Consider the following 56,549-nt stretch of genomic DNA (forward strand, 5'->3'; position numbering starts at 1 on the left):
GCCGCGTACTCCCCCCGCTTCTGCGGCGTCCCCACACACAGGAAGTGCACCGCGGCCCCAGCCGCGTCGGCCATCTCGGAGGAGAACCGCAACCGGCCCGAGGCCAGTGAGCGACCCAGCAGCTCCTCGAACCCCGGCTCGTGGAAGGGCGCCCGCCCCGCGGCCAGCAGCTCGGCCTTGGCGACGTCCACCTCGATCCCGACCACGTCGTGCCCCAACTCGGCCATGGAGGCGGCGTGCACCGCACCCAGGTAGCCGCAACCGATCACAGACAGCTTCACGTGTGTTCCTTCGTCGTCTCAGGGGATGTGGAGGAGGGCGGGGCTCAGTAGGCCCCGGACCCTCGGACGACCGCCCCCACGGTCTTCCACAGGATCATCAGGTCGAACATCAGCGACCAGTTCTCGACGTAGCGCACGTCGATGCGGACCGAGTCGTCCCACGACAGGTCCGAGCGGCCGCTGATCTGCCAGAGCCCGGTGATGCCGGGCTTGACCAGGAACCGCCGGTGCATGTCGAAGCCGTACTTCTCGACCTCGGGTGGCAGCGGCGGGCGGGGGCCGACCAGGGACATGTGGCCGGCGAGCACGTTGAGGAGCTGGGGCAGCTCGTCCAGCGAGTAGCGGCGCAGCACCCGGCCGACCCGGGTGACCCGCGGGTCGCCGCGCATCTTGAACAGCACGCCGTTGCCCTCGCTGGAGGCCTGCAGGGTCACCAGGCGGGCCTCGGCGTCCACGACCATGCTGCGGAACTTGAGCATGGAGAACGTCCGGCCGTCCTGGCCGACCCGCTGCTGGCGGTAGAACACCGGCCCGCTGCTCGTGGCGGCCACCGCCACGGCGATCGCGACCAGGCCGGGTGAGGCCAGCAGCAGCACCAGCGCGGCGGCGGTGCGGTCGACGACGTCCTTGGTCAACCGCCGCACGCCGCGCAGCTCGGGCCGCTCGACGTGCATCAGCGGCAGGCCGCAGACGGGCCGGATGTTGACCCGGGGGCCGACGATCTCGGTGACGGCGGGCGCCAGCAGCAGCTCGGCCCGGGTCTTCTCCAGGTCCCAGCCCAACCGGCGCAGCACCGACCCGTCCAGCTCGGGGCTGGGCAGCACCGCGACGGTGTCGACCTGGTACCGGTCGACGACGGCCACCACCTCGTCCAGGCCGCCCAGCACGGGCAGGCCGTCGAAGGGGCTGAGCGGCCCCTCACCGGGCAGGCAGCAGCCGACGACGTCGTAGCCCTGGTACTTCTCCCGGTCCATCTGCTCGTGCAGCGCGGCGACGCCACCGCGGTGGCCGACCAGCAGCGTCGTCTGCAGGAACCGGCCGCGGTCGCGCTGGCCGTGCAGCCAGCGGCGCAGCGAGTACCGCACGACCAGGGTGAGTGCGGTGGCCAGCGGGATGGCGACGACGACGAAGCCGCGGGCCACCTCCAGCCGGAAGCCCCAGGAGACGGTGGCGACGCCGGCGAGCAGGACGACGGCGGCCACGAACACCCGCCGGAACTCCTCGGCGCCGCTCCACAGGAAGCGCTCCTCGTAGCTGCGCGCCAGCAGCATGGCCACCCCCCAGGCCAGCGGCAGCACGACCACCGACCAGGCCGGGGCGATGACGGCGAGCCCGTCCAGCCCGTGGTCGAAGCGCACCGCGTGGCCGACCACCGCGCCGACGGCGGCGCAGAGCACGTCGAGCACGACGACCGCCCGGACGTACCGGGTGCGCCAGGCCCGACGGGCCTCGGTGCCGGCGCCGCGCACCCGGCCGACGCGTCCCCGGCGCGTGGCCGGTGGGTCCCCGGGGCCCAGCGCGGTGGTCCTGCGGCCGGCGGGCCGGACGGTCGTCCGGGTGGTGGTCCGCGCGGTGGTGCCGTGGGTGGTGCTGCCGGTGGTGCTGGTGGTCGTCTCCGACGTCGTCACGCTGTCCTCCGTCGTGCGTCAGTCCGGTCGTCCCGGGGCCCCGTGACGGTGCCGTCGACGTCGTCCGGCACCCCCAGCCTGGCCCACGGGGTGCGGCCTCGGAACAGCTCGGTCATGAACTCTGTGTCACAGTCCAGATACGTTGCGCGACCGCTCTGGGCGGTCACCGTGCCCGCCGCCGGACGACCGCGAGCAGGTCCCGCAGCGTGCCGCGGAAGAGGACGAGGCCGACGGCCAGGTAGACGGCCAGGGCCAGCAGCCCGCCGCCCACCACGACGCCCAGCTGGGCCCACGTGCCGAGCACCGGGGGCAGCAGGGCGAGGAGCCCGGTGAGCACGCCGACGACGAGCAGGCCCGCGACGGCCGGCGCCGCCCACTGCCGCAGGTAGGGCCCGATCGGCAGCCCGAGCGCACGGCGCAGGGCCCGCAGCCGCAACGGCCAGACCAGGTACTGCCGCGCGGTCACGGCCACCGCGACGGCGACGATGCCGAACGGCACGGCGACGACGACCGCGGCGACCCCCACCACGCACTGGACGGCGGTGACCACCAGCGCCAGCGTCGCGTGGCCGGCCGCGATCAGCGCCGTCCGGTCGAAGACCAGGACGCTGTTGAGCGCACCCATGGCGCACAGCACCTGGGTGATGAGCACGCTGGGCTGCCACTGGTCACCGAAGACCAGCGGCACCACCACCGGGGCCAGGGCCGCGAAGGTGGCGTAGGTGAAGACCCCGATCGTCGCCGAGGCACCGGTGAGGGACAGGAAGGCCCGGCGGAACCGGGGCGGGTCGTCCTGGACGCGGGACAGCGCGGTGAGCGAGACGCTCTGGATCACCGCGGTCTGCACGTCGGACAGGATCGAGATGATCCGGGTCCCGATGTAGTAGTAGCCCAGCGCCGTCGGGCTGATCACCGCACCGATGACGAACTTGTCGGCCTGGGCGTTGAGGAACGCGAAGAGCTGGATGCCGATCACGCTGAGGCCGACCCCGCGCAGGTCCCGCACGGCGGCGCGGCTGACCCGGAAGCGGGGCCGCCAGGGCAGCACCGACCACAGGACGACGACGCCGATCAGCGCCGAGGTCAGGCTCTGCGCCACGATCGCCCAGACGCCGGCGCCGAGCACCGCGGCGACCACGCCGACCACGCCGCCGGTGAGGTTGGCGACCACCCGACGCTGGGTGAGCCGCTTGAACCCGAAGTCGCGCTGCAGGAGGGCAGCCGGGGTCAGGCTGAGCGCGGAGAGGACCAGGGTCACGCACAGCACGCGCAGCACCGGCGCCAGCTCCGGGGTGTCCAGGGCGGCCGCGATCGGCCCGGCGCAGGCGGCCAGGGCCGCGGCCAGCAGCACCGCGCTCCCCAGGGACACCCAGAACGCCGACTCGGGGTGTTCCCGGTCCAGGCCCTTGCGCTGGACCAGGGCATCGGAGAACCCCTGCTCGGCGAGCACCTGGAACAGCGCGACGAAGGTGGCCGCCAGGGCGGCGACACCGATCTCGGCGGGTTCCAGCAGCCGGCCGATGACGGCGAAGACCACCAGCGAGGCCAGCCGGTTGACCCACTTGTCCGCAGCCACCCACAGTGCCGAGGTGACCGTCCGGTCGCGGAGGTCGCCGGGGTGCTCGACGGTGCTCACCCGGCCCCACCCCCTGCCGCGGTGCCGGGTCCCGTCCCCGGGCCCGTCTCCTGACCGGCCTCCTCCTGCCGGGCCGTCCGACGGGCCTCGCGCCGCCGGCGGCGTCGGCCCCGCACCCGGGCCCCGGCCAGCACCACCCGGTCCAGCAGCACCGCGGCGACGACGGCGAGGACCAGCCCGGCCAGCGCCAGCCCGACGACCGAGCGGAGCCGGTCGGGGAAGTCCCGGAGCGGGTAGTCCGCCGGCGAGCCCACCGCGGTGGTGAACAGCTGGTCACCCGGCGCCCCGGCCTCCAGCTGGACCCGCTCGACGACGGTGCCGGCACCGTCCACCAGCCGGGCCATCAGGTCGGTGGCGCCCTCGGCGGTGTCGCTGACGGTGGTCAGCCCGACCAGCTGCGCGGTCTGGTTGTCCCACACGGCGCTGGCCCGGCCCGAGCCGCCGGTCAGCACCTCGTCCTGGACGGTGGCGGTGTTGAGGGCGTCGGCGAGCACGGCGGCCAGCGTCGAGCCGCCCGTCTGGGCGTTGAAGGGGTTGGTGGTCAGGCCACCGCTGCCCGAGGTGGGCAGCCGCGCGGCGACCAGGGCCGGGGAGGGCAGCACCACCAGCGAGGCGGTGACGGTGTACTCGGGGCGGGCCTCACGGGAGGCCTGCACGGCGCCGGTCGCGGTCAGCGCCAGGACGACCACGAGCACGTACCAGCGGCGGGCGCAGGCACGGAGGACGTCGGAGAAGGTCACAGGACCCCTGCCTTCTGGGTCGTCGGGGAGGTGGGCGGGCACGGGGTGTGCCAGGAGCTGCGGACGACGACCGAGGTCAGCCCGACGAGCACGAAGACCAGCAGCGCGCTCTGCTGGAAGGCGAGGGTGTCGAAGGTGGAGGCGGCCACCCCGGAGGCGGCGAGCCCGCCCAGCAGTGCACCGGCCAGGCTGGCGCGCTCGGGGTCGCGGGGGTGCACGCGCGCGGCCACGGTCGCGACCACCGCGGGGACGACGAGCAGGGCGGCGAACCCGGCGACCGACACCAGCCCGCCACGGACCAGGAAGCCCAGCCACTGGTTGTCCAGCACGCCGTCCCCGCTGGTGAGGACCCCGCCCAGCCACGGGCTGCGGTCGAAGACCTCGCGGACGCCGGCGTAGTCGGCGAGCCGCCCGGAGATGCTGTCGTCGGCGGCCGCCTCGTCGGTGGCCACGCCGCTGAAGAGCTGGACGAAGGCGTCGACGACCCGCGGCACGGCCAGCACCGCCAGCGCCGGGGCCAGGACCGCCCCGGCCAGCACCGACCAGCGCTGGGCCCGGGTCGCGAAGGGCACGTAGAGCAGCAGCCCCACGGCGATGCACAGCAGCCCGGACCGGGACAGCGCGAACGGGGTGGCCAGCGCGACGACCCCGGCGGCGGCCGCGCTGGCGGCGCGCCGGCCCGGGGTGCCGGCGAAGCGGGCCAGGTGGATGGCCAGCGGCAGCGTGACGGCCAGGCAGACGGCGAACTCGATGGGGTGCGAGGTCGTGCCCAGCACCCGCACGAACTCCAGCCGCTCGCGCAGCACGCCGGGGTTGGAGGTGAACGCCATCCCGGGCACCCGGACGACGTCGGCCCAGGACAGGTCGGCCCCCACGGCCTGGACCAGCCCGACGCCGGCGTTGAGGACGCTGCCGGCCAGCAGCCAGCCCAGCAGCCGCCGGGCACCGGCCAGGTCGGGGACGGCGAGCGCGATGAGCAGCGCGATGCCGACGCCGGCGGTGAGCACCAGCACGTAGCGCAGGCTGGTGGCCGCGGCGACGGCGGTCAGCGTGCGGCCGGTCTCGACGCCGTAGCTGAGCAGCGCCTGGGCCAGGAAGAGCAGCAGCACCACGACGACGGGGTCCACCCGCCGGGCGTGCACCGGTCGGCGCGCACCACGGACCAGGCCCAGCGCGACCAGGGCGAGGGCCGCGAAGCCCAGCAGCCGGCCGGGCGAGCCGTTGGACTTCAGCGGCCCGGCCAGCACGACCTCGCTGGGGAAGACGAAGAGCAGGGCGCAGAACAGCACGGCCAGGGCCGCCGGGGGGCCGGTGCCAGGGGGTGGGGCGAGCCGGTCCTCCAGCGACAGCCGGTGGCTGCCCCGGGACCGGCGGAGGGTCGCCGTCACGCAGGCGGCCGCGGTGCGTCGGCGGACAGGAACCGCCCGTAGCGGCCGACCTCGATGTCGCGCCGGACGACGACCGCGGGGTTGCCGGCCACGATGGTCCGCGGCGGCACGTCCTTGGTGACGACGGCGCCGGCGGCCACGATGCTGGAGTCGCCCACGGTGATGCCGGGCAGCAGCATGCTGCGGGCGCCGATGAAGCAGTCCCGGCCCACGACGGTGTCGGCCTTGAGACCACGGGTGCGGTCGTGGCAGAGGATCGTCGCGCCGAAGGCGACGTAGCTGTCGGGCCCGACGTGCACGCCGCGGGGGTAGGTGCGGTCGAAGTGGGCCGACAGCGAGAACATCGCGGTGGGGTCGATGTGCATCCCCCAGACGCGGTTGTAGTACTGCCGCTTGGCGCCCTGCAGGGCGGTGCGGATCAGGCGGAGCCGGTTGAGGCTTCTCATCGGGGCTCTCCTGGGTCGGGGGTGGGCGAGAGGGTCCGGCGGCGGAGGAGGGCGGTGTCCAGCGCGACGGCCAGGGTCACGGCGGCGAGCCCACCGGCGGCGGCGACGACGACCGCCATCCGGGTGCGGTGCGGGCGGATGAGGCCCGGGGCGTCGGGACCTGAGCCGGTCGCGGCGAGGAACACGGCGTCGGGGCGGACGCCCTGGGCGGACTGCAGGTCGGCCAGCGCAGCCCGCGCGCCCGCCCGCGCCGCGGCCAGCGCGGCCTCCGCGCCGGCCGGGTCGGGCCCGGTTGCGGCGAGCAGGACCAGGCTGGGTCGCAGACCGTCCCAGCTGGCCGTGGCCGTCGACCCGTCGGGCAGCCCGGTCAGCGCACCGTCGGCGGCGACGGTGCGGCTGATCAGCAGCGCCAGGGTGGCCGGCGAGCCGAAGGGGTTGGTGTCGCCGGGGCCCTCGTCGCCGATGGCCGGGTCGCGGGCCAGCGCCAGGCCCGGTGAGGGGACGACGACCAGCGTGGCCGCGACCGAGTAGGAGGGCCGGGCGTCGTCGGCCAGGTGCAGCGCGAGCAGCGCGAACACCGGGAGCACGGCCAGCAGCACGTACCAGCGGCGCAGGCACGCCACCGCGACCTCGGTCAGGTCCACGGAGGCACCCCCACCGTGCGTGGCCAGACGCCTCCGGAGGGCAACATCACACCCGGGCGCGAGACGGGCGTGCCACCGTCGACCGGGTGCACAGCACCCGCTCCCGCGCCCTGCCGGCCGTGACCTGTCTGCTGGGGGTGCTGGTCCTCGGCGGCTGCGCCGGTGAGGCGCCCGGTGACTACGTGCGCCCCGCGGCCGCGCCCAGCGCCACCGTCGAGGACACCTCCCCGCCCGGTCCGGACAACACCGGTGTGCCCGCCGGCGTCACCCTGCGACCCAGCGGCGACCTCGTCGTCACCGAGGCCGGTGCCGTGGTGGACGGCCTGGACGTCGAGGGCTGCGTGCAGGTGCTGGCCTCCGACGTGACCATCCAGAACACCCGCATCCGGTGCAGCGACCCGGAGACCGCCAACGTGGTCCAGGTCGGCGACGGCGTCACCGGCCTGCTGGTGCAGGACACCGAGATCGACGGCCTCGGCCAGGCGGACATCGGGGTCGGCTGGAACGACTACACGCTGCGCCGGGTGGAGGTCCACGGCACCAACGACGGCGTCCGCCTCGGCGACGACGTCCTCGTCGAGCGCTCCTGGATCCACGACATGGTCCGCCAGGGCGAGCTGCACCCCGACTGCGTGCAGGCCACCCAGGGCAGCGACATCACCGTCCGCGGGAACACCCTGGACGTCCACGCCCGCGACGCGGGCGACCTCAACAACGCCGCGGTCATGCTGGGCAGCGAGACCGGTTCCCGGGTGCTCGAGCGGGTGCTGGTGGAGGGCAACTGGCTCAACGGCGGCAACTACACGGTGAACGTCCGCCAGGACGCCACCCTGGACGGCGTCGTCTTCCGGGACAACGTGTACGGGCCCGACAGCCGCTACGGCCCGGCACAGGCCCCGGCCGGCGTCCGCTTCGAGGGCGAGACGATGGCCGACCCCCAGCAGACCTGGTCGCTGAACGAGGTGGGCTGACCTCACGGGGCCACCGGCCTCAGGTCGAGGTCGGCGTCGACGTCGGCGGGCACCGGGGCCCAGCCCCCGCGCCACTCCGCCCGCCGGGTCCACGCCGCCCGCCACACCCGGTCGGCGACCGGCCGGCGTCCCTCGAGTGCGGCCCGCAGCGCCACCCCGGTGTGCAGCAGCGTCGTGGAGACCGCCCGGCGCCACGCCGCGGGGTGCCGGCGGTACAGCGTCGCCTTGCCGCGCAGCACCATCACCGTCTTCCCCGCCGAGGACGACGACGCGCCGCCGGCGTGGGTGGCCACGACCACCGGGGTGAAGGACCGCTCGAACCCCAGCTCACCGGCGCGGGTGCTCAGGTCGACGTCCTCGCCGTACATGAAGTACCGGGGGTCGAACCCGCCGAGGGCGTCGAACAGCGACGCCCGGACGAGCAGCACGCACCCGGACACCACCCCGACCGGGCGCTCGGTGTCCCGGGCCCAGCCGTGCAGGTCGAACGTGTTCGCCCACGGCGACCGGGGGAAGGCGGTGGACAGCCCCGTGCCGAAGCAGAACTCGCTCCACAGCGTGGGGCGGCCCAGTGCCGAGTAGGGGTCCAGCGAGCCGTCCGGGCGCTCCAGCCGGCCGGTCACGATCCCCCGGCGTGGGTCGGCGTCCAGGTGCGCCACCAGGGCCTCGACCGCGCCGGGGCGCAGCAGCGCGTCGGGGTTCACCAGCAGCAGCAGGTCACCGGTGAGGTGCGCGCGCGCCCGGTTGGCCGCCCGGCCGAACCCGGTGTTGACCTCCGAGCGCAGCGCGGTCACCCGGTCCCGGTGCCGCCGGAGCACCGGCTCCAGCGGCGGCTGGGAGCCGTTGTCCACCACGACCACCTGGACGGCGGGCGGTAAGACCTCGGTCAGCGTCTGCAGGCAGCGGTCCAGCCACTGCGGGGACCCGTAGCCGACCACCAGCACGCCGACCCTGCCCACGTCGGTGCCCGCGTCGGTGCTCACGCGGCCACCCGGGACGACTCGTCCCGGTTCCACACGGCGGTGCGACCCCGCCGGACCTTGACCCACGCGGCCACCCGGACCAGCACCGAGACGCCGAGGAAGACGACCACCGACCCCGGGGGGACGCCGGGGGTGGCCAGCAGCCCCCGCACCCCGCGCGGGCCCTCGTCGTCGACGAGGGCGGTGGCGGTGGCGGCGCCGCCGGGCACCGGGGGCCCGGACTCCAGCTGCACGTTGCCCGCCCGCACCCGGACCAGCCGGCGGAGCAGGTCGGGCAGCCCGCGCGGCGGGTACGTGGTGAACCCGGCGTCCACGGCCGTCCGCTCCTCCCGGCGGAAGGCCCGCCGGGCCCAGAGGTCGTCGGCCACCACGTCGGGGAACGGGGCGAGCCGGGGGTGACCGGCCGCGGAGACGGCGAAGACCCCGGAGCCGACGTAGGCGTCCTGCAGCACCGGCAGCGCCGACCAGACCCGGGTGTGGGCGCGCACCCACGCCGAGCAGCCGGTGAGGTCGGGCTCCGGCCGGGCCCCGGCGACCAGCGCCGGTCCCGCGGAGAGCGCGGCCACCAGGGCACGCGCGGCCCCCGTGCCGAGTTCGACGTCGGCGTCCAGGTACACCCGGGGGAAGGCGCCGGCCGCGGCGTCACCGGCGTTGAGCGCGGCGGTCTTCCCGGCCGCCCCGAGCTCCAGCACACGGACGTCGGGACCGTGCCGGCGGGCCCGGTCGGCGGTGTCGTCGGAGCAGCCGTTGGCGACCACGACGACGTCGAACTCCCCGGGTGCGGCGCCGGCGAGCAGGGCGGTCAGGCAGCGGTCGATCACCCGGCCCTCGTCGTGGGCGGGGATCACGACGGAGGCGCGTGCGGCAGTGCTCACGGGGTGCTCCTCTCGGGGTCGGTGTGACGCAGGACCCACCGGAACTCACCCGACCGGGCGGTTACAGGAAGTCGTCGCTCCATCACGCTCTGGGCATGAGCAACGTGGACGGTCGCGCCCCCCGCCGCCTGGTGCGCTGGGCGGGGAGCGCGGTGGCGGTGGCGGTGGCCGCGGTGTCGCTGCTGGGCGTCCTGCCCGTGGAGCAGGCCGACGCCTCGTCGATGTGGGTGGCCTACGAGGGCAGGTCGGTGAGCCTGGCGCCGGTCCCGGCCGCCCCGGTGGAGCTGACGGCCGTCTCGTCCTCGCCGCTCACCGCCGTGACCTTCTCCCTCGGTGGCGCCGTCGTCGCCAGCACCACGACGATCGTGGCCACCGACGGCTCCTACCGGGCCACCGCCGTCGTCGACCTGACCGGCCGGTCGGGCCTGACGTCGGTGCGGACCCGCTTCACCAACGGCCGGGTCAGCTCCAGCGTGGACAAGACGCTGCGCGCCGTCCCGCCGGCCGCGACCCCCGTCCCGGACCCGCCCGCGACCGGGCCGGTCACCGGACCCGTGGTGACCCCGCCCGCGACCGGCACCCTCGCCGGCCCCGACACCACCGGCGTGCCCGCCGGTGTGGTGCTGCGGCCGCAGACCGGCGACCTCACCGTCGTCACCAGCGGCACGGTCATCGACGGGCTGGACCTCACCGGGTGCATCACGATCCGGGCGAACGACGTCACCATCCGCAACAGCCGGATCACCTGCAGCGGCTCGGCCACCACGATGGTCGTGGCCACCAACGGCACCTACCGCAACCTCGTCGTCGAGGACAGCGAGCTCGACGGCCAGGGCATCGTGGACATCGGCATCGGCTGGCAGAACTACACGGTGCGCCGCACCGAGATCCGCGGCACCAACGACGGCGCCCGCGTCGGCAGCAACACGACCGTCGACTCGTCTTGGATCCACGGCATGGTCCGCAAGGGCGCTCTGCACCCCGACGCGGTGCAGAGCACCGGTGGCGTCGGCATCCGGATCACCGGCAACACCCTGGACCCGCGCAACCGGGACACCGGCGACCAGGGCAACGCCTCGGTGATGCTGGGCAGCGAGCTGCGGCCCAACGTGCTCCGGGACGTCGTGGTGTCGGGCAACCGGATGAGCGGCGGCAACTACACGGTCAACGTCCGCGGGGACGCCGTGGTCGAGGGTGTGACGCTGTCGGGCAACGTGTTCACCGCCGACGCCAAGTACGGGCCGCTGCTGGCCCCGGCGTCCGTCGTCGTCGACCCGGACAACGTCATGGACGCCACCGGCGCACCGGCACCGGTGGTCCGCACGGCCTGATCGGCCGGGCGCGGGCACGCCCCGCACCTCAGGCACCCAGCAGCTCGACATGGCGACGGGCCCTCCGCGCCCAGGTGTGGCCGGCGGCGAAGTCCCGGCAGCGCCGCGAGGTCGCGGGGTCGGCCGCCTCGGTCAGCGCCCTCGCCAGGGCGTCGGCAACGTCCCCGGCTCCGTCCACGACGTGCACGTGCGGGGCGTCCAGCCAGCGCACCGCAGGCAGCTCCGAGGCCACCACGGGGGTCCCGGCGGCCAGGTACTCCAGCAGCTTGAGCGGGAAGCAGGCCCGGTTGAAGTCGCTGCGGGTGTAGGGCACCAGCCCCACGTCGCAGGCCGCGACCAGCGAGGCCACGACCTCCGCTGACCGCTCCCCCAGCGGCACCAGCGAGCCGGCGTCCACCAGGGCCGCCCACCGCTCCTGCTGGCTGAACGTCGTCTGCTGACGGCCCACCGCCACCACCGTGACACCGGCGGCGCAGGTGGCCTCCAGCATCGCGAAGTCGATGCGGTCGCTGACCATCCCGATGAAGACCGCGCGCGGGCCGGGCACGTCGGCCAGCAGGGTGCTGACGTCGACGGTCGCGGCCGTGGGGTCGCACCCCGGCGGCACGACGTGCACGGCGGACCGTGCCCCCATGCCGTCGGCGGCCTCGGCCAGCACCGGGGAGACGACGGCGACCTGGTCGACCCGGGCCAGCAGCTGCCGCCGGTGCCGCTCGATCCGGTCCGCGGCACCGCGGATCAGCGCCGCCCCCGCGACGTAGTCGTCCTTGAGCAGCAGCTCGGTCGGCCACCGGGCCAGCAACCGGAGGGTCGTCGGGTGTGCGGAGGTGACCAGCAGCCCCGGGGTGCCCGGCGTGCGTCGACCCTCGACGCGGACCAGCAGCCCGATCCACAGCGCGGTCAGCAGGGACAGGCCCCGACGCCGCCCCAGGGGCAGCATCCGCGGTGCCAGCACCGTGAGGCCGTCGACCTGCCGGCGGCGCGGCGCCGGCCGGCCGGGCTTCCCCAGCCCGAAGACCGGGACCGGCGGGTCGACGTAGACCACCAGCCGGTCGGCGGCCAGTGCCCGGGCCAGTCGCTGGTCGTAGAGCTGGTGACCGGCGTAGGGCGTCGAGGACAGCAGCACGACCGTGCGCGGGCCGCTCACGCGGCCACCGCCGGGGAGGTGGCGCCGAGCAGGTCGAGCAGCGGGCGGTGCCGGGCCCGCCAGGACGACGCCGCCACCGCCGCCAGCCGGTCGGCCTCGGGCTGACGGCCCAGCGCCAGGGCCGCACGGGCCCCCGCCACGTGGTCCCCGCCGGGTCCGACCCACACGACCCGGTCGCTGTCCACGGCGGAGCCGGGCAGGGCGGTGGCGACCACGGGCGTGCCCGAGGCCAGGTACTCGTACAGCTTCAGCGGGGACATCGCCTCGGTCAGCGGGGTGCGGTGGTGGGCCAGCACGCAGACGTCGGCGCCCTGGGTGAGGGCGACGACCTCGGCGCGCGGGAGGGACCCGAGCAGCTCGACCCCGGGGACGGCGGCCAGCTCGGCCCGGACGCCCGGGTCGACGAGCGGTCCGGCCACCCGCACGTCGAACCCGCCCTCGGCCAGCCCGCGGAACGCCGCGAGGTCCAGCCGACCGTCGACCGTGCCCGCGTAGACCGCGACCGGCCGCTCCCGCGGCGTGCGCGCCGGCGGCGCCACCGACCACAGCCCCGCGTCCACCCCGTTGGGGACGACGTGACCCGGTCCGGTGGGCCCGATCCGGTCCAGCAGCACCTGGGACACCGCGATCACGGTCATCCCGCTGCGGGCGATCCGCTCGTAGGCGGCCAGCGTCAGGGCCCGGTGCGGGGCGTGCGAGGGGATGGCCGACTCGTCGTCCTGGGCGTAGAAGACCCGCTCCCCCGCCCAGGCGTGCGTGGCGAAGGCCGCGTGCCACAGGTTGAAGGTGACCAGCGCGGGCCGGCGCAGCCCGTGCAGCCGGGCGGCCGCCGCGGTCTGCAGGTCGTAGCCGGTGTACCGGCGGCGCAGCGCCGCCTCGGTGAGCGGCGGCGGGGTGCGCAGCGTGAGCGGCCGGACGCCGCGCAGCCCGGGCCGGCGGGGTGCCGGCCGGTCCCCGGCCAGCCGCCGGCGGACCTGGGAGGCCACTCCCCGGGGGTGGTCGGCGACCAGGACGGTGCCGATGCCCGGGTCGCCGAGCAGGGTGGTCAGGGTCTGGTCGGCGGTGGAGTAGAAGCCCCGCCGCACGGCGTCGGTCCAGGTGTCGGAGACCAGCGCGACGACCACGTCGGTGCTCATCGGCCGACCGCCGGCCGGCGGGTGAACACCTCGGCGTACCGGTCGGCCACCTGACCCCAGTCCCGGCCGGCCAGGTCCGGCGCCGCCGCGGGGTCCCGGCGGGCAGCCGTGGCGAGGGCACCGGTGAGGTCCTCGGCGGTCAGCGGATGGGTGAAGCCGAGCACCCAGTCGGCGCCGACCTCGGCGCGCAGGGCCGCCGTCACCGGGTTCTCCGGCACCAGCACCGGCCGCCCCAGGGACAGCGCGGCGAACACCACGCCGGAGTTGTGGATCTCCCGGTACGGCAGCACCACCACGGCGCTGGCCCGGACGAGCCCGGCGAGCTCGGCGTCGGGCGTGAAGCCCAGCCGGCCGGTGACCCGGGAGTCGCCCGCGGCCGCGTCCTGGACCAGCGCCCGCATCTCCCCCGACGCCGGCTCGCCGGCCACGACCAGCCGGAGCGCCGGGTCCGTCGTCCCGGCGAAGGCCCCGAGCAGCGCGTCCACGCCCTTGTAGGGGCGCAGGTACCCGAAGAACAGCAGCGTCGACCCGTCGCCGGCCGGCGCGGCGTCACCGAGCTCGGCCCGGTAGTGCCCGTGCGGGATCGTCACCGCCGCGGCCCCGGGCCGCAGGGGGGTCTCCTCGTTGAGCCGCACGTGCCACGTCACGAGCCGGTCCAGGCCGGCCAGCAGGAGCCGCTCGACCGGCCGCTCGCCCTCGTGGGGGGTGACGTTGTGCACCGTGCGGACCACGACGGGACGCAGCACCAGGACCCGGAGCAGCAGCAGGCCGAAGAGCACCGTGCGCAGTGCCCGACGGGGGCGGGACCGGTGCCGGAGCAGGTTCTCCGGCCAGTGCACGTGCAGCACGTCCCAGCGGCCCAGCAGCGCCGTCCGGTAGCTGAAGGACAGCATCTGCAGCCGGGCCGGGTCGGCGTGGCCGGCGACGTGGTCGGCGTAGCTGGGCTGGGCACCGCCCAGCAGCACCGACTGGAGGACCCGGGTGGGCCGGTCGCGCTCAGGCACGGGAGACCTCCGGTGCGACGGGGACGAGGGGCAGCCCGGTGGGCGTGGTCCCGTCGGGGGCGGTCAGCCCGAGGGCGTCGAGCAGCCGCGCGGCGACGGCCGTCCAGGTGAACAGGGGGGCACGGGCGAGCGCGCGGGCACCGAGCCGCGCGGCGACCAGCGGGTCGGCCAGGTGCCGCAGCGCGGCCAGCACGGCGGCGTCGTCGGTGGGGTCGACGACCAGGCCGGCGTCGCCGATCAGGTCGGCCGAGCCGCCCACGGAGCCGCCGACGGCGGGCAGCCCGGCGGCGGCGGCCTCGGTGAACACGATGCCGGCCGGCTCGAAGAGCGAGGGCATGACGAAGCACGTCGCGGTCGCGTACAGCGCGGCCAGTCGGGCCCGGTCGGTGGCGTCGTCGCGGCGGAGCACGCCGTGCGTCCAGACGCCGGGCAGGTCGATGCGCGGGTGCCCGCCGACGAGGTCCAGCGTGGCGTCGGGGTGCTCGGCCCGCAGCGCCCGGAACGCCCGGACGACGCGGTCGCCGTTCTTGCGCTCCCAGTCCAGGCCGACGAACAGCAGGCGGGGCACCGACCAGTCGCGGGTTCCCGCGGGCGCGGCCGCACGGGTGCCCGTGCCCACGACGGCCAGCCGGTCGGCCGGCACGCCGGACTCCCGGGCGATGGCCGCGGCGGCCCAGGACGACTCGGTGCAGCAGGCCCGGGCGGCCCGGTAGACGGTGCGCTGGATCGCGGCCCGGCGGGCCACGGTGGCCGCACCGACCCCGGCCCAGTGGCCGTAGCCGTGGGCGTGGGCCTGGAGCACGGTCATGTCGTCGTAGACCGCGACCGGGGCGGCGGTCCGCAGCGGGAAGCCGGCGCCGATCTGCACCCAGGCGTCGACCCGGTGGGCTGCGGCGGCGCGCCCCGCGGCGCGCCCCCGCAGCCGCGCCACCGGGGCGGAGTACAGCCCCCGCGACCCGCGGCCGCGCAGCCCCCCGGGCCCGACGTCACCGGTGAGCACCGCGAGACCGCGCTCGACCGCGGCGGGCGGCGCGGCCCGGACGACGGGGACGGTGACCCCCAGCTCGCGCAGCCCGGTGACCACCCCGTGCGGGGTGCCCGAGCGCTCGGCGGGGTCGGTGGCGTCGCCGGTGGCGACGACGCCGACGGTCAGCCCGCTCACCGCCACAGGTCCCACGGGAAGGCCGCCTCGAGGGCGGGGTCCACCACGGCCGGCGGTTCGCCGCCCGCGGCGACGGCGTCCTCGACGGTGGGCGCCGGCTCGAAGCCGGGCCGCCCGCTGCCGGCGTAGTGGTCGGCGTACTTGAACAGCGGCTCGGCCCCGGGCAGCACCAGCCGGGCCGGGACGCCGTAGCTCTCGGCCACCACGATGCCGTGCAGCGACGAGCCGACGACGAGCTCGCTGCCGGCGATCTGCTGCAGGACGCGGCGGACCGGGGAGCGCGGGTCCAGGAAGCCGGGGTGGCCGCGGTGGGCGGCGACGTCGTGCAGGTTGGGGACGACCGTCACCCCGGAGCGCGGGGTGTCCTCTGCGCGCGGCCACAGCCGGCCCACCAGCAGGCCGGGGTCGCCGTAGACCTCCGGTGCGTCGATGCCGTACTCGGCCAGCACCGCGCGGGTGCGCGGGCCGCGGACGGCGCGGACGTCCAGCCGGGTGGCGCCCACCGGGGCGGCGAGGGTCTTGCCGTTGACCCCGGAGCCCCAGACGACGTCACCGTCGCGGGCGAAGTGCAGCACCGAGCCGATCGACAGCAGTCGGGCGTCGGCCACGGGGGTGCTGCGTCCGGAGCGGCGCAGCAGCTCGCGCACGACCATCGGGCCGAGCAGGTCGCCGAAGTTGCCGACCGGGCGGGTGACCCGGGCGGGCAGCAGGCGGGAGACCCGCCGGCGGGGGTTCCAGTGCACGAGTTCGACCTCGGGTGCGGTCACGGCGGCGCTCACCGGGCGTCCGCCGCGCCGGCCATGACCAGCCGCATCTCCTCGGCCGCGTGCCGCAGCGCGGTGGTCCGCTGGGCCACGGCCCGGCACAGCGGGGCACGGTCGGCGGGGGCGGCGGCGAGACCGGTGGTCACGAAGTCCACCAGGGTCTCGACGTCGAGCTCGTCGGTGCGCAGCACCTGCTCGCCCCGGCCGACCGAGAGCTGGAAGTCCCGGCACTTGGGCCGGTACTCCAGGGCCAGCGTCGGGATGCCCAGCCGGGCGGCGAGGACGAGGGCGTGCAGCTTCTCCCCCACCACCAGCGCGCACCGGCCCAGCGCCGCGTCGAGCTCGGCCAGCCCCACGGCGTTGGGTCCCGAGACGGCGACGCCGGCCGCCCGGCACTCGGCGGCGACCTCGTGCAGGTGGGTGCGGTCCTGGGTGGTGGTGGCCAGCAGCTGCACCTCGTGCCCGGCGGCGACCAGCCGGCCCACGGCGGCGGCGACGGTGGCGCGGAAGGCGCCGTGGTCCCCGCCCCACAGGTCGTCGGTGACCCCGAAGTTGACGCCGATCGCGGTGCCGGTGCCGGCGTCGCAGCCCGGGGACTGCGCCGGCAGAGCCAGCGCCGGATCGCCGACGACGACGGCCTCGAGCCCCATCTCGGCGACGGTGGCGGCACTCAGCGGTCCCCGGACGCGGATCCGGTCGAAGCCGGTCAGCAGGGGGCGCCAGGCGCCCACCTCCTCGGCCACGTCGGCCCGCCGGCCCTGCCGGAAGGCGAGGTCCTCGACCCCGACCCCCAGGACCACGCGGGGCGCGGCCGGGGCGGCCCGCACCACCCGTTCCAGCGTCTCCCGGAAGTGCCCGTTGAGCACCAGGGTGCCGCCGCCGAGGCAGACGACCGGGACGCGGCGCAGCGCTCCGTCGGAGAGCCGGCCCAGGCCGCCGGAGTTCGGGACCTGGACGACCTCCCAGCCCGGGAGGAGCAGTCGGTGGGCGGCGATCATGGCGTCGTCCCCGAGGTTGCCGTTGCCGGACCAACCGACGTAGGCGACGCGGTGGCGGGTGTCGGCCGGGGGCGGGGGGAACGAGCGCCAGACTCGGCCGGTGGTGCGCGCTCGGGAGAGCAGCGCACGGGCGGACGCAGGCATGGTGGGGCCCTTCGGGGTGGGTGGCACGGCGGCGGGCGCGGCGGGCGTCTCACGCGTCGGGGGACGCGGGGCCGGCGGGGCAGGGCCGGTGCGGTCCGGGCAGCCGTCGTGGGCGCTCCGGACGCGCGGTGGTGCGGTGGTGCGGTGGTGCGGGTCCTGCGGCGTGGCAGGGGTGGTGCGGGCCGGTCAGGCCAGGGCGAACGGCGCCGCGTCCTCGCGGCGGCGCACCCGGGTGGCCGCGGCGGCCCGGAGCAGGTCCGTGGTGACGCCGCCGACCTCGGCGGTGGCGGCGAGCCCGCGCTCACCGAGCATGGCCGCGATCTGCAGCTGGTGGTCGTCGACGTGCTCGGCGAACTCGGGCCGGCGGGGCACCAGGACCGGGAAGCGGCCGGCCTGCAGGGCGGCCAGTGCACTGCCGGTCCCGGCGTGGGCGACGACGACGTCGGCCTCGGCCATGGCGGCGAAGAGCTCCGCGGCGGGCACCCGCGGGCGGGCGGCGACCGGGAGCCCGGTGACGTCGGTCGAGCCGGTCTGCCAGAGCACCTCGGCGTCGGCGGGCAGCACGGCGAGCAGCCGCTCGACCAGCCGGCGGAAGCCGAAGGACTCCGAGGTGCCCAGGGAGACGACGATCTTGCGCAGCTGCACCCGGTCGTTGGAGCGCTCCAGACCGACGCCCTCGTAGCCGTCGAAGACCGAGCCGCCGTAGGACCAGTGCCGGTCGGCCCAGGACTGGTGCTGGGTGAACATCCGGATCCCGGGCACCCGCCGCAGGAGCTTGCCGGACAGCGAGGGGCCGTGCACGCGCGTCGCGCTCTCCAGGTAGTAGCAGGGGATCCCGTGCGCCCGGGCGACGGGGAGCACCGACAGCGCCAGGCTGGCGCCGGTGCTGACGACGGAGGAGATCTCCTCCTCGCGGAACGCCTCGCGCGAGGACCAGGCGTTGTGCAGCACCGCACCCCAGTCGCGGGTCGGTGCGGGGGCCATCCAGTGCACCCGCTCGTCGCGGAGCAGCGACCGGGTCTGGGCGGTCGGGACGGTCATCCAGAGGCGGTCCCGGGAGACCGGGAGGCGCGGGGCGAGGGTCACCAGCTGCATGAGGTGCCCCCCGTCGTTGGCGACCAGCAGAGCGGTCATGGTCTCGTCCTCTCGGCTGCGGCGTCGTGCTGCGCCGGCCGGGGACGTTCGACGGTGAGCGGGTCGGACGGGCGCGGGACGAGTACACCCCGAGGGGTACCCCTGCTGTCCAGCCGTCACCCAGATGTGACGAGCAGTCACACTCCGTAGACAATGATGTAGTACTCAACCGTCCAGGAACCACCCCCTGTCCCACCAGGGGCGTCATCGGACCGACACCAACGAGACACCGGACCGGAGGTCACGCTGTGTGCCTCATCTCACAGTCGGTGACAAGATCGACACAGCACGTGACGAGTGCTGTGCGGGTCAGACGGTGGCCAGACGCGTCCGGAGCGCGGCCGAGAACCGCTGCGCCGGGCCCAGCGCCGGGACGCTCGGGCGGCCCACCGGCAGGACACCGAACAGGCGGGTCCGGCTGACCACGTGGCCCCGGACACCCAGCGTGACCCGGCGACGGTCACCCCCGAGCTCGTGCCAGCTGACCACCACGGTCATCTGGGTGGCCAGCGACTCCGGGTCGACCACGGCGTAGGACACCGAACCGGCGTTGGCCAAGTTCTCCCGGACCGCTCCGTCCCACGGGCCCCCGGCCAGTGCAGCCACCCCCGCCGCACGGATGTCCCGCGGGCTCAGGGTCGTCTCCAGGGCCCACTCGAGGTCGTCCACACCCCCGGCCACCTCGGCCCCCCCGTCGCTCATCGCCACCTCGGGCCGGACGTCGGGCGAGGACCCGTGGACGATGACACACCCTGCCAACGAGCCGGACCCCGCGCGGTTCCGGTCCGGACGCGACGGACCCGACCACGGTCCGTCGTCGCCCACCGCGGTCGGCGCGTCGACGGACCGTCCTGCGGTGAGGGCGGTCCACAGGTCCTGCAGGCGGCTCATGGTCCAGCCATCGACGTCGGAGCTGCCCCGCTCCAGCCGCGGGGCGGACGCCTCACCCAGGAGGGGGAGCGGACCCCAGCGCCAACCGCAGCCGGGCGACGGCGATCGGACCCACGCCGTGCATCGCGAGCAGCTCGGCGTCGGACAGCCCGGCCACCGCCTCCAGCGTGGCCAGCCCGGCCGCCCGCAGCGCCCGGGTGGCCGGGGCGCCGATGCTGGGCAGCGGGGTGCCCGCAGGCCGCGCCGCGCGCCGCCGGGCCCGGCCCCCGGCAGCCCGCCGGGCGGCGTCGACGACGGCCTCCCCCCGGGCGGACAGCCGGTAGCCGATGTCCAGGGACTCGGTGAGCCCCAGCTCCTTGAGCTTGCGGACGTCACGCTTGAAATCCGCCGTCGGCCGACCCGCCTCGGCCGCCAGTTCGGGGGCCCGCCGCTCGGGGTGGGCGTCGACGAGCTGCAGGGCCTGCGCCGTCCACGGGCCGGTCGCCGACGCCCGGTCCAGCCGGTCGAGCCGGGCCTGCAGCTCGCCCACCTCGGCCGGCGTGGGCGGGGTGCGGCGCAGCACCGCGCGCGGGTCCTCCCCGGCGAACCGCAGGCCCACCCGGAACACCGGCCGGTCGTCGTCTGCCAACCCGTGGCGCAGCGCCTCCAGGGACGCCGCCCCGGCCCGGCGGGCGTCGTCCTCGGTCAGGTCGTCGGGGTCCACCCGGTCCAGGGAGGTGACCTCCACCAGGCCGACCCGGGTCCGCATCCGGGTCCCGACGAGCAACCGCGGCCGGTCCCAGCGGCGGAAGGCCAGGTCGAGGGTGCCGCCGACGATCGCGTCGAGCTCGGTGGGGCGGATGCGCATGCGCGGGAGGTTAGGAGGTCACGTCCTTGGTGGTGAAGTTCGCCCACGCCGCACCCAGCAGGACCACGACGTAGACCGCCTGCAGCCCGATGCCCCGGATGACGTCGCGCCACAGGACCGGGTCCCGGAAGAAGTCCACGAAGCTGAGCCAGTACCGGGTGGGCAGGTAGGGCGCGATGGCCGAGGCGGCGTCCAGGGTGAACAGCAGCGAGGAGCCGATCAGCACCGCCAGCGCGCCCAGGGTGGCCAGCTGCGGGGAGTCGGTGAGCGTGGAGAAGAACAACGCGAACGCGGCGACGCCGAGCATCGAGATCGTCACGTAGCCGATCGCCAGCAGCGTGCGGCCGGCGACCTGCTCGGGGGTGAGCACGGTGCCCGACAGCCCGGTCGAGGTGGCCAGCGGCTGGGCGTCGAACAGCGCCTTCCCCACGACGTAGCCGACCGCGGCGACGATCACGACGGTGACCAGCACGAACGCGATGACGGCGACCAGCTTGGCCACCAGCAGCCGGGTGCGACCGGCCGGGCGGGCCAGCAGGTAGCGCAGCGTGCCGCCCTGCGCCTCCCCGGCGATGGAGTCCCCGGCGACGACGGCGACCGCGATCGGCAGGAACAACGGCAGCACGATCGCCAGCGCGGCGAGCGGGAAGAGCGTGCCGTTGGTGAGCACCGCCGACAGGAACGCCGGCCCCTCCCCCGGCCGCGGGGCGAGGTCGGTGAGCACCAGCAGGACGGCGACGAGCACCGGCAGGGCGTTGAGCAGCGCGATCGTCACCCAGGTCCGGGGACGGCGGAAGAGCTTCCTCAGCTCGACGCCGATCACGCCGGCACCCCCACCCGGTCGGCGCTGGTCGAGGCCGCGGCGAGCACGACCTCCTCCAGCGAGGGGCGCTGCAGCCGCAGCCCGTGGACCGGGACACCGGCCGACACCAGCGCGGCGTTCACCTCGGCCGGGTCGGTGCCCCGGACGACCGCGCTGTCCGCGTCGGTGGACAGCACCCGGTCGCCCAGCACCGCCCGGACCCGCGCGGGGTCCGGCGTCTGGACGACGGTGGCCCCGGTGGGCGCGGTGAGGGTGGTCAGGTCGTCCTGGAGCACCACCCGCCCGCGGTCCAGCACACCGACCCGGGTGGCCAGCTGCTCGATCTCGGCCAGCAGGTGGCTGGAGAGGAAGACGGTGGTGCCGGTGGAGTTCAGGTCCAGCAGCAGGGTGCGGATCTCGTGGATGCCCTGCGGGTCCAGCCCGTTGGTGGGCTCGTCCAGGACCAGCAGGTCCGGGCGCCGCAGCAGCGCCCCGGCCAGCCCCAGCCGCTGCCGCATGCCCAGCGAGTAGGCCTTGACCGGCCGCTTGCCGACCCCGCCGAGCCCGACCTGGTCGAGCACGTCACCGACCCGCTGCCTCCGGCTGCGCCGGGACCCGCCGGGGCCTGCGGCGTCCAGCAGGGCCAGGTTCGCGCGCCCGGACAGGTGCCCGTAGGCCGCCGGGCCCTCGATCAGCGCACCCACCCGGGGCAGCACCTCCCGGGCGGCCTTCGGCATCGGCCGGCCGAGCACCTCGACCTCGCCCTCGGTGGGCAGCACCAGGCCCAGCAGCATCCGCACGGTCGTGGTCTTGCCCGAGCCGTTGGCGCCGAGGAAGCCGTAGACGTCACCGGCCCGCACGTCGAGGTCGATGCCGTCGACGGCGCGCAGCGCGCCGTAGCGCTTGCGGAGCCCCCGCGTGGCGATCACCGTCTCGGTCATCGGACTCCTGTCGTGTCGCTGAGCTGTTGCGCGGCGGTGGCCAGCGCGTCGAGGGTGACCGTGCCGGCGAGCAGGAACGCGCCGGTCTCCCGGCTGCCGATGAGCATCAGGCCCAGCGGCCCGGCCGAGATCCGGACGCCGAGGTCGTCGACGACGGCGCCGGGGGTGGCCTGCAGCTGGGACCGCAGGCTGCGGGCGGCCTGCCCGGGCAACGGGGTGACGGCCAGCACGGTGATCCCGGTGCCGTAGACCCCGGTCGCCCCGGGGACGCCCTCGGCCTCGCGACGGGTCAGTCCGGCCAGCCCGTCGGGCAGGTCCACGTCGGCCAGCCGGCGGCCCAGGTCGAGGTCGGTGAGGTCCTGGTCCTGCCCGAGGGAGGCGTCCGTCGGCGGGGTGAACGACGTCGTCGCGGCGGTGGGCTCGGTGGTGTCCAGGTCCAGGAACCGGGTGTCCAGCGCCGGGATCGTCGTGTCCGCGCTGCGGACGACCACCTGCAGCGGCAGGCCGGTGTCCGCGTCCAGCCACACGTCGACGGCGCTCACCGAGGCGGCCCCGTCGGCCGGGGTGTACCGCAGGCCGACGGCGTCCCGGCCGGCGACCCGGGCGGGGGCGGTGCGGGTGACCTCGGCGTCGGTCGCCTCGGAGAGCAGCCGCCGGCCCAGCGCGCTGGGCAGCAGGTCCGGTGCGGTGGGCAGCGCGAGCGGGGGTTCGTCGCCGCGGGTGGCCCGCTGGTCGGCGTAGTCCCAGGTCCAGGTGCCGTCGGTGTCGCGGTGCGTGCCGGTCTCCCCGGTCGCGGTGACGACGTCGACCCGCCAGTCCTCCGCCCCGCGGTACCAGGCGCGCATGGTCGTCTGGTCGCTGAGCAGGTCCGCGACCGGGGTGAGCGCGTCGTCCAACGGCAGCGTGAGCCCACCGGTGGAGATCGCGTAGCCGGAGAAGGCCACGTCGTCACTGGCCAGGGCACGGGCCCGCAGGTCGGCCGCGGAGACGTCCGTGTCGTCGGCCGGCAGGGCGGCCACGGCGACCGGCAGGGCCACCAGGACGGCGAGGCCGAGCGCGACGACGACCCAGCGCCAACCGAACCGTCGTCCCCCGCTGGCCACGACCCACCGTACGACCGGCCACGGGGGTGCTGCACGGTTCAAGCAGATCGCACAGCGTCCTCACACGTCGCCGGGCGGACGTCGCCGGGCAGGCGTCGCCGGGCGAGGTCCACGGGCCGCCGCTACCGTCCCGGCCATGGCGCCCCCGATCTCCGACGCCGTCGTCGTCGACGTCCTCCGCCGGGTCGACCGGCTCAGCACCCCAGTGGTCGCCAAGCTGGGCCGCCCACCCACGCTGGCCGCCGACGCGCGGGCCGCCTGGTGGGCCGACCGGGCCAGCCGGGTCGCCGCCGCGGTCTCGGCCGCACCCCGGTTCGCCGGCAAGCTGGCCGACCTGCTGCCGCTGCAGAACACCGTGGGCTCGGCCGTGCAGGCCGTCGTCGTCCTCGGGGTGGCCGGTGAGCACGGCGTCACCGACCCGGCCCGCCGGGTGGGCCTGCTGTCGGAGGTGCTGCTGGACCGGCCCCTGTCGCCCGAGGCCGTCCAGCCGCTGCTGGACCGGCAGAAGGGCGCGTACGCCGAGGAGGCGCTGGGCCGCAAGGGCGAACGCGGCGGCGTGAAGGGCACGGCGCGCACCGTCTGGCGGATGGCCCGGCTGCTGTCCCGGGTCGACGACGCCCTCGACGCCCGCCCCCAGGGCAAGCTGCGGCACCGCTTCCTGTCCGCCTTCCCCGTCGTCGGGGTCGTCGGCGGGTACGCCAGCGAGCGGGAGGCCCTGCGGCGAGCCGCCGCGGAGGCCGACGCCGTGCTGTCCGGCCGGGCCCCCGCCCGCCGCTGACTCAGGCGGTGGGCGCGAGCTCGGCCAGGGACTCGTAGACCTCACGCGTCGCCGTCGACCGGTTCATGGTGATGAAGTGGATCCCGGGCACGCCCTCGGCGAGCAGGGTCCGGCACATCTCGGTGGCCACCTCGACACCGAGCGCCCGCTGCGCGCGCTTGGCCTCCGGCGTCTCGCCGTCCACGGCGGCGAAGCGCTCGGCCAGGTCGGCCGGGAACGCCTGCCCGGACAGCTGCACGATCCGGGCGATCTGCTTGGTGCTGGTCACCGGCATGACCCCGGCCAGCACCGGCACGTCGCAGCCGCGGGCGGCGACCCGGTCGCGCAGCCGCAGGTAGTCCTCCACCCGGAAGAACATCTGGGTGATCGCGAAGTCCGCCCCGGCCCGGCACTTGGCCACGAACATGTCCGCGTCGGTCTCGGCGTCCGGCGAGCGGGGGTGGCTCTCGGGGAAGGCGGCGACGCCCACCGAGAAGTCACCGACGTCCTTGATCAGCTCGACCAGCTCCGCGGCGTACCGCAGACCCTGCGGGTGGGCGACCCAGTCGGCCTGCGGGTCCAGCCCCGGCGGGTCCCCGCGCAGCGCCATGATGTTGCGGACGCCGGCCGCGGCCAGCCGGCTGATCACGTTGCGCAGCTCGCCGATCGTGTGGTCCACGGCGGTCAGGTGCGCCAGCGGCAGCATCGTGGTGTCGGTCGCGATCCGCTCGGTCACCCCGATGGTCCCGTCCCGGTTGGAACCCCCGGCGCCGTAGGTCACCGACACGAACGAGGGCCGCAGCCGCTCCAGTTCGCGCAGCGCCGTCCACAGCTGCCCCTCGGCCGCCTCGTTCTTGGGCGGGAAGAACTCGAAGGACCAGGTGGGTCGGCCCTCGGCCAGCAGGTCGCGCACGGTGCCCGTCACGGCTGAGGAGCGTACGGGCGGAACACGTCCGGGGCGGGGACGTCACAGCCGTGAGGTGCGCGACGAGCCCGTCACCTGCATCGACGTCGCAGCGGCCGGGTGGGAGCACATGCCCGCCGGGGGTCGCCCAGCGGCCACGACGGGTGAGCGCGGCCGGGGCTGGGCATACTCGTCGGGTGACTGCAGGGACCCGAGCACGCCGCACGGACACCAGCGCAAACGACGCTGACGGGAGTCCGGCGCTGCTCAGCGCCGACCTGGACCGGCTGCGCACCGCCGTCAGTGACGCCCTCGACGTCTTCCTCACCGAGAAGCGCGCGGTGCTGGCTGGCATGGACGCGAGCCTGGTGCCCGTGATCGAGGAGGTCGCCGCGGTCGCCGAGGGCGGCAAGCGGCTGCGCCCCGCGTTCGCCTACTGGGGCTGGCGGGCGGTGAGCTCCGCGCACGCCGAGGACGACGCCGCGGTGCTGCGCGCGGTCGCCGCCCTGGAGTTCGTGCACGGCTCGGCCCTGGTGCACGACGACGTCATGGACGCCGCCACCACCCGTCGCGGCCGCCCGGCCACCCACATCGGCTTCGCCGACCGGCACCGCTCCGGGGGGCTGACCGGCAGCGCCGAGCTGTTCGGCACCGGGGCCGCGATCCTCGTCGGTGACCTGGCGCTGGTCTGGTCCGACGAGCTGCTGCGCCGCTCGGGCATCTCCGCCGACGCCCTCGCCCGCGCCCGCCCCGTCTGGGACGCCATGCGCACCGAGGTCACCGCCGGGCAGTACCTCGACCTGCTCCGCGCCGCCGGCGGCCTGCCCGGCCCCGAGGGCGCGCTGAAGGTGGCCCGCTACAAGTCCGCCGGCTACACCGTGCAGCGCCCGCTGCACCTGGGCGCCGCCATCGCCGACGCCGGCCCCGAGGTCGTCGAGGCCTACACCGACGTCGCCCTCCCCCTCGGCGAGGCCTTCCAGCTCCGCGACGACGTCCTGGGCGTGTTCGGTGACCCCGACGTCACCGGGAAGTCCGCCGACGAGGACCTCCGCGAGGGCAAGCAGACCCTGCTCGTCGCCCTCACCGAGACCGGGACCGACGACGCCGGCCGCGAGCTCCTGCGCCGGGTCCTGGGCGACCAGGGCGCCGGGGCGGACGAGCTCGACGCCGTCCGGGACCTGATGCGGGCCACCGGTGCGCTGGACGCCGTGGAGGACCGGATCACCCGGCAGACCGCCGCCGCCCGCCAGGCGATCAGCGAGGCCCCGGTGCTCGACGAGGCCCGGGCCGCCCTGGACGCCCTCGCCGTCGCCGCGACGAGCCGCACCACGTGAGGACCGTCCCGGGTCGCACCGACCGCGTCGTCGTCGTCGGGGCCGGCCTGGCCGGGCTCTCGGCCGCGCTGCGGCTGCGCGGTGCCGGCCGCGAGGTCACCGTCGTCGAGCGCGGCCCCCGGCCCGGCGGGCGCGCCGGCCGGGTCGAGCGGCAGGGCTACGCCCTGGACACCGGCCCGTCCGTGCTCACCGCACCGGGCCTGATCCGCGACGCGCTGGCCTGCGTCGGCGACGTGCTGGAGGACCGCCTCGAGCTGCTGCCGCTGGAGACCACCTACCGGGCGCAGTACGCCGACGGCTCCACCCTGGACGTGCACGCCGACCCCGAGGCGTTCGCCGCCGAGGCCGAGCGGGTCTGCGGGCCGGGCTCCGGCGCGGAGGTCGCCGCCTACCTGCAGCACATCCGGGACCTGGACCGGCTGCAGTGGGACGTCTTCATCGACCGCAACCTGGACTCCCCGCTGGACCTGGTCGGGCGTCCGGTGCTCGAGCTGGCCCGCAAGGGCGGCTTCGGCCGGCTCGCCCCGCACGTGGACCGCCGGCTCACCGACGAGCGGCTGCGCCGGCTCTTCAGCTTCCAGGCCCTCTACGCCGGGGTCTCCCCGTTCACCGCGATCGCCGCCTACGCGGTCATCGCCGAACTGGACATCGGCAAGGGCGTGTGGCACCCGGTGGGCGGCATCCACGCCGTCCCCGCGGCGCTGGCCGCGGCCGCGGCCGACGCCGGCGTCGTCTTCCGGTACGACACGGCCGTGGCCTCGCTGGACCTGCGTGGCGGCCGGGCCGTGGGCGTCCGGTTGGCCGACGGCGAGCTGCTGCCCGCCGACGCCGTCGTCGTCACCGTCGACCAGCCCGACACCCTCGTCCCCCGCCGCCGGCGCAGGGTCGCGCCGGTCTACTCCCCCAGCTGCGTGGCGATCCACGTCGGCGTGCGGCAGGAGTTCACCGACCGGGCCCACCACACGATCAGCTTCGGCCAGTCCTGGCGGGAGGTCTTCACCGAGCTGACGAAGACCGGCCGGCCGATGAGCGACCCCAGCCTGCTGATCTCCATGCCCAGCAAGACCGACCGTTCACTGGCCCCCGAGGGCGGGCAGGTCATCAGCATCGTGGCGCCCACCCCGAACCAGGACCGGCACTCCGGCGGCAACCCCGACATCGACTGGGCCGCCCTGGGCCCGCGGTACCGCGACGAGGTGCTGCAGACCATGGAGGCCCGCGGCTGGACCGGGCTCACCGGCTCCATCGAGGTGCAGGAGATGCTCACCCCGCAGGACTGGGCCGACCAGGGCATGGCAGCGGGCACCCCGTTCGCCCTGGCCCACACCTTCGCCCAGACCGGCCCGTTCCGGCCCTCCACCTACCCCCGCGGTGGCCCGGAGAACGTGGTGCTGGCCGGCTCCTCGGTGCAGCCCGGTGTCGGCGTGCCGATGGTGCTGGTCAGCGGCCGGCTGGCCGCCGAGCGGATCACCGGGCGGGTCCCGGCGTGACGTCGCTGGAGACGGAGCAGGCCCAGCTGGACCAGGCGTACCGGGTCTGCCGGGGCATCGCCGCCGAGCACGGCAAGTCCTACTTCCTGGCCACCCGGCTGCTCACCCCCGACCGGCGTCCCGCGATCCACGCGCTCTACGCCGCGGCCCGGGTGGCCGACGACATCGTCGACGTCGGCGCCGACCTGCCCGGGCGCGACCCCGAGGGTGAGCTGCTGGCCTGGTCGAAGGCGGCGCTGGAGGAGGTCGAGGCCGGCTGGTCCGACGACCCGGTGCGGCTCGCACTGGTGCACACCGTGCGCCGCTACGACATCCCGCTCGAGCACTTCATCGACTTCCTGGCCGCGATGACCAGCGACCTCGACGTCACCGGCTACGCCGACCTGGCCGCGCTGGACCGTTACATGTGGGGCTCGGCGTCGGTCATCGGCCTGCAGGTCCTGCCCGTGCTCGGGACGGCGCGCGGCGTGACCCGCGAGGAGGCCGCACCGCACGCGATCGCGCTGGGCGAGGCGTTCCAGCTGACGAACTTCCTGCGCGACGTCGGCGAGGACGTCGACCGCGGCCGGGTGTACCTGCCGCAGGACCTGATGGCCGCCCACGGGGTCACCCGCGAGCAGCTGGAGGCCAAGCGGTTCGACGACCGGTTCCGCCAGCTGATGCGCGAGATGGTCGACGTCGTCCGGCGCCGCTACGACGACGCCGCCCCCGGCACCCCGATGCTCGCCCCGGAGTCACGGGACTGCGTGCGGGCGGCCACCGACCTGTACGGCGGCATCCTCGGGGCGATCGAGCGCGCCGACTTCCGCGTGCTGGACCAGCGGGTGACGGTGTCCAAGCCGCGGCGGCTGGCCGTCTTCGCCCGCCGGCTCACCGCCGCCCAGGTCGCCCGGGCCCGCGTCCGGCGCTGAGCCGGGTGGGGCCCAGCCCCCGGGAGCCCAGCCCCCCGGGACCCGGCCCCCGGGAACGCAGGACCCGGGAGTCAGGACGCGGGACTCAGAACGCGAGGGCCTGCGCCCGCCGGGTGACCTCGGTGTGCCGGTCGTCGCGCAGCGCCTGCACGGGGGTGCCGGGCAGCGAGTCGTCCTCGCGGAACAGCCAGTCGAAGAGCTCCTCCTCGGTGTACCCACCGTCCTGGAGCAGGGTCACCAGGCCGGGCAGGTGTCGCAGGACCTCCCCGTCCAGGATGAAGTCCTGCGGGATCTTGCCGCGCCCGCTGCCGGGGACCGCCAGCAGCTTGCCGTCGTTGATGAGCTGTCGTACCCGGTTGGCCGACACGCCGATCAGCTGCGCGACCTCCTGGGGGGTGTACGTCTCCACGGGGGTGAGCTTAGGTCGGTGCCATGAGCCGCCTGACCCAGCGTCGCCGGGAGGCCGGCGAGGAGCCCCTCCCCGACGACGTCGACCGCGAGCCGCCGTTCCTGGACCTGGTCCGCCTGGAGGCCCAGGCGCGCGCGGTCCTGGAGCCCTCGGTCTACGACTACTACGCCGGCGGGGCCGAGACCGAGACCACGCTGCGGGAGGCCCCGGAGGCCTGGCGGTCCTGGCGGCTGCGCCCCCGGGTGCTGCGCGGCGTCGACGTCGACCTGTCCACCACGCTGCTGGGCAGCCCGGTGGCCACCCCGGTCGGCGTCGCGCCGTGGGCCTACCAGGGCATGGCGCACCCCGAGGGCGAGCTGGCCACCGCCCGGGGCGCCGGCGCCACCGGGTCGCTGATGTGCGTGTCCACCAGCGCCAACCACACCGTGGAGGAGGTCGCCGCGGTCGAGCCGGAGAGCCCGAAGTGGTACCAGCTGTACCGGCTGCACTCCCCCGCGCACACCGCCGAGCTCGCCCGCCGGGCCGGGGAGGCCGGCTACCGGGCGCTCGTCCTGACCGTGGACCTGCCGCTGCTGGGCCGCCGCCGCCGGGACCTGGTGCAGGACTTCGCGCTGCCGGCGGACCTCCGGATGGCCAACCACCCCACCGCCGAGGACCGGCCGGAGCTCTCCGCCAATGCCAGCGCCACCTGGACCTTCGACGACATCGGCCGCTACGCCGAGCTGTCCGGGCTCCCGGTGGTCGTCAAGGGCGTCCTGCGCGGGGACGACGCCGCCCGGTGCGTGCAGGCCGGCGCCTCGGCCGTGTGGGTGTCCACCCACGGGGGCCGGCAGGTCGACCCGGCCGTGGCCAGCGCGCACGCCCTGCCCGAGGTGGTCACCGCCGTGCGCGGTGAGACCGCGCCCGACGGCTCCGACGTCGAGGTCTACGCCGACGGCGGCGTCCGGACCGGCTCCGACGTCCTCACCGCCCTCGCCCTGGGCGCCCGCGCGGTCTTCCTGGGCCGCCCGACCACCTGGGGCCTGGCCACCGGCGGGGCCGCCGGGGTGACCCGCGTGCTGGCCGGGCTCAGCGAGGAGCTGGCGCACACGATGGCGCTGTGCGGCCTCGGCGCCCTCTCCGAGGTGACCCCCGACACGGTGGTGCGCAGCGGGTGAGGCGGGTGGGGGCGGAGCTGGAGACGGGACGTGGCCGTGACCTGCGCCCCCGCGTCGTTCGACCGATCACCCGGCGGGCGCTCGTAGACTCCCCGGCGTGGACACCGCCGTGACCGACCCCGTGGTCGGGCTCGTCCTGGAGGGGCGCTACCGCCTCGAGGAACGGGTCGCGCGCGGCGGCATGTCCACCGTCTACGCCGCCACCGACCTCCGGCTGCACCGGGTGGTGGCCGTCAAGGTCATGGTGGAGCACCTGGCCCGCGACCCCGCGTTCGTCGACCGGTTCACCCGGGAGGCCCGCGCCGCGGCGATGCTCAGCCACCCCAACGTGGTCAGCGTCAGCGACCAGGGCACCGACCAGGGCCTGGTCTTCCTCGTCATGGAGCTGGTCCGCGGCCGCACCCTGCGCGACCTGCTGCAGGCCCGCGGCCGGCTCACCGTCGGCGAGGCCTTCGCCGTGCTGGAGCCGGTGCTCGCCGGGCTGACCGCCGCCCACCGGGCCGGCATCGTGCACCGCGACGTCAAGCCCGAGAACGTGCTGATCTCCACCGACGGCCAGGTGAAGGTCGCCGACTTCGGGCTGGCCCGCGCCGTCGCCGGCACCGGGCACACCAGCCACACCGGCGGCGTGCTCATCGGCACCGTCGCCTACCTGTCCCCCGAGCAGCTGGAGCGCGGCCGCTCGGACGCCCGCAGCGACGTCTACGCCGCCGGCGTGGTGCTCTACGAGCTGCTCACCGGCCACCCGCCCTACGCCGGGGACACCCCGCTGGCGGTGGCCTACCAGCACGTGCACCACGACGTGCCCGCCCCGTCGCTGGAGACCCCGAGCGTGCCGTGGCAGGTCGACGAGCTCGTCGCCCGCACCACTCGCCGCGACCCCGGCGCCCGGCCGCTGGACGCCGGCGCCTTCCTGGCCGAGATCGACGCCCTGCGCCGCGACCTGGGCCTGGGCCGCACCCCCGTCCCCACCGGCCGGACGACGGTCAACCCGGCCACCCTGCGCCCGACCAACCGGCCCACCCAGCCCCGACCGGGCAGCGGCGACCCGCGCACCGAGGTGCTGGAGGCCCAGCGGGGCGGCGGGCGCACCGCGATGGTGCCGCTGCCGCCCACCGGGGCCGTCGGTGGACGCCGTCCCCCGGTGCACCAGACGGCGCCCCGCCCGCCGGCTGCCCGCCCCGGCGTCCCCCAGCACATCCGCCGTCGGCGGGCCCGGTTCGCGATCACCATCGTGCTGCTGCTCGCCGTGACCATCGGGGCGATCGGCTGGTGGCTGGGCTCGGGGCGCTGGACCGACGTCCCCGAGGTGGTCGGGCAGGGCCAGCAGCAGGCGATCGGCTTCCTGCAGGAGGCCGACCTGGACCCGGTGCTGGCCGACGAGCAGTTCAGCGAGGACGTCCCGGCCGGGGTCGTGATCTCCGCCGACCCCGGCGGTGGGCAGTCCGCCGTGCGCGGCAGCGACGTGCAGCTGGTGGTCTCCAAGGGACCCGAGCGCTTCGCCGTCGACGCCGGTCTCCTCGGCCAGCCCGCCGACCAGGTGCAGGCCGCGATCGAGGGCCTGGGCGGGGACCTCGTCGTCGCCACGGCCGACACCCGCAGCGACTCGGTGGCCGCCGGCGGCGTGGTCGCGATCGAGCCGGCGCCCGGCGCCGAGCTCCGTCGCGGGGACACCGTCACGCTCACCGTCGCGGTGGGCCCGGCCACCGCCGACGTGCCCGACCTGGTGGGCATGGACCCCGACGACGCCCGGGCCGCCCTGGAGGACCTGGACTTCGAGGTGGAGACGTCCACCGGGCGCAGCAACGAGGTGTCCGCCGGCCAGGTGATGGCGGTGAGTCCCGGCGGCAACCAGCCCTACGGCGCCACGGTGACCCTGCAGGTGTCCGAGGGCCCGGTGCAGGTCACCGTGCCCAACGTCGTCGGGCAGAGCAAGGACGCCGCCACGGCCGCCCTCCAGGCCGCCGGGCTGACCGTCGACGTCACCCAGTTCTTCGGCGACACCGTGCTGCGCCAGACGCCGGGGGCCGGCAGCGTGGTGGACCCGGGGACGTCGGTGACCATCCTGGTGACGTTCGGGTGAGCGTCCCCCGCCCGTCGTGACCCCGCTCCTCCCCGGCGTGTCCCCCATCGGGGCGCACGTGTCGGTCGCGGGCGGCCTGGCCACCGGTGGCCTGGCCTACACCGATGCCGTCGGCGCGCAGGCCGTGCAGGTCTTCGTGGGCAACCCGCGGGGCTGGAAGCGCTCGGCCGGAGACCCCCGGCAGGACGCCGCGTTCACCGCCGGCTGCCTGGAGCGCGGGGTGCCGACGTTCATCCACACCCCGTTCCTGGTCAACGTCGGGTCGCCCTCTGCGGCCACGGTGGACGCCTCGGTCGCCACCGTCGCCGCCGACCTGGCCCGCGGGGTACAGCTGGGCTGCGCCGGGGTGGTCGTGCACGCGGGCTCCTCGGTCGGTGAGGACCGCTACGAGCAGGCCCTGCGCCAGCTGCACGAGCGACTGCTCCCGGTGCTCGCCGCACTCCCCGAGGGCGCACCCCGGCTGCTGGTGGAGCCGACGGCCGGTGGTGGGCGGGCGCTGGCGGCGACCGTGGAGGACCTGGGCCCCTACTTCGACGCCCTCGAGCACCACCCGCTGCTCGGCGTCTGCCTGGACACCTGCCACGCCTGGGCCGCCGGGCACGACCTCGTCACGCCGGGCGGGGCACACGCGACCCTCGACGCCCTCGAGGCCACCGTCGGACCGGGCCGACTCGGGCTCGTGCACGCCAACGACAGCCTCGACGGCCGCGGCTCGCTGCGCGACCGGCACGCCACCATCGGCGAGGGGTCGATCGGCCTGGAGCCCTTCGCCGAGCTGCTGGCCCACCCCTCGGTGGCCGGCGTCCCCGTCGTGGTGGAGACGCCGATGGCCACCGACACCGGGCCCTGGGACGGCCACGCCCGGGACATCGCCGTGCTGCAGGCCCTGCGCGACCGGGTGCCCGCCCCGCGCGCCTGACCGAGGTCAGCGCCGCAGCAGCTCGCCGACCACCGACGCGGCCCGCTCCACCGCGGCGTCGTCGACGTCCAGGTGGGTCAGCATCCGGATCCTGGTGGGGCTGACCTGGCTGACCAGCACGCCCTCGGCCTCGGCAGCCGCGGCCACCATCGGCGCCGGGACGCCGTCCAGCACGACCATGTTGGTGTGCACGGTCGCCGGGTCCACGCCCAGCCGGTCGGCCAGCGCGCGGGCCCGGGCGTGGTCGTCGGCGAGCCGGTCCAGGTGGTGGTCCAGGGCGTACAGCCCGGCCGCGGCCAGCACCCCGGCCTGCCGCATCCCGCCGCCCAGGCGCTTGCGCCACAGCCGGCCCTCGCCGATCCGCTCGGCGGAGGAGACGAGCACCGACCCGACCGGCGCGCCCAGGCCCTTGGACAGGCAGACCGACGCCGTGTCGGCCAGCCGGCCGTAGGTCTCCAGCGACACCCCGGAGGCGACGTGCGCGTTCCAGATGCGGGCGCCGTCCAGGTGCACGGCGACGTCGGCGTCCCGGGACCAGGTGAAGAGCGCCTCCAGCTCGGCCAGCGGCTGGACGCGGCCGCCACCCCGGTTGTGCGTGTTCTCCACTGCCACCGCGGCGGTCGCGGTCAGGTGCCAGTCGCCCTTCGGGCGGACCTGGGCGATGAGCTGGTGAGCGTCCAGCAGTCCACCGGGGCCGACGACGGTGCGGGTGGACAGCCCGAAGACGGCGGCCGCGGCGCCCATCTCGTAGGTGACGACGTGCGCGTCGGCGTCCCCGAGGACCTCCTGGCCGGGCTGGCAGACCAGCCGCATGCCGATCTGGTTGCCCATCGTCCCGGAGGGCACGAAGAGCGCCGCCTCGTGCCCGAAGAGCGCGGCGACGCGCTCCTCGAGGGCGTTGACGAGCGGGTCCTCGCCGTAGACGTCGTCACCGACCTCGGCGTCGGCCATCGCCGCGCGCATCCCCGGGGTGGGCCGGGTGACGGTGTCGGAGCGCAGGTCGACCAGGGGCGTCGTCATGCCCCAGTTCTACCGGCCCGCCCACCGGGTCCGGCATGCGGACCCGGTGGGCAGGGCGTGCGGTCAGCCGCGCAGCATCTCCGCGACGAGGAAGGCCAGCTCCAGCGACTGACCGGTGTTCAGCCGGGGGTCGCAGGCCGTCTCGTAGCGGCTGTTGAGGTCCTCGTCGCTGATCTCCTGGGCCCCGCCCAGGCACTCGGTGACGTCCTCGCCGGTGAGCTCCACGTGGATGCCGCCGGGCCAGGTCCCCAGGCCCCGGTGCACCTCGAAGAAGCCCAGCACCTCGTCGACGACCCGGTCGAAGTGCCGGGTCTTGTAGCCCGACGTCGACTCGTGGGTGTTGCCGTGCATCGGGTCGCACTGCCACACCACCTGATGGCCGCTGGCGGTGACCTTCTCCACGATCGCCGGCAGGACGTCGCGGATCTTCCCGTTGCCCATCCGGCTGATCAGCGTGAGCTTGCCGGGCAGGCCCTCGGGGTCCAGCCGCTCGACCAGCTCGGTAGCCTGCTCGGGCGTCGTCGTCGGGCCGATCTTGACCCCGACCGGGTTGGCCAGCTTCGAGGCGAACTCGATGTGCGCGCCGTCCATCTGGCGGGTGCGCTCACCCACCCAGACGAAGTGGGCGCTCAGCGCGTACGGCCGGCCCTCGTGCATGCGCAGCAGCGCGCGCTCGTAGTCCAGGATCAGCGCCTCGTGGCTGTTGAACAGCTCCACGCTGCGCAGCGCGGAGTCGTCGATGCCGCAGGCCCGCATGAAGGCCAGCGCCCGGTCGATCTCCCGGGCGATGACCTCGTAGCGCACCCCGGCGGGCGAGTTGGCGACGAAGTCCTGGTTCCAGTTGTGCACCGCGTTGAGGTCGGCGAGCCCACCCCGGGCGTAGGCCCGGATCATGTTCATCGCCGCGGCGGAGTTGGCGTAGGCGCGCACCAACCGGTTGGGGTCGGGGATGCGCTCGGCGAGCACCGGCTCGAGGGCGTTGACCATGTCGCCGCGGTAGGAGGGCAGGCCCAGGGCGTCGGTGTCGGAGCTGCGCGGCTTGGCGTACTGCCCGGCCACCCGGCCCACCTTGACCACCGGCACGCTCGCGCCGTAGGTCAGCACGACGGCCATCTGCAGCAGCGTCCGCGTGGTGGCCTGCAGGTGCGGCTCGGTGTTCAGGTCGAAGGTCTCCGCGCAGTCCCCGCCCTGCAGCAGGAACGCATTGCCCTGCGCGACGTCGGCCAGCTGCGAGCGCAACGCGTCCACCTCGGTGGGCGCCACGATCGGCGGCACGGTGGACAGCGTGGCGAGCACGGCGTCCAGCGCGGCGCGGTCGGGCCAGGTCGGCTGCTGGGCGATGGGCAGCTCACGCCACCGGTCGAGGCCGGGCACCAGCTCTGCGGGTTCGGTCAGACTCACACGTGCAGGGTACGGCGGCCCCCGGACGGGAAGTCCCAGGTGGTCGGCCTGGTTGCCGCCTGAGGAGCCACCCTGGCCCGGCCCCGCGCCAGGTCCAGCCCACCCCCCGAGCAGAGGACGAGCCATGACCCGCCTGATCGCCGTGACCGGTGCCACCGGAGCACTGGGGGGCCGCGTCGCCCGGTTGCTGGCCGACGCCCCCGCCGACCACGACGTCGCGCTGCGGCTCGTCGTCCGGGACGCAGGCCGGGCGCCCGGCCTGCCCGGCGCCGAGGTCGTCGCGAACCCCGGTGGCTACAGCGACGAGGCCGGCCTGACGACGGCGCTGGAAGGCGTGCACACCCTCTTCCTGGTGAGCGCCGCCGAGGCCGAGGACCGCACCGAGCAGCACCTGGCCGCCGTCCGGGCCGCCGTCGCCGCCGGGGTGCAGCGGGTGGTCTACACCTCGTTCCTGGGCTCCGAGCCCGGCGCGACCTTCACCCTCACCGCGACCCACGCGGCCACCGAGGCGGCCCTGGGTGACAGCGGCCTGCGGACGACGGTGCTGCGCAACTCGATGTACGCCGACTTCGTGCCCTTCTTCGCCACCCTCGCCCAGGACGGCACCGCGCAGATCGCCGCCCCGGCCGGGGACGGCGCCGCCTCCTTCGTCTCCCGGGACGACGCCGCCGAGGTCGCCGCCGCGGTGCTGTTGGAGGACCACCCCAGCACCGACGGCCGGGTGCTGGACGTGACCGGCCCGGAGGCGCTGACCCTGGGGCAGGCCGCCGAGGTGCTCACCGGGCTGACCGGCCGGCGCGTGACGTACGTGGACCAGACGGTCGAGCAGGCCTGGGAGACCCGCCGTCCCTCCGGCGCCCCGGACTGGGAGGTCGAGGGCTGGGTGACCAGCTACACCGCGATCGCGGCCGGGGAGATGGCCGTGGTCAGCGATGTCGTCGAGGCGTTCACGGGGCACCCGGCCCTCACCGTCGCCGAGCACCTCCGCCGACACCCGGAGGACTGGGCGCCCCTGGCCTGAGGATCAGCGCAGCGACTGCACCAGCTGCCACACCGCGAGCCCGTGCCGGGCATCGACCAGGGCGTCGTGGGCGTCGGGCGACTTCGCCGGCAGGGGCGGGGACCCGGCGTCCTCCCAGCGCTGCTTGAGCTCGTGGGTGAACCGCGGGACCGAGCGCGGCAGTGCGGGCATCGCGCCCCACAGCTGGCACAGCGCCACGTGGTCGTAGGCGGCGATCCAGGCCCACAGCTGGACCTCCTCGCCGGGGGCGGTGAGGAAGTCCAGCAGCGACTCCCGGATCTGCCGCCGCGTACGCCACGCCCTGTCCGCCGGCGGCGGCAGCTTGTCCAGCACGTTCTTGCGCACCCACGGGATGGCGCGGCCCGGGTCGAACTCGGTGGAGACGGCGTAGAACTCCCGCCCGGTCTCGTCGACGACGCCGATCGACACCAGGTCGATCGTCGTGCCGTCCTCGATGAACTCGGTGTCGTAGAAGTAGCGCCGCACGACCGCGACGGTAGGCGGTGGACGGGAATCCGCGTGCGCACGGGCCCTGGACGAGGCAACCTCTCCCGGTGCCCGCCGACCAGACCCTCGCCCGCGCCCGCGCAGAACTCGCCGCCGGCGACCCGGCCCGAGCCCGGCAGCGGTTGCGCGGGCTGGTCTCGAGCTACCCGCACCGCCTCGACGTCCGCGCCGAACTCGCGGCTGCCCACCGGGCCGAGGGGGACGCCGCCCAGGCCGGCCGCTGGTCCTTCCTCTGCCAGGACCGGGACGACGCCGAGGTCGCCGCGTTCCTCCGTACCACCACCGGACCCGTGCGCCGGATGCGGGCGATGCGGTGGGCGGGTCCGGAGGACGCGGCAGGCCCGTGGGCGCACGACCGACTGGTCGAGCTCCGGACGGCAGCCGAGACCGCGACAGGCGGGCCGGTGACCTGGCGGGCGGACCGGTCACCCGGGCCCTCACGCCTGGCGTCGGCGCTCGGGACCGTCGGCTGCCTCGTCAGCACCATCGCTCTCATCGCGTTGGTGGTCATCGGACTCGTGACGGTCGTCCGGTGGCTCTGGTGACCTGACCAGGGCAGGTCCATCCACACCGGGGCCGGGCTGATCAGGCCCTGCGCGCCCGGCCCCGCTCGACGGAGTTCGCGCCGAACTCCTCGCCGCCCAGGGCGGCGATCTCCTGCTCCAGCTGGGGGACGGCGGTCCTCGCCTGGGCGAGCACGACCCTCTCCCCCACGGCGCCGATGACGGCCTGCCGCCAGGCGGAGAAGAAGCCGACGGAGCGGGGCACGAAGACCCGGCGGCCGCGGGTCTCCAGGTTGCGCAGCAGCGCGTCGGCACAGTCCGAGACCGAGGTGTAGCTGCCCAGCGGGCCGGGGAGCCGGTCCAGGGTGGCCTTGAAGGTGGGCAGTGCGGCCTTGGTGTCGCGCACCATGTCGGTGTCGATCCAGACCGGGTGCGCGCTGGCCACGCTGACCCCGCGGTGGGCGACCTCCAGGCGCAGCACGTCGCCGAAGCGCTCCAGCCCGGCCTTGGCGGCGCAGTAGGCGGACAGCCCCGGCAGCACGGAGAACGCCGCGGCGGAGGAGATCAGCAGCACGTGCCCGCGCCGCTTCGTGATCTCGGGCAGCGCGGCGTGCGCGGTGAGCATCGCGCCGGTCAGGTTCACCTCGATGGTGCGCGCCAGGGCTCGCGCGGACGCCGTCGCCACGGTGTTCATCGGTGCGATGCCGGCGTTGGCGACGACGACGTCGACGCCACCGAAGACGTCCACGGTGCGCTGCACGGCGGCGGCCATGGCGTCGGCGTCGGTGACGTCGGCCTCGACCCACAGGTGCTCGGGGCCCAGCTCCGTGGCGACGGCGGCCAGCAGCTCGGGCTCCAGGCCGACGAGCGACAGCCGGGCACCGCGTGCGGCGGCCTTGCGGGCGAGCTCGGCACCGATGCCCCGGGCGGCGCCGGTGATCAGCACGACCTGGCCGGCCAGGGGTGGGGCGCTGCGCTTGCTGCGGGGCATGGAGGACTCCTCGTCGACGGTGACGCGCTCGCTGTTGAGCACTGCTCAACGACTGTTGTAGCGTGTTGAGCGTTGCTCAGCAAGCCCGTGGGCGACCCAGCCGTCAGCAGAGGAGCCGACCGGTGACCAGCACGCTCGAGAGCCAGCCGCAGCAGCGGGAGGAGACCCGCGAGGTGCGGGTGGCCGTGATCGGGTCCGGCTTCGCCGGCCTGGGCATGGCCATCCGGATGCGCGAGATGGGCATCGAGGACTTCGTGGTGCTCGAGCGCGGGCCCGACGTCGGTGGCACGTGGCGCGACAACACGTACCCGGGGGCGGCCTGCGACGTGCAGTCCAACCTCTACTCGTTCTCCTTCGCGCCCAACCCGGACTGGCCGCGCACCTACTCCGAGCAGCCGGAGATCCTCGCCTACCTCCAGGGCGTCGCAGCCCGCTACGACGTCCTGCGCCACCACGTCTTCGGCGCCGACGTCACCGGCGCGCAGTGGGACGCCGAGGCCCGCCGCTGGCGGGTCCAGACCTCCACCGGCGAGGTCTCCGCCCGGGTGCTGGTGTCCGCGGCCGGTGCGCTCGCCGACCCCTCCTACCCCGACATCCCGGGCATCGAGGACTTCGCCGGCACCGTCATGCACTCCGCCCGCTGGGACGCCGCGCACGACCTCAGCGGTGAGCGGGTCGCCGTCATCGGCACCGGCGCCTCGGCCATCCAGGTGGTGCCGGCCATCCAGCCCGTCGCCGGGTCCGTCACGGTCTACCAGCGCACCCCGCCGTGGGTCATCCCCCGCGGCGACCGGCCCACCACCCCCCTGGAGCGCCGGCTGTACCGCCGGGTGCCCGGCCTGCAGAAGGCCGTCCGCGGCGTGCTCTACGCCTCCCGGGAGTTCCTCGCCGTCGGCATCACCAAGAACCCGCGCTTCCTGGCCCCGGTGCAGAAGCTGGCCCGCACCCACCTGGAGCGCCAGGTCCGCGACCCGCAGGTGCGCGCCACCCTGACCCCGGACTACACGATCGGCTGCAAGCGGATCCTGATCAGCAACGACTGGTACCCGGCGGTCACCGCGCCCAACGCCGAGGTCGTCAACGCCGGCATCGCCGAGGTCCGACCGCACTCCGTGGTCACCCGCGACGGCGTCGAGCGGCCGACCGACACCCTGGTGCTGGCCACCGGCTTCCACGTCACCGACCTGCCGATCGCGCACCGGATCACCGGCAAGGACGGCCGGACGCTGGCCGACGTCTGGACCGACGGGATGGCCACCAACCGCGGCAGCACCGTCGCCGGCTTCCCCAACCTGTTCCTGCTGGTCGGCCCCAACGTCGGGGTCGGGCACACCTCGATGGTCTACATGATCGAGTCCCAGGTCGCCTACGTCGCGAACGCCCTGCAGGCCATGGACGACGAGGGCCTGGTGACCCTGGAGACCACCCAGGCCGCCCAGGACGCCTACCGCGCGCTGATCGCCGAGCGCTCGGCCGGCACGGTGTGGCTCGACGGCGGCTGCGGCTCCTGGTACCTCGACGAGCACGGCCACAACACCACCCTCTGGCCGGACTTCACCTTCCGGTTCCGCAGGCTCACCAGGACCCTGGACCGCGACAACTACGTGGGGACGACGGCATGACCACCTCGGCACAGCGCACGGTCCTGCGGACCACCCACGCCGTCCCCACCGCGGACGGCGCCCAGCTGCACGCCACCGTCCGCGGCTCGGACGACGCCCCGGTCACGGTCGTGCTGGCCCACGGCTGGACGTTGTCCCAGGGCGCCTGGGACGACGTCGCCGACGCCCTGGCCGACGATGTCGCGGCCGGTGCGGTCCGGCTGGTCCGCTACGACCAGCGCGGGCACGGACGCTCCACCTGGGGCCCGGTCGACGAGGTCTCCATCGACCTGCTCGGCGAGGACCTGGCGCGGGTGCTGGGCACGCTGGTGCCGACCGGCCCGGTCGTGCTGGGCGGGCACTCGATGGGCGGCATGACGATCATGGCCCTGGCCGCGGCCCACCCCGAGCTGATCGGCGACCGGGTCCGCGGCGTCGCCCTGGTCGACACCTCTGCCGGGGAGCTGAGCAAGCCCCCGCGCACCGCCGCCGAGCGGCTGCAGCAGCGGCTGCTGCCCACCGTCGGTGCCTGGGCGGTGCGGCACGCCCGCCGGGTGGAGGGCTGGCGCCGGCTGGTCCCGCCGTCCTCACCCCGGCACCTGGCCGTCGTCCGGGGGCTGCTCTACGGCTCGGCCGCCACCGACGAGATGGTCCGCCGCGGCGCGGACATCATGTCGGCGTCGTCGGTGCGGTCCTTCGTGGCCTTCTACCCGGCGCTGGGCGCGCACGACAAGGCCGAGGCGCTGGCCGAGCTGGGCACCGTCCCGGTGGAGGTGCTGGTCGGCGACACCGACCAGCTGACCCCCGTGCGGCACTCGGAGAAGCTGGCCGGGGCGATCCCCACGGCCACGCTGCAGGTCGTCCCCGGCTGCGGGCACATGCTGCCCCAGGAGCGACCCGACCTGGTCACCGAGGCGATCCGGCGCCTGGTCGCCGGCGCGCTGTGACCGCCGCCCGGCGGTCGGCCGCCGACCGCCGGGCGCAGCTGGTCGAGATCGGCCTGGAGCTGCTGCCCACCACCCCGGTGCAGGAGCTGACCATCGACGAGGTGGCCCGGCGGGCCGGCATCAGCCGCAGCCTGCTGTTCCACTACTTCGCGACCAAGAAGGACTACTACACCGCGGTGACGACGGCGGCCGCCGAGCTGCTGCTGGACCACGTGCTCGGCGAGGGCGCCCCGGCACCCGGGGCGCACGCCGGGATGCTCGACCGGTTCGTGCAGTGGGTGGAGACCTACCGGGAGTCCTACGTCGCGTTCGTGCGCGGCGCCGGCGGCGGGGACCCCTGGGTGGCCGACGTCTACACCGGCGCCCGGGAGCGGCTGGTCGACGGCACCCTGCGCACCGTCGGCCTGCCCGAAGACGCCCGGCACCGTCAGCTGGTCCGGGCCTGGTTCGCCTTCACCGAGGACCTCGTCGTCGGCTGGACCGCCGACCCCTCGACGATGACCCGCGAGGAACTGCTCGCCCTGGCCAGCGACGTCCTGGACCGGTTAACCCGCCAGTGAGCTGGGCAGCCGGTCGGCGCTCTCGTGCGGCGGGGGCTGCAGCCTGCCCACGACCTCCACGGCGGTCGCCCCGGTGGAGTCCATCGACTTCTTCACCTTCGCGCCGTACAGGTCGACGTACTCCTGACCCGACAGCGTCATGATCTCGTACATGATCTCGTCGGTGATCGACCGCTCGACGAACCGGTCGCCGCTCATCCCCTCGTAGCGGGAGAAGTCCAACGGCTCACCGATCCGCACGGTGACCCGCTCGAAGGTCCGCCCGAGGAACCGGAACGACGACGTCGGCACCATCGCCACCGGCACCACCGGGCAACCGGTCTCCAGGGTCATCCGGGCGACCCCGGTCTTGCCGCGGAACAGCCGGCCGTCGGGCGACCGCGTGCCCTCGGGGTAGATGCCCAGCAGCTTGCCCTCGCCCAGGATCCGGATGCCCGTGGACAGCGCGGCCTCGGCGGCGTCGGCGCTGGTCCGGTCGATGGGCACCTGGCCGCTGCCGGCGAAGAACACCCGCTGCAGGAAGCCCTTGACCCCGGGGGCGGTGAAGTACTCGGCCTTGGCCAGGAACGTCACCCGGCGCCGCAGCACCAGCGGCATGAAGACCCAGTCGGAGGCGGAGAGGTGGTTGCTCGCCAGCACCGCCGCCCCGCGCCGCGGCACGTTCGCCGCGCCCGAGACCCGCGGACGGAACACCAGACGCACGATCGGCCCGACGGCCACGAACTTGAGGAACCAGTAGAACAACACGCCTCCCTCAGGGACTGTCAGACTAGGTAGCACGAGGCCCACCCCACAATCGGGGGGACGCCGACCCGCGGGGGGCGCGGTCGGCCGGGACGGGCACAGGACAGGGGTGGACGGCGTGAGCGGACGACGGGGCCGGCGCGACAACGGCCTGGACGCCTCGCTGTGGCACCCGCTGCGCGACGTGGACCCGCGGGTCGGTGAGCACCTGCTCGACGTGCTGCGCGAGGAGGGCATCGCCGCCTACCTGGCCCCCTCCACCGACGTCGGCCCCTACACGCGCACCCAGTTCCTGCCCTCCCCGCCCACCGACCGGCTCTTCGTCGACCGGGCCCGCCGGGCCGAGGCCCGCACCGTCGTCGACACCCACGGCGACGACCACCTGCCCACCGAGCCCGAGCCGGCACGCCGCCGTCCCGAGGAGGACAGCGCGGCCACCGACGCCGAGTTCGCCCGCATCGTGGCCGGCTGGGAGGCCGAGTCCGGCCCCGTCCCGCCGGTGACCGACCAGCCCCGCGAGGACCCGCCTCCCCCGCCCGCGGAGCCCGACGTGCTGGACCGGCCCGACGAGCACTTCGAGCCGCCCACCCCACCCCCGCTGCCGGTGCTGGCCCCGGTGTCGCTCTACGCGCTGCTGCTCATCGCCGCCGGCGCGCTGTGCATCATCGCCCCGGGCGCGGTGCGGCTGAGCTCGGACCTGGGCATCGTGCTGGGCGTGCTGGGCGTCGTCGGCGGGGTCGCGCTGCTGGTCTCCCGGATGCGCGACCGCACCGACGACGACGGGGACGGCGCCGTCGTCTGAAGGAGGACCCCCGTGCCCCCACCGCGCGCTCCGCACGCGGCGGGTCCCTGCACGGGGGCCGTGTCGTGCGTCACCATGGGCCGGTGAGCTCCCAGACGACGACGGTCTCCCTGTCCGGCCACCTCATGGACACCGGCATCCTGGCCCGGGTGCTGGACGACGTCCTGGAGTACGGCGGGGACTACCGGATCCAGAGCCTGGACCTGGGCCGTCAGCACGCCGACGAGTCCCGGGCACTGGTCGAGGTCTCCGCGGACACCGCCGAGCTGCTGGAGCGGATCCTCATGCGGGTGCAGGTGCACGGCGCGAACGCCGTCGACCCGGGCACCGCGACGACCGAGCCCGCGCCCCGCGACGGCGTCTTCCCGCCGGCGTTCTACTCGACCACCAACCTGGAGACCCTGGTCCGGCTGGACGCCACCTGGATCCGGGTCCGCCGTCCGGAGATGGACTGCGGTCTGGTCGTGTCCACCGAGGACGGCCGGACCGTCGTGGACACCGTGCCGGTGAGCGACGTGCGGGCCGGGGACGCCGTGGTCTGCGGCGCGGCCGGGGTCCGGGTGGAGCTGCCGCAGCAGGCCGCCCGGGGCACCGAGGAGGACTTCGGGTTCATGTCCTCCACCGCGTCCTCGGAGAAGCCGCAGGCGGTCCTCGTCCGGCAGATCGCGGCCACGATGCGCGAGGTCAAGGCCGCCGGGCAGAAGGTGCTCTGGGTCGGCGGCCCGGCGGTCGTGCACACCGGTGCCGCCCCGGCGATGGTCCGGCTGGTCGAGGCCGGCTTCGTCGACGTGCTGTTCGCCGGCAACGCGCTGGCCACCCACGACATCGAGTCCTCGCTCTACGGGACGTCGCTGGGCGTCGACCTGGCCAAGGGGTCCGGCGTCCCGCACGGCCACGAGCACCACATCCGGGCGATCAACACCATCCGCGCCGAGGGCTCCATCGCCGCGGCCGTGGCGTCCGGGGTGCTCACCGGCGGCGTCATGCACGCGATGGTGACGGCCGGCAAGCCCTTCGTGCTCGTCGGCTCGGTCCGCGACGACGGCCCGCTGCCCGACGTCGTCACCGACGTCATCGACGGTCAGCGGGCGATGCGCGCCCAGCTGCCCGGGGTGGGCTTCACGATCATGGTGGCCACGATGCTGCACTCGATCGCCACCGGGAACCTGCTGCCGGCCTCGATCCCGCTGGTCTGCGTGGACATCAACCCGGCCACGGTCACCAAGCTCGCGGACCGCGGCTCCGCGCAGGCGATGGGCATCGTCACCGACATCGGCCTGTTCCTGGAACAGCTGGCCCGCGAGCTCTGCTGAGTCCAGCCACTCAGGCGACGCCCTCGGCGACGGCGCGGCGGACCAGGTCCGCCGCGCCGACCAGGCCGGCCTGGGCGCCCAGCTCGGCGGCGAGCACCTGCGGGCCGGGACGGAAGCCACGGCCGGGCAGCGCCCGCTCCAGCCGGGCCCGGGCCGGGCCCAGCACCATCTCCCCCAGCACGCTCACCCCACCCCCGATGACGACGACGCCCGGGTCGAGCACCGCGGACAGGTCCGCGATGCCCTGCCCCAGCCAGGTGCCGACCTCGGCCAGCAGCTCCAGGGCCAGCGGGTCACCGGCCGCGGCGGCGGTGGCGACGTGCTCCCCGGTCAGCCGATCGGCCTGCCCCTCGACCCGCTCCAGCAGCGAGGCGGCCGCGGCCGGTGAGCTGTTGGCCACCTCCCGCGCGGTCTGGCCCAGGGCGTTGCCCGAGGCGTACTGCTCCCAGCAGCCGCGGTTGCCGCAGGCGCACAGCCGGCCGTCGGGCACCACGCGCATGTGGCCCCACTCGCCGGCCACGCCGTGCGCGCCGCGCTGCAGCCGGCCGTCGATGACCATGCCGCCGCCGATGCCGGTGCCCAGCGTGATCACCAGCGCCAGGTCGCTCCCCCGGGCCGCGCCGTAGCGGTACTCGGCCCAGGCGGCCGCGTCGGCGTCGTTGCCCACCCACAGCGGGCGCTGCAGCCGGGTTCCGAGGTCCTTGCGCAACGGCTGGTTGCGCCAGGCCAGGTGCGGGCTGAAGAGCACGGTGTCCCCGGTGCGGTCGAACCACCCGGCCGCACCGACCCCGACGCCGACCAGCGGCCCGCCGTGACGGTCGGCGAGCTCCTCGACGACCGCTGCGATGGCGTCCTCGGTCGCGCTGACCGACTTCCCGGGGGTCGCCCGGCGGGCGGTGTCGGTGATGGTGCCGTCGGGCAGCACGACCCCGCCGGCGACCTTGGTGCCGCCGATGTCGATGCCCAGGGCGGGCAGGTCGAGGGCGGCCGTCTGGTCCACGGACGGGCTCATGCCACCTCGATGCGCTGGACGGGGGCGGGCGGCGGGGTCGGGGACACGTGCTCCTCGGGACTCTGGGGTGCTGGCGCGGTGGTCTCGGTCGGGGTGTGCGCCCGCAGCGCGGCGGCCGCGGTGGCGAGCACGTCGGCGAGGGCCTCGGACAGGTCGGGCCGGCGGCCGCGGAGGACGGCGAGCGCGGTGCACACCGGGCAGCTGCGGCACTCCGCGGAGTGGTCACCCGCAGGGCCCTCGGCCGGTGCGGCGGACACGGTGGCGGTCAGGCCACCGATCAGGCCCGCGGCGGCGTCGGCCAGGCCGCGCAGCTGGGCACCCCAGTCGGGGGTCGGACCGGTCACGCGGGACTCCGTTCTGGGTTCAGCAGCCCGGCCGGCCACTGGGCCGGGTCGGGGGTGGCGCGGACGACGAGGGTGGCTGCCGCGGTGCCCGGGTCCTCGAGCGTGCCGGAGGTGACGGTGCAGCGCCGCAGCAGGGGGTCCAGGGTGGACGACCGGCGCCGGCCGCCGACGTCGAGCACCAGGTCGTCGTCCCATCGGGTGAGCTGCACGGTGCCCCGCTCGGCGAAGGGCAGCGGGACCGCGAGGAGCCACTGCTGCCCCTCCCGCACGGGGGCGGGCCGGGGCAGGGCCGTCCCCCCGGTGGTCGGCACCGCCGCCTCCAGGGCGACCAGGTCGGCGGCGTGCTGCGGGGCGACGGCCGTCTCGGGCACGACGCGGACCGGCAGACCGGTGGCCTCCAGTGCCGTGCGCACCTCCTCCTGCTGCGCGGTCCGGGCGGCTGCCCACTCCCCCGGTCCGGCCGGCTGCACCCGGGACAGCGTCACCGAGGCGACCCGGTGCCCGAGCAGCCCGAGGGCCGTCCCGGCGGTGCGCAGCACGGCGTCGGCACCGGGGACCGGCGGCAGCACCAGGTGGACGGCGGGCTCAGCGGGCACCCGGTCCAGCAGCGCCTCCAGGGTCGTGACGGCGGCCAGCGCCGCCTCGGTGGCACCGGGGCGCCCGCGGGAGGCCAGTGCCCTGACCGTGGCCAGCACGCGCAGCCGGGCCGGGGCCAGCTGCCCCAGCCACCAGCGCAGCGCACCCGGCAGGGCCAGCAGCGCCGTCGCCGCGGGCAGCGGGCCGGGGTCCACCACGACCAGGTCGGTCTCCCCCGCCTCGGCCAGCTCACCCAGGGCCAGCAGCAGCGCGACCTCGGTCGTCCCCGGGACCGGCACGACGGAGGTGCCCGGTGGCACGGTCAGCACCGGCACCAGCGCGGCCAGCTCGGTGGCGTGCGCGGACCAGGCGTGCTCCAGCGCGCGCTGGGCGTCGACCACCCGCACCGGGACCCGCCCGACCAGGTCCGCCCTCGGCGGCGCCGTGGTCAGCAGGACGACCCGGTCCCCGCTCGCGACGGCCGCCAGGGCGGTCGCGGCGGCGACCGTCGAGCTGCCGGCTCCACCCGGACCGGTGACGAGGAGGGTGCGCACTGCCGGGTCAGGCCTCGACGCGCTTCTTGAGCTCCTTGAGCGCGGTGTCGAGGATGACCTTCTCGGCCTTGCGCTTGATCATCCCGATCATCGGGATGGAGAGGTCGATGGTGATGGCGTAGGTGACCTCGGTGCGGCCCTCGCGCTCGACGAGGGTGTAGCTGCCGTCCTGCCGCTTCTGCATCTGGCCCTGCACCAGGGTCCAGCTGACCCGGCGGTCGCCCTCCCAGGTGTAGGCGAGCACGTAGTCGTCCTTCACGGCACCGGCGTCGAGCACGAAGTGCACCTGCTCGGCGCGACCACCCGCGCCGGGGGCGACGACGTCGACCTGCTTGGCCGCCGAGACCCACTGCGGGTAGGCCGGGAAGTCGGCGATCACGGCCATGACGTCGGACGCGGGGGCGTCGATGACGATCGACTGGGTGGACTGGTCGGCCATGCGCGGGAGGGTAGTCGCCCGGCGTCGGGGCGGTCCGCCTGAGCCCGGGAGGGGGCCGCACCCGCCGGTGGCCGCCGACCACTAGATTGGGTGGTCAGATCCCGCGTCCCCCGGGTCGGCAGCGACGGAGCCGCCACACCCCGCGCGGGGAGGAGAGGACCGGCGTGCGCGAGCTGAGCGTTCCCCCCACCCACACCGTGGGCCCCGACGAGGCACTGCCCGACATGGTGGCCCACAACGCCGCCGAGCACGGCGCGGAGGTGGGTCTGCGTCGCCAGGAGGGCGAGCGGTGGGTCGACGTCACGCACGCCGAGTTCGCCGAGCAGGTCCGCGCCGTCGCCAAGGGGCTCGTCGCCGGCGGCGTCCAGGCCGGTGACCGGGTCGGGCTGCTGGCCAAGACCCGCTACGAGTGGACCGTCCTCGACTTCGCCATCTGGACCGCCGGCGCCGTCGTCGTCCCGGTGTACGAGACCTCGTCCTCGGACCAGATCGCCTGGATCCTGGCCGACTCCGGCGCCCGGGCGATCGTCGTGGAGTCCGCCGACCACGCCGCCGCCGTCGACTCGGTGCGCGACCAGGCCCCCGACCTGGGCCCGGTCTGGGTCATCGACGAGGACGCCCTGGGCACGCTGTCCGCCGCCGGCGACGAGGTGCCCGACAGCGAGCTCGCCGCCCGCCGCGCCACCCTGACCCCCGACAGCCTGGCCACGCTGATCTACACCAGCGGCACGACCGGGCGCCCCAAGGGCTGCGAGCTGACGCACGCGAACTTCCTGTTCGAGATCGGCAACGGCATGACCCTGCTGGAGAAGTTCCTCAACCGGGACGGCTCCATGCTGCTGTTCATCCCGCTGGCGCACGTGCTGGCCCGGGTCCTGCAGGTCGGTGCGATCAAGACCCGCACCGTCCTGGGGCACACCCCCGACATCAAGGACCTGGTGGGCGACCTCGGCCGGTTCCAGCCCACCTTCGTCCTGGCCGTCCCCCGGGTGTTCGAGAAGGTCTACAACTCCGCCAAGGCCACCGCCGACGAGGGCGGGAAGGGCAAGGTCTTCGACAAGGCCGCCGCCGTGGCCGTCGCCTGGTCCCGGGCGCAGGACACCGGTGGCCCCTCGCTCGGGCTCAAGCTCCAGCACGCGGTGTTCGACAAGCTCGTCTACGGCAAGCTCCGCGCCGCCCTGGGCGGACGCTGCGTGGCCGCCATCTCCGGCGGAGCCCCGCTCGGCGAGCGGCTGGGCCACTTCTTCCGCGGCATCGGCGTCACCGTCTACGAGGGCTACGGCCTGACCGAGACCACCGCCGCCGCCGCGGTCAACCACGACGCCGCCTTCAAGATGGGCACCGTCGGTCGGCCGCTGCCCGGCACCGACGCCGCCATCGCCGAGGACGGCGAGGTGCTGCTGCGCGGCGGGATCGTCATGCGCGGCTACTGGAAGAACGAGAAGGCCACCGCCGAGGCCATCGACGCCGAGGGCTGGTTCCACACCGGGGACATCGGCGAGCTCGACAGCCAGGGCTTCCTGAAGATCACCGGGCGCAAGAAGGAGATCCTGGTGACCGCCGGCGGCAAGAACGTCGCCCCCGCGGTCCTCGAGGACTCCGTCCGCGCCCACGCCCTGGTCAGCCAGTGCATCGTGGTCGGCGACCAGAAGCCGTTCATCGCCGCCCTCATCACCCTGGACGCCGACGCCCTGCCGGCCTGGCTGAAGTCGCACGGCAAGGACGCCTCGCTCACCGCCGCCCAGCTGCGCGACGACCCCGACGTCCTGGCCGAGCTCGACGCCGCGGTGACCCGGGCCAACAAGGCCGTGTCGCACGCCGAGTCCATCCGCAAGTTCCGGGTGCTCGACGTCGACTTCACCGAGGACAACGGGACGCTGACCCCGAGCCTGAAGCTCAAGCGCAACGTGGTGATGAAGGAGTACGCGGGCGAGGTCGAGGCCCTCTACGCGTCCTCGTCCGCCTCGCGCTGACCCGCCAGCAGGCCCTGGAACCCGGCGGCGATCGTCGTCCAGGACCAGCGCTGCTCGACCCACGCCCGGCCGGCCGCGCCCATCGCGCGCGACCGGACCGGGTCGTCGAGCAGGTCGGCGATCGTGGCGGCCACCTGACCGGGTGAGCGGGGGTCGACCACGTGCCCGGAGACGCCGTCCCGCACGGCCTCGGGCGCTCCCCCGGAGGTGCCGGCGACCACCGGTCGGGCGCAGGCGGCGGCCTCCAGGAACACCATGCCCAGGCCCTCGACGTCCAGGCCGGCCCGGCGGGTGCGGCAGGGCATCGCGAAGACGTCCCCGGCCGCGTAGTGGGCGGGCAGCCGGGACGGGTCCACACCACCGGTGAGCACCACGGACCGCTGCAGGCCGGCGTCGGCGGCGACCCGGCGCCGCAGCTCCCCCTCCAGGGGGCCGCTGCCGACCAGCAGCAGCCGGGCCCCGGGGTGCCGGGCGAGCACCTGCGGCCAGCCGGCCAGCAGGACGTCCTGGCCCTTGCGGGGCACCAGCCGGGACACGCAGACCACCACGGGGGCCTCGCCCAGGCCGTGCTCGGCGCGCACCTCGGAGCCGTCGACGGCGGGGTGGAAGCGGTCGACGTCCACCCCGGGCGACAGCTGGGTCATCGCGGTGCGGGACGCCAGCGCGGGCGCCAGCCGGTCGTGGGTGTAGCGGGAGATGTAGGTGACGACGTCGAGCCCGCTCGCGATCCGCTGCATCAGCTGCCGTCCACCGGGGACGGCGACCCAGCCGGTCTCGTGGCCGTGCGTGATGCCGATGCTGTGCGTGACCCCGGCCCGGCGCAGCCCCGGCGCCAGCAACCCCAGCGGCGCCGCGGCACCGAAGACGACGGTCCGCGCCCCGTGGTCGAGGGCCAGCTCCCGGGCGGCACGGGCTGCACCAGGGGTCGGCAGCAGCATCGAGGTGCGAGCGCGGACCACGCGGTAGGGCAGCGTGGCGTCGTGCTCGGCGGCGCCCGGTGACGTGGAGGCCAGCACGGCGAGGTCGGCCGCGGGGACACGGTCCAGCAGGGCCGCCACGAACGTCTGGATCCCGCCCTGCCGGGGCGGGAAGTCGTTGGTGACGACCAGGACCCGGGTCAGCGGTCCCACTCCGCGGCGGCGGCCACCCGCTGGGCGGTGGTGGGGTGCGAGCCGAAGAACCACTGCCAGGCCGCGGGCGGGTCGGGCTGGTTGAGGTTGGCCACGGCCAGCCGGCGCATGACGTCGGCGAAGGCGTCGGGGTCGTCGGTGAGGTCCAGGGCGTGCTGGTCGGCGCGCGCCTCGAGCTGCCGGGACACCCCGTTCTGCACCGGCGTGGACACCAGCGTGCCGACGGCGATGGCGAAGAGCACCAGCGGCACCACCCGGGGGTCGCCGGGGGCGTCGGCCCCGGCGCGGCGCAGCAGCGGGGTGGAGCCCAGCACCCAGCCCAGCAGGGCGACCCCGGCGCCCGCGCCGAGCGCGCCCACCAGGGTGCCGGTCAGCACGTCGTCGGTGGCCACGTGGCCGAGCTCGTGGGCGGCGATCGACTCGATCTCGGCGTCGGGCAGCTGGAGCAGGGTGTCGTAGACGACGACCCGGCGGCTGGAGCCGAAGCCGGAGACGTAGGCGTTGAGGGCCGTGGTCCGCCGGCTGGCATCGGCGACCAGCACGTCCTGCACCGGGTCCCCGGACTCCTGCGCCAGTTCCAGCAGGTCGGTGCGCAGCTGTCCCTCGGGGAGGCTGGTGAAGGAGTTGAACGCGGGTTCGATGACCACCGGGTAGAGGAACGACCCGACGACGACCAGCCCGGCGGCACCGGCCCCGGCCCACGCCCACCAGGTCCGCGGCGCCCGGCGCGCCAGCCAGACCAGCAGCAGCAGGCCCAGCGCGGTCAGCGCGGCCGTGATCGCGGTGTCGACCGCGACGTCCCGGGCCCACAGCGCCCAGCTGCGGGTGGACAGCCCGTACCGGTGCCGGACCACCTCGCCGTACCCGGCCAACGGCAGCGTCACCAGCCGGGCCACGACCGACAGCGCGACCGTGCCCAGCAGCACCTGCCACACCCAGCCGCCGCCCAGCGGCCGGGCAGCGGCGGTGACCAGCCGGGACCCCGCGCGGGTCAGGCCCAGCACCCCGGCCACCAGCAGTGACAGGGCCGTGTTGGCCAGGGATGCCGGGCGCAGGGCACCGGCGAACGCGTCGGCCCGGGAGACCTGGTCGGCGGTCAACCCGGCCGTGGGGTCCGTGACCGTCGGGGTGGCCTCCCACGGGATGCGCAGCCACAGCACGACGACCAGGGCCGCACCGAGCACGAGCGCCGTTCCCAGCGCGAGGCGACGGGGACTCACGGCCGGGACAGTAGCCGCCGCGGCTGTGCGGCTCAGACGAGCCGGCGCGCGCCCGCGTAGCCGGACATGTCCACGCTGGAGACCTTCACGACGTCACCGGACGTGGGCGCGTGGACCATCATCCCGTTGCCGATGTAGATGCCGATGTGGCTGACCGGGCTGTAGAAGTACACGAGGTCACCGGGCTGCAGGTCCCCGCGGGAGACGGCGTTGCCCATCCGGGCCTGCGACGCACTGGAGTGCGGCAGCGAGACGCCGGCGGCCGCGTAGGCGTATGCGGTGAGCCCGGAGCAGTCGAAGCTGTCCGGCCCGCCGGCTCCCCAGACGTAGGAGTCCCCGCGCTGGGCCATCGCGGTGTCCACGATGGCCTGGGCCAGCTCGCTGTCAGCCGCCACCGTGGTGGGGGCGGTGACCTCGGCACCGCTGTGCGCGGTGACGACCTGCTGCTGCTGGCTGGCGGTGAGGGCCTCGTACTGGGCCTGGTAGGTGGCGATCTGCTCCTGGAGCTGGGTCTGCTGCGCGGTGACCGCGTCCAGGCCCTGCTGCGCGGCCGCGGCTGCGGTGTCCGCGGCGGACTGCGCGTCGGCGGCGGTCTGGGCGGCCTGGGCCACCCGGTCGACCAGGTCGTTGGTGTGCCCGGCGATGACGTCCAGGGTGCTGACCTGGGCCAGGAAGTCCTCCGGGGAGGAGCTGGTCATCAGCGCGCTGAAGCTGGAGGGGTTCGTGGTGTACGCGCTGCGGGCGACCTGGTCCATCTGCGCGGACAGGCTCGCCAGCTGCGTGGCGGCGTCGGCGACGGCCTGGTCGGCGGTGGCAGCCGCGGCCTGCTGGTCGGCGAGCTGGACCCGCGCCTCGTTCACCTGCTCGGTCACGACCTCGAGCTGGTGGTTGGCCTCGGTCACCAGCTCGGTGGCCTGCTCCGGCGTGGTGGCCTGGGTGGCCCCGGTCGGGGCCGCATCCGGTGCGGCCGTCGCGGTGCCGGGGAGGGCGGTGAGCACCAGGCTCGCCGCCGCGCCGATCAGCAGCCCGCGGCCGAGGTGGCGGGAGGGGGTGGACCGGTCTCGTCCGAGGGCAGGGCTGGGGGACGCCACGGGCGCGCGAGCTCCTTCTTCCACGTCTGACCGCCTACCGAGTTAGCTGACGGGTTCGGGCGTGGAAGACGACGCCCTATCTCTGCGCTCCGACCGGGATCGGCGCGTGCGGGTCACCGAGGTGGCCCGCGCGAGAACTCACCCCAGGACTGCGGTGGGTCCCCGGTCCGCCCGCCCCGGGGGACGAGCAGTTCGGCGGTGACCGGCCGAGGTCACCCGATGAGGTGACGTGTGCCCGACCGGACGAAGGACACCGTACGGGCGTGACCGGACCGAGACAACGAGTCACATCGGGCCCGATCGGGTCGACCATGTGTCAAGAGGGACACCCGTCGGTCGACAGGTCCTGCCAGATCCGACGCACGCGGCCCCGGCTGGCTCTCAGCCCACCTCGCGGCTCGTCGGGGGTTGGTGCCGCAGCGGCGGGACCAGGCCAACCTCTGCCAACGCCCGGACGGCCCGACGCTCCACGTCGTCCAGCTCGACGACCACCCCGCGAGCCCGGTCACCCTGCACCCCGGGCGTGTCGGGCCCGCTCCCGGCGGGACCGGAGACCAGCGCGGCGCCCAGCCCCGCGACCACCTCGTCGGGCGCGGCCCCCACAGCGTCCCGACGGTCGCCCAGGCGGTCTGCCAGCGTGGGCCGCCGCGTCATCGGGACCACGGTCGGGTCGCTCCCCCGCCACCCCGGCGGGGCCCCGAGCAGGACGGTGACGACGCAGTCGTCACACCCCTGGCCGCGGACGGTGCAGGTGTCGCAGTCGATGAGCACGGGAGCCTCCTGGCAACGGTCGCCGGACCGGTCGGTCCGTCGCCGCGGACGCTAGGACGCACCACCGACAATTCCGGTGGCGCGAACGGTCAGGTGGCCGCGTACTCCCAGTGCCACGGCTCCTCGCGCCCGTTGCCCTGGTCTGCCCAGGTCGGGTGCACGAAGCCCAAGCGGCCGGCGTTGGCGGCCATCCACACGTACTGCGTCGTCCCGAAGGACTCCACGCCCCCGCACAGGTCCACCGCCAGGCCCCACCCGTGGTTGCTGGTGCCGGGCACCGCCGCCAGCGCGGGCTTCTGGCCGTAGAGGGTCACCTGGCCGGCGTAGCTGCGGTAGGAGTCGGTGATGCACAGGGGGGCGCCGAACTGCCCGGCGAAGGCCGCCGACAGCGCGCGCCAGGCCGCGGCGGCGTCGCACCGCAGCGTGTGGCCGCCCACCCCGAGCGGGCACATGGCCGAGGGCGGGATCAGCCCGTTGGGGTACCCGCCCCAGGACCGGCTGCCGTCGTAGCTGGCCGGGTACACCGGGTTGCCGCACTCGACCGGGAGCGCACCAGCCGTGGGTCCCGGCACGTCCACGGCGTCCCGGGTGGCCAGGCTGGGCCGCCCGATGCCCAGCACCTGGTCCGCCGGCAGCGTGCGGACGACGACCGCGCCCGCCCGGCCGTCCGCGGCCAGCATCGTCTGGCGGTCCAGGGCCAGGCCCACGTGGCCCAGCCCGGATTCCGGCGTCCCCAGGAAGACCAGGTCACCGGGCAGCACGTCGGCCGGCTCGACCGGGGCGGTGGACGCGAACAGCTCGCCCTGGGTGCCGGGCAGGACCACCCCGGCCGCGCCGTAGGCCGTCTGGACCAGCGATCCGCAGTCGAAGGACTCCGGACCCGCCGTCCCCGGCGCGTAGGGCAGCCCCAGGTCGGCCATCGCGGCACTGACCGCGGCCACCGTCTCGGCGGGCAGCACCAGCAGCGAGCTGGGCTGGCGCGGCAACTGGGCCGCCCCGGCCTGGGCGGCCCCGGTGACCCCGCCGACCGGGACCAACCCCGCGGGCAGCCCGGCGACCGGGTCACGCAACGCGGTGGCCGGCGGCAGTGCCACGCCCGCTGCCGCGAGCTGGTCCACGTAGGCGCGCCAGTTCGCGGCGGTGGCGGCGTTGACGTCCAGCTGCTCGGCCTGCAGCTGCGCGAGCTGGCGGTCCACGACCCCCAGCGCCCGGTCCAGCTCCGTGGTCACCGCCGCGGCGGCGGCCTCCAGCCGACCGCTCTCCGCCGCCACCAGGTCGGCCTGTGCCCGACTGCCGGCCAACGCCTGGTCGGCAGCGGCCTGACGGGCCAGCGCCCCCTGCCGCCGGCTCTCGGCACCGGCGAGCACCTCGGCGGTACGGGCGTCCACCACGTCCAGGTAGCCCATCGCGGACACCACGTCGCCCGGGTCGGCCCCGCCGAGGAGCAGCCCGAGCGGCGTGGGGGCACCCCCGTCGCGGTAGACGGCCGAGGCGTACTCCCCCACCGCCAGCCGCTCCCGGCCCAGCGCGTCCGCGGCATCGGCCACCGCCTGCGTGGCGGCGTCCGCCTCGGCCTGCGCGGCGTCGAGCTGCTGCTGTGCGGCGGTGACGGCGGCCTGCCGGTCCTGGAGGTCGGTCTGCACCTGCGCGGCCTGCTCCTGCAGGGCGCTCAGCTCGGCGCTGTCCAGCACCCCCGTGGTGCCGCCCGGCTGCGAGCTGGGGGCCGCGACCGCCGGACCGGTCCCTGCGGACAGCGTGCCCACCAGCACGGCGGGGACGACGAGGGCGGCCAGCACCGGGCCCAGCGAGCGCCGTCGCACCGGGTCCACCTCCCGTCCAGCGCCCGACGTCGGTGTCGGGCGCACTGCACAACGAGCAGAGGGTGCCCCGGTGATGCAGCCCACGCCAGCCGGCCCGGGGAGCCCTCACCCGCACGCGTGTTCGAGTGCGCGCGGCGCGTCGTCCGCAGGACTGTCGGACCCCCTGCCTACCTTCCGCGACGTGCCCGCCACCCCTGCGCCCCGCCTCTCGCTGGACCTGCGTGTGCCGCCCACCGCGGGCCGCTACGAGCAGGTCACCATCGACGACCTGGGCACCCCGCTGGCCGACGTCACGTTCGTCGTGGTCGACCTGGAGACCACCGGCGGCTCCCCGACCGACTGCGCGATCACCGAGATCGGCGCGGTCAAGGTGCGGGCCGGCCAGGTCGTCGGGGAGTTCCAGACGCTGGTCGACCCGGGCGTGGAGATCCCGCCCTACATCAGCGTGCTCACCGGGATCACCTCGATCATGGTCGCCGCCGCACCGCGCATCGACTCGGTGCTGCCGCACTTCCTGGAGTTCGCCCGCGGCTCCGTCCTGGTCGCGCACAACGCGCCCTTCGACCTGGGCTTCCTGAGGGCCGCGTGCGCGTCGACCGGGCTGTCCTGGCCCGCCTTCGCCTCGGTGGACACCGCGGTGCTGGCCCGGCGGCTGCTCACCCGCGACGAGGTGCCCAACTGCAAGCTGGGCACGCTGGCGCCCTTCTTCTCCGCCCGGACGACCCCGACCCACCGCGCCCTGGACGACGCCCGGGCCACCGTCGACGTCCTGCACGGCCTCTTCGAACGCCTCGGCCCCCTCGGCGTGACCTCGCTGGAGGAGCTCACCGGGCTGACCCGGCAGGTCGACCCGGCCCGCCGCAAGAAGCGGCACCTGGCGGCACACGTGCCGCACGGCCCCGGCGTCTACGTCTTCCGCGGGCCCCGCGACGAGCCCCTCTACGTGGGGACGTCGACGGACCTGCGGTCCCGGGTGCGCAGCTACTTCTCCGCCGGTGAGCAGCGCAGCCGGATGACCGAGATGGTGACGCTTGCCCAGCGGGTGGAGGCGCTGCCCTGCGCGCACGACCTGGAGGCCGCCGTCCGCGAGCTGCGGCTGATCGCCGAGCACAAGCCCCGGTACAACAAGCGCAGCCGGTTCCCCGAGCGGGCGCTGTGGGTGCGGTTGACCCAGGAGCCGTTCCCGCGCCTCTCGGTGGTCCGTCGCGTGCGGCCCGGCGCCGGGGTCTTCCTGGGCCCCTTCCCCGAC

The 56,549-nt window shown here is 75.4% G+C and carries 54 protein-coding genes, 1 pseudogene and 1 riboswitch (1 of these 56 running past the window's edge); of the genes and pseudogenes, 18 read left to right on the plus strand and 37 right to left on the minus strand.

Translation table 11 applies throughout. The features are described 5' to 3' along the window. The 7 genes and pseudogenes from AC0IVP_RS03925 to AC0IVP_RS03955 form a co-directional block, all read right to left on the minus strand. Positions 1 to 281: pseudogene (locus tag AC0IVP_RS03925) on the minus strand (UDP-glucose 6-dehydrogenase); the annotation flags it as partial. Positions 282 to 325: 44 nt separating this feature from the next. Continuing rightward, positions 326 to 1,909, minus strand: a complete 1,584-nt coding sequence (locus tag AC0IVP_RS03930) for a sugar transferase (RefSeq protein ID WP_471754714.1) — start codon at positions 1,907 to 1,909, stop codon at positions 326 to 328. Positions 1,910 to 2,072: 163 nt separating this feature from the next. After that, a complete protein-coding gene (locus AC0IVP_RS03935; RefSeq protein ID WP_471754716.1) occupies positions 2,073 to 3,545 on the minus strand; it encodes a lipopolysaccharide biosynthesis protein in 1,473 nt (490 codons plus the stop codon). Then, entirely contained in the window at positions 3,542 to 4,285 is a 744-nt protein-coding gene (locus tag AC0IVP_RS03940) for a hypothetical protein (RefSeq protein WP_471754718.1), read from the minus strand. The genes AC0IVP_RS03935 and AC0IVP_RS03940 overlap by 4 nt, the downstream gene beginning before the upstream one ends. Further along, positions 4,282 to 5,673 (minus strand): O-antigen ligase family protein, encoded by a 1,392-nt coding sequence (locus AC0IVP_RS03945; protein WP_471754720.1) that lies wholly within the window; start codon positions 5,671 to 5,673, stop codon positions 4,282 to 4,284. Before AC0IVP_RS03945 ends, AC0IVP_RS03940 begins: the two co-directional genes overlap by 4 nt. Beyond that, on the minus strand, positions 5,670 to 6,119 hold the full coding sequence (locus tag AC0IVP_RS03950; RefSeq protein ID WP_471754722.1) for an acyltransferase: 450 nt from the start codon (positions 6,117 to 6,119) through the stop codon (positions 5,670 to 5,672). Before AC0IVP_RS03950 ends, AC0IVP_RS03945 begins: the two co-directional genes overlap by 4 nt. Beyond that, complete coding sequence (locus AC0IVP_RS03955; RefSeq protein ID WP_471754724.1) at positions 6,116 to 6,763, minus strand: hypothetical protein; 648 nt, start codon at positions 6,761 to 6,763, stop codon at positions 6,116 to 6,118. Before AC0IVP_RS03955 ends, AC0IVP_RS03950 begins: the two co-directional genes overlap by 4 nt. A gap of 86 nt (positions 6,764 to 6,849) precedes the next feature. Between AC0IVP_RS03955 and AC0IVP_RS03960 the strand changes: the two genes are divergently transcribed. Beyond that, the gene (locus tag AC0IVP_RS03960) at positions 6,850 to 7,734 is read left to right on the plus strand and encodes a right-handed parallel beta-helix repeat-containing protein (protein ID WP_471754726.1); all 885 of its coding nucleotides are present in this window, start codon (positions 6,850 to 6,852) and stop codon (positions 7,732 to 7,734) included. A gap of 2 nt (positions 7,735 to 7,736) precedes the next feature. On the opposite strand, the gene AC0IVP_RS03965 is transcribed toward AC0IVP_RS03960, so the two are convergent. Both AC0IVP_RS03965 and AC0IVP_RS03970 read right to left on the minus strand, forming a co-directional pair. Then, the gene (locus AC0IVP_RS03965; RefSeq protein ID WP_471754728.1) at positions 7,737 to 8,717 is read right to left on the minus strand and encodes a glycosyltransferase family 2 protein; all 981 of its coding nucleotides are present in this window, start codon (positions 8,715 to 8,717) and stop codon (positions 7,737 to 7,739) included. Next, on the minus strand, positions 8,714 to 9,592 hold the full coding sequence (locus AC0IVP_RS03970) for a glycosyltransferase family 2 protein (protein WP_471754730.1): 879 nt from the start codon (positions 9,590 to 9,592) through the stop codon (positions 8,714 to 8,716). The genes AC0IVP_RS03965 and AC0IVP_RS03970 overlap by 4 nt, the downstream gene beginning before the upstream one ends. A 95-nt stretch (positions 9,593 to 9,687) precedes the next feature. Between AC0IVP_RS03970 and AC0IVP_RS03975 the strand changes: the two genes are divergently transcribed. Beyond that, positions 9,688 to 10,923 carry a right-handed parallel beta-helix repeat-containing protein gene (locus tag AC0IVP_RS03975; protein ID WP_471754732.1) on the plus strand — a complete coding sequence of 412 codons (1,236 nt, stop codon included), beginning with the start codon at positions 9,688 to 9,690 and terminating at the stop codon, positions 10,921 to 10,923. Positions 10,924 to 10,951: 28 nt separating this feature from the next. Here the strand turns inward: AC0IVP_RS03975 and AC0IVP_RS03980 are convergent, their stop codons facing one another. From AC0IVP_RS03980 to AC0IVP_RS04035, 12 genes are all read right to left on the minus strand, one after another. Further along, positions 10,952 to 12,070, minus strand: coding sequence for a glycosyltransferase (locus AC0IVP_RS03980; protein ID WP_471754734.1), 1,119 nt, complete (start codon positions 12,068 to 12,070; stop codon positions 10,952 to 10,954). Then, positions 12,067 to 13,206, minus strand: coding sequence for a glycosyltransferase (locus AC0IVP_RS03985; RefSeq protein WP_471754736.1), 1,140 nt, complete (start codon positions 13,204 to 13,206; stop codon positions 12,067 to 12,069). The genes AC0IVP_RS03980 and AC0IVP_RS03985 overlap by 4 nt, the downstream gene beginning before the upstream one ends. After that, positions 13,203 to 14,210 carry a glycosyltransferase gene (locus AC0IVP_RS03990; RefSeq protein ID WP_471754738.1) on the minus strand — a complete coding sequence of 336 codons (1,008 nt, stop codon included), beginning with the start codon at positions 14,208 to 14,210 and terminating at the stop codon, positions 13,203 to 13,205. Before AC0IVP_RS03990 ends, AC0IVP_RS03985 begins: the two co-directional genes overlap by 4 nt. Continuing rightward, positions 14,203 to 15,372, minus strand: coding sequence for a glycosyltransferase family 4 protein (locus AC0IVP_RS03995; RefSeq protein WP_471754740.1), 1,170 nt, complete (start codon positions 15,370 to 15,372; stop codon positions 14,203 to 14,205). Before AC0IVP_RS03995 ends, AC0IVP_RS03990 begins: the two co-directional genes overlap by 8 nt. Beyond that, entirely contained in the window at positions 15,369 to 16,151 is a 783-nt protein-coding gene (locus AC0IVP_RS04000) for a polysaccharide pyruvyl transferase family protein (protein ID WP_471754742.1), read from the minus strand. The genes AC0IVP_RS03995 and AC0IVP_RS04000 overlap by 4 nt, the downstream gene beginning before the upstream one ends. Next, complete coding sequence (locus tag AC0IVP_RS04005) at positions 16,148 to 17,278, minus strand: polysaccharide pyruvyl transferase family protein (RefSeq protein ID WP_471754744.1); 1,131 nt, start codon at positions 17,276 to 17,278, stop codon at positions 16,148 to 16,150. The genes AC0IVP_RS04000 and AC0IVP_RS04005 overlap by 4 nt, the downstream gene beginning before the upstream one ends. A gap of 186 nt (positions 17,279 to 17,464) precedes the next feature. Continuing rightward, positions 17,465 to 18,412 (minus strand): glycosyltransferase, encoded by a 948-nt coding sequence (locus AC0IVP_RS04010; protein ID WP_471754746.1) that lies wholly within the window; start codon positions 18,410 to 18,412, stop codon positions 17,465 to 17,467. Between the two features lie 309 nt (positions 18,413 to 18,721). Continuing rightward, on the minus strand, positions 18,722 to 19,114 hold the full coding sequence (locus AC0IVP_RS04015; protein ID WP_471754748.1) for a hypothetical protein: 393 nt from the start codon (positions 19,112 to 19,114) through the stop codon (positions 18,722 to 18,724). 241 nt (positions 19,115 to 19,355) lie between these two features. Next, complete coding sequence (locus tag AC0IVP_RS04020; RefSeq protein ID WP_471754750.1) at positions 19,356 to 20,150, minus strand: hypothetical protein; 795 nt, start codon at positions 20,148 to 20,150, stop codon at positions 19,356 to 19,358. Positions 20,151 to 20,160: 10 nt separating this feature from the next. Further along, a complete protein-coding gene (locus AC0IVP_RS04025; RefSeq protein WP_471754752.1) occupies positions 20,161 to 20,973 on the minus strand; it encodes an ABC transporter permease in 813 nt (270 codons plus the stop codon). Continuing rightward, on the minus strand, positions 20,970 to 21,893 hold the full coding sequence (locus AC0IVP_RS04030; protein ID WP_157519549.1) for an ABC transporter ATP-binding protein: 924 nt from the start codon (positions 21,891 to 21,893) through the stop codon (positions 20,970 to 20,972). The genes AC0IVP_RS04025 and AC0IVP_RS04030 overlap by 4 nt, the downstream gene beginning before the upstream one ends. After that, positions 21,890 to 22,996, minus strand: coding sequence for a LolA-like protein (locus AC0IVP_RS04035; protein WP_471754754.1), 1,107 nt, complete (start codon positions 22,994 to 22,996; stop codon positions 21,890 to 21,892). The genes AC0IVP_RS04030 and AC0IVP_RS04035 overlap by 4 nt, the downstream gene beginning before the upstream one ends. A gap of 136 nt (positions 22,997 to 23,132) precedes the next feature. On the opposite strand from AC0IVP_RS04035, the gene AC0IVP_RS04040 reads away from it, so the two are divergent. Continuing rightward, positions 23,133 to 23,774 carry a hypothetical protein gene (locus AC0IVP_RS04040; protein WP_471754756.1) on the plus strand — a complete coding sequence of 214 codons (642 nt, stop codon included), beginning with the start codon at positions 23,133 to 23,135 and terminating at the stop codon, positions 23,772 to 23,774. Between the two features lies 1 nt (position 23,775). Here AC0IVP_RS04040 and metF read toward each other — a convergent pair whose 3' ends face one another. Then, positions 23,776 to 24,678: a methylenetetrahydrofolate reductase [NAD(P)H] gene (metF, locus tag AC0IVP_RS04045; protein ID WP_056298073.1), complete on the minus strand. Its 903-nt coding sequence runs from the start codon at positions 24,676 to 24,678 to the stop codon at positions 23,776 to 23,778. A 176-nt stretch (positions 24,679 to 24,854) separates the two neighbouring features. Between metF and AC0IVP_RS04050 the strand changes: the two genes are divergently transcribed. Genes AC0IVP_RS04050 through AC0IVP_RS04060 form a run of 3 tightly spaced genes read left to right on the plus strand, consistent with a single transcriptional unit; the run spans position 24,855 to position 28,392 of the window. Further along, the gene (locus AC0IVP_RS04050; protein WP_235564892.1) at positions 24,855 to 25,991 is read left to right on the plus strand and encodes a polyprenyl synthetase family protein; all 1,137 of its coding nucleotides are present in this window, start codon (positions 24,855 to 24,857) and stop codon (positions 25,989 to 25,991) included. Continuing rightward, entirely contained in the window at positions 25,988 to 27,481 is a 1,494-nt protein-coding gene (gene crtI, locus AC0IVP_RS04055) for a phytoene desaturase family protein (protein ID WP_471754758.1), read from the plus strand. The genes AC0IVP_RS04050 and crtI overlap by 4 nt, the downstream gene beginning before the upstream one ends. After that, the gene (locus AC0IVP_RS04060; protein ID WP_056298068.1) at positions 27,478 to 28,392 is read left to right on the plus strand and encodes a phytoene/squalene synthase family protein; all 915 of its coding nucleotides are present in this window, start codon (positions 27,478 to 27,480) and stop codon (positions 28,390 to 28,392) included. The genes crtI and AC0IVP_RS04060 overlap by 4 nt, the downstream gene beginning before the upstream one ends. An 85-nt stretch (positions 28,393 to 28,477) precedes the next feature. Here AC0IVP_RS04060 and AC0IVP_RS04065 read toward each other — a convergent pair whose 3' ends face one another. Continuing rightward, positions 28,478 to 28,801, minus strand: a complete 324-nt coding sequence (locus tag AC0IVP_RS04065) for an Rv2175c family DNA-binding protein (RefSeq protein WP_056298065.1) — start codon at positions 28,799 to 28,801, stop codon at positions 28,478 to 28,480. Positions 28,802 to 28,824: 23 nt separating this feature from the next. Between AC0IVP_RS04065 and AC0IVP_RS04070 the strand changes: the two genes are divergently transcribed. The 3 genes from AC0IVP_RS04070 (at position 28,825) to AC0IVP_RS04080 (ending at position 32,960) form a co-directional block, all read left to right on the plus strand. Continuing rightward, a complete protein-coding gene (locus tag AC0IVP_RS04070; RefSeq protein ID WP_471754760.1) occupies positions 28,825 to 29,958 on the plus strand; it encodes an alpha-hydroxy acid oxidase in 1,134 nt (377 codons plus the stop codon). A gap of 97 nt (positions 29,959 to 30,055) precedes the next feature. Next, on the plus strand, positions 30,056 to 32,041 hold the full coding sequence (gene pknB / locus AC0IVP_RS04075) for a Stk1 family PASTA domain-containing Ser/Thr kinase (protein ID WP_471754762.1): 1,986 nt from the start codon (positions 30,056 to 30,058) through the stop codon (positions 32,039 to 32,041). A 16-nt stretch (positions 32,042 to 32,057) separates the two neighbouring features. After that, complete coding sequence (locus AC0IVP_RS04080) at positions 32,058 to 32,960, plus strand: deoxyribonuclease IV (protein WP_235564888.1); 903 nt, start codon at positions 32,058 to 32,060, stop codon at positions 32,958 to 32,960. Positions 32,961 to 32,966: 6 nt separating this feature from the next. On the opposite strand, the gene AC0IVP_RS04085 is transcribed toward AC0IVP_RS04080, so the two are convergent. Continuing rightward, the gene (locus AC0IVP_RS04085; protein ID WP_471754764.1) at positions 32,967 to 33,980 is read right to left on the minus strand and encodes a threonine aldolase family protein; all 1,014 of its coding nucleotides are present in this window, start codon (positions 33,978 to 33,980) and stop codon (positions 32,967 to 32,969) included. A 63-nt stretch (positions 33,981 to 34,043) separates the two neighbouring features. Then, positions 34,044 to 35,381, minus strand: a complete 1,338-nt coding sequence (locus AC0IVP_RS04090) for a class II 3-deoxy-7-phosphoheptulonate synthase (RefSeq protein ID WP_471754766.1) — start codon at positions 35,379 to 35,381, stop codon at positions 34,044 to 34,046. Positions 35,382 to 35,505: 124 nt separating this feature from the next. On the opposite strand from AC0IVP_RS04090, the gene AC0IVP_RS04095 reads away from it, so the two are divergent. Beyond that, positions 35,506 to 36,402: an NmrA family NAD(P)-binding protein gene (locus AC0IVP_RS04095; protein WP_056298053.1), complete on the plus strand. Its 897-nt coding sequence runs from the start codon at positions 35,506 to 35,508 to the stop codon at positions 36,400 to 36,402. A 3-nt stretch (positions 36,403 to 36,405) separates the two neighbouring features. On the opposite strand, the gene AC0IVP_RS04100 is transcribed toward AC0IVP_RS04095, so the two are convergent. After that, a complete protein-coding gene (locus tag AC0IVP_RS04100; RefSeq protein WP_471754768.1) occupies positions 36,406 to 36,888 on the minus strand; it encodes a polyadenylate-specific 3'-exoribonuclease AS in 483 nt (160 codons plus the stop codon). A 68-nt stretch (positions 36,889 to 36,956) separates the two neighbouring features. Between AC0IVP_RS04100 and AC0IVP_RS04105 the strand changes: the two genes are divergently transcribed. Further along, positions 36,957 to 37,454 (plus strand): DUF6584 family protein, encoded by a 498-nt coding sequence (locus AC0IVP_RS04105; RefSeq protein WP_471754770.1) that lies wholly within the window; start codon positions 36,957 to 36,959, stop codon positions 37,452 to 37,454. A 40-nt stretch (positions 37,455 to 37,494) separates the two neighbouring features. Here AC0IVP_RS04105 and AC0IVP_RS04110 read toward each other — a convergent pair whose 3' ends face one another. Then, a complete protein-coding gene (locus AC0IVP_RS04110; protein WP_056298330.1) occupies positions 37,495 to 38,403 on the minus strand; it encodes a short-chain dehydrogenase/reductase in 909 nt (302 codons plus the stop codon). A gap of 122 nt (positions 38,404 to 38,525) precedes the next feature. On the opposite strand from AC0IVP_RS04110, the gene AC0IVP_RS04115 reads away from it, so the two are divergent. From AC0IVP_RS04115 to AC0IVP_RS04125, 3 genes are read left to right on the plus strand one after another with little or no spacing between them, the layout of a single operon-like run. Further along, complete coding sequence (locus tag AC0IVP_RS04115) at positions 38,526 to 40,025, plus strand: flavin-containing monooxygenase (RefSeq protein WP_471754772.1); 1,500 nt, start codon at positions 38,526 to 38,528, stop codon at positions 40,023 to 40,025. Then, positions 40,022 to 40,951, plus strand: coding sequence for an alpha/beta fold hydrolase (locus AC0IVP_RS04120; RefSeq protein ID WP_471754774.1), 930 nt, complete (start codon positions 40,022 to 40,024; stop codon positions 40,949 to 40,951). The genes AC0IVP_RS04115 and AC0IVP_RS04120 overlap by 4 nt, the downstream gene beginning before the upstream one ends. Continuing rightward, positions 40,948 to 41,511, plus strand: coding sequence for a TetR/AcrR family transcriptional regulator (locus tag AC0IVP_RS04125; RefSeq protein ID WP_471754776.1), 564 nt, complete (start codon positions 40,948 to 40,950; stop codon positions 41,509 to 41,511). The genes AC0IVP_RS04120 and AC0IVP_RS04125 overlap by 4 nt, the downstream gene beginning before the upstream one ends. Here the strand turns inward: AC0IVP_RS04125 and AC0IVP_RS04130 are convergent. Next, complete coding sequence (locus AC0IVP_RS04130) at positions 41,497 to 42,258, minus strand: lysophospholipid acyltransferase family protein (protein WP_235564884.1); 762 nt, start codon at positions 42,256 to 42,258, stop codon at positions 41,497 to 41,499. The two genes, AC0IVP_RS04125 and AC0IVP_RS04130, sit on opposite strands and share 15 nt — an antisense overlap. Before the next feature lie 115 nt (positions 42,259 to 42,373). Between AC0IVP_RS04130 and AC0IVP_RS04135 the strand changes: the two genes are divergently transcribed. Then, complete coding sequence (locus AC0IVP_RS04135; protein WP_471754778.1) at positions 42,374 to 43,057, plus strand: hypothetical protein; 684 nt, start codon at positions 42,374 to 42,376, stop codon at positions 43,055 to 43,057. An 83-nt stretch (positions 43,058 to 43,140) separates the two neighbouring features. Continuing rightward, complete coding sequence (locus AC0IVP_RS04140; RefSeq protein ID WP_471754780.1) at positions 43,141 to 44,370, plus strand: ornithine cyclodeaminase, nickel-pincer nucleotide-dependent; 1,230 nt, start codon at positions 43,141 to 43,143, stop codon at positions 44,368 to 44,370. 10 nt (positions 44,371 to 44,380) lie between these two features. Here AC0IVP_RS04140 and AC0IVP_RS04145 read toward each other — a convergent pair whose 3' ends face one another. From AC0IVP_RS04145 to AC0IVP_RS04160, 4 genes are read right to left on the minus strand one after another with little or no spacing between them, the layout of a single operon-like run. Beyond that, positions 44,381 to 45,382: an ROK family glucokinase gene (locus AC0IVP_RS04145; protein WP_056298034.1), complete on the minus strand. Its 1,002-nt coding sequence runs from the start codon at positions 45,380 to 45,382 to the stop codon at positions 44,381 to 44,383. Continuing rightward, positions 45,379 to 45,726 carry a hypothetical protein gene (locus tag AC0IVP_RS04150; protein ID WP_056298031.1) on the minus strand — a complete coding sequence of 116 codons (348 nt, stop codon included), beginning with the start codon at positions 45,724 to 45,726 and terminating at the stop codon, positions 45,379 to 45,381. Before AC0IVP_RS04150 ends, AC0IVP_RS04145 begins: the two co-directional genes overlap by 4 nt. After that, positions 45,723 to 46,856: an ArsA family ATPase gene (locus AC0IVP_RS04155; protein WP_471754782.1), complete on the minus strand. Its 1,134-nt coding sequence runs from the start codon at positions 46,854 to 46,856 to the stop codon at positions 45,723 to 45,725. The genes AC0IVP_RS04150 and AC0IVP_RS04155 overlap by 4 nt, the downstream gene beginning before the upstream one ends. A 7-nt stretch (positions 46,857 to 46,863) precedes the next feature. Further along, complete coding sequence (locus AC0IVP_RS04160; RefSeq protein ID WP_056298026.1) at positions 46,864 to 47,295, minus strand: SRPBCC family protein; 432 nt, start codon at positions 47,293 to 47,295, stop codon at positions 46,864 to 46,866. A 164-nt stretch (positions 47,296 to 47,459) separates the two neighbouring features. Here AC0IVP_RS04160 and AC0IVP_RS04165 point away from each other — a divergent pair, with 164 nt between their 5' ends. Further along, positions 47,460 to 49,268, plus strand: coding sequence for an AMP-dependent synthetase/ligase (locus AC0IVP_RS04165; RefSeq protein ID WP_471754784.1), 1,809 nt, complete (start codon positions 47,460 to 47,462; stop codon positions 49,266 to 49,268). Here the strand turns inward: AC0IVP_RS04165 and AC0IVP_RS04170 are convergent. The 5 genes from AC0IVP_RS04170 to AC0IVP_RS04190 all read right to left on the minus strand — a co-directional run bounded on the left by AC0IVP_RS04170 (position 49,241) and on the right by AC0IVP_RS04190 (position 55,300). After that, positions 49,241 to 50,398 carry a glycosyltransferase family 4 protein gene (locus AC0IVP_RS04170; protein WP_471754786.1) on the minus strand — a complete coding sequence of 386 codons (1,158 nt, stop codon included), beginning with the start codon at positions 50,396 to 50,398 and terminating at the stop codon, positions 49,241 to 49,243. The genes AC0IVP_RS04165 and AC0IVP_RS04170 overlap by 28 nt on opposite strands. Next, positions 50,386 to 51,618 (minus strand): M48 family metallopeptidase, encoded by a 1,233-nt coding sequence (locus AC0IVP_RS04175; protein ID WP_471754788.1) that lies wholly within the window; start codon positions 51,616 to 51,618, stop codon positions 50,386 to 50,388. The genes AC0IVP_RS04170 and AC0IVP_RS04175 overlap by 13 nt, the downstream gene beginning before the upstream one ends. A 32-nt stretch (positions 51,619 to 51,650) precedes the next feature. Further along, positions 51,651 to 52,709: a C40 family peptidase gene (locus AC0IVP_RS04180; RefSeq protein ID WP_471754790.1), complete on the minus strand. Its 1,059-nt coding sequence runs from the start codon at positions 52,707 to 52,709 to the stop codon at positions 51,651 to 51,653. Positions 52,710 to 52,725: 16 nt separating this feature from the next. Beyond that, positions 52,726 to 52,917: riboswitch (cyclic di-AMP (ydaO/yuaA leader) on the minus strand. A 173-nt stretch (positions 52,918 to 53,090) separates the two neighbouring features. Next, positions 53,091 to 53,363, minus strand: a complete 273-nt coding sequence (locus AC0IVP_RS04185; protein ID WP_471754792.1) for a hypothetical protein — start codon at positions 53,361 to 53,363, stop codon at positions 53,091 to 53,093. A 206-nt stretch (positions 53,364 to 53,569) separates the two neighbouring features. Beyond that, entirely contained in the window at positions 53,570 to 55,300 is a 1,731-nt protein-coding gene (locus AC0IVP_RS04190) for a D-alanyl-D-alanine carboxypeptidase family protein (protein WP_471754794.1), read from the minus strand. Positions 55,301 to 55,481: 181 nt separating this feature from the next. Between AC0IVP_RS04190 and AC0IVP_RS04195 the strand changes: the two genes are divergently transcribed. Beyond that, on the plus strand, positions 55,482 to 56,549 hold the 5' portion of the coding sequence (locus AC0IVP_RS04195; protein WP_471754796.1) for a DEDD exonuclease domain-containing protein. Its footprint extends 798 nt past the window's final position; 1,068 of the gene's 1,866 nt are visible here — the first part of the coding sequence; the start codon lies at positions 55,482 to 55,484; its stop codon lies off the right edge, out of view.

It is taken from the genome of Klenkia sp. AC732 (assembly GCF_979256525.1).

Coding starts and splice junctions, on each gene's coding strand:
- AC0IVP_RS04020 (WP_471754750.1), bottom strand. CDS start 20,150: ATGCGCATCCGCCCCACCGAGCTCGACGCGATCGTCGGCGGCACCCTC.
- AC0IVP_RS04015 (WP_471754748.1), bottom strand. CDS start 19,114: ATGAGCGACGGGGGGGCCGAGGTGGCCGGGGGTGTGGACGACCTCGAG.
- AC0IVP_RS03950 (WP_471754722.1), bottom strand. CDS start 6,119: ATGAGAAGCCTCAACCGGCTCCGCCTGATCCGCACCGCCCTGCAGGGC.
- AC0IVP_RS04085 (WP_471754764.1), bottom strand. CDS start 33,980: ATGACGACGCCCCTGGTCGACCTGCGCTCCGACACCGTCACCCGGCCC.
- AC0IVP_RS03975 (WP_471754732.1), top strand. CDS start 9,688: ATGAGCAACGTGGACGGTCGCGCCCCCCGCCGCCTGGTGCGCTGGGCG.
- AC0IVP_RS04095 (WP_056298053.1), top strand. CDS start 35,506: ATGACCCGCCTGATCGCCGTGACCGGTGCCACCGGAGCACTGGGGGGC.
- AC0IVP_RS04110 (WP_056298330.1), bottom strand. CDS start 38,403: ATGCCCCGCAGCAAGCGCAGCGCCCCACCCCTGGCCGGCCAGGTCGTG.
- AC0IVP_RS04160 (WP_056298026.1), bottom strand. CDS start 47,295: ATGGCCGACCAGTCCACCCAGTCGATCGTCATCGACGCCCCCGCGTCC.
- AC0IVP_RS04120 (WP_471754774.1), top strand. CDS start 40,022: ATGACCACCTCGGCACAGCGCACGGTCCTGCGGACCACCCACGCCGTC.
- AC0IVP_RS03985 (WP_471754736.1), bottom strand. CDS start 13,206: ATGAGCACCGACGTGGTCGTCGCGCTGGTCTCCGACACCTGGACCGAC.
- AC0IVP_RS04010 (WP_471754746.1), bottom strand. CDS start 18,412: ATGACCGCTCTGCTGGTCGCCAACGACGGGGGGCACCTCATGCAGCTG.
- AC0IVP_RS04070 (WP_471754760.1), top strand. CDS start 28,825: ATGAGCCGCCTGACCCAGCGTCGCCGGGAGGCCGGCGAGGAGCCCCTC.
- AC0IVP_RS04030 (WP_157519549.1), bottom strand. CDS start 21,893: ATGACCGAGACGGTGATCGCCACGCGGGGGCTCCGCAAGCGCTACGGC.
- AC0IVP_RS04040 (WP_471754756.1), top strand. CDS start 23,133: ATGGCGCCCCCGATCTCCGACGCCGTCGTCGTCGACGTCCTCCGCCGG.
- AC0IVP_RS04145 (WP_056298034.1), bottom strand. CDS start 45,382: ATGAGCCCGTCCGTGGACCAGACGGCCGCCCTCGACCTGCCCGCCCTG.
- AC0IVP_RS04185 (WP_471754792.1), bottom strand. CDS start 53,363: ATGACGCGGCGGCCCACGCTGGCAGACCGCCTGGGCGACCGTCGGGAC.
- AC0IVP_RS04005 (WP_471754744.1), bottom strand. CDS start 17,278: ATGCCTGCGTCCGCCCGTGCGCTGCTCTCCCGAGCGCGCACCACCGGC.